The sequence below is a fragment of the Halobaculum litoreum genome, from assembly GCF_030127125.1.
Taxonomy (GTDB): Archaea; Halobacteriota; Halobacteria; order Halobacteriales; family Haloferacaceae; genus Halobaculum; species Halobaculum litoreum.
This window is the reverse complement of record NZ_CP126156.1, coordinates 1,876,494-1,931,097: the sequence shown is the minus strand read 5'-3', so window position 1 is coordinate 1,931,097 and position 54,604 is coordinate 1,876,494. Positions and strand designations below refer to the sequence as shown.

The 54,604-nt window shown below is 73.7% G+C and carries 57 protein-coding genes and 7 pseudogenes (2 of these 64 only partly in view); 35 read left to right on the top strand and 29 right to left on the bottom strand.

Annotation, left to right across the window (positions count from 1 at the left end; translation table 11 throughout):
* Positions 1-767, bottom strand: the 5' portion of a protein-coding gene (btuC, locus tag P0R35_RS10585) for a vitamin B12 ABC transporter permease BtuC (RefSeq protein WP_284014607.1). It extends 367 nt beyond the left edge of the window; the window shows 767 of its 1,134 coding nt (coding positions 1-767); the start codon lies at positions 765-767; its stop codon lies beyond the left edge, outside the window.
* Positions 768-835: 68 nt separating this feature from the next.
* Between btuC and P0R35_RS10580 the strand changes: the two genes are divergently transcribed.
* The 7 genes from P0R35_RS10580 (at position 836) to P0R35_RS10550 (ending at position 5,867) form a co-directional block, all read left to right on the top strand.
* Positions 836-2,035, top strand: a complete 1,200-nt coding sequence (locus P0R35_RS10580) for a PGF-CTERM-anchored ABC transporter substrate-binding protein (protein ID WP_284012444.1) — start codon at positions 836-838, stop codon at positions 2,033-2,035.
* 57 nt (positions 2,036-2,092) lie between these two features.
* Positions 2,093-2,545 carry an SHOCT domain-containing protein gene (locus P0R35_RS10575; protein WP_284012443.1) on the top strand — a complete coding sequence of 151 codons (453 nt, stop codon included), beginning with the start codon at positions 2,093-2,095 and terminating at the stop codon, positions 2,543-2,545.
* An 87-nt stretch (positions 2,546-2,632) separates the two neighbouring features.
* Complete coding sequence (gene srp19, locus P0R35_RS10570) at positions 2,633-2,914, top strand: signal recognition particle subunit SRP19 (protein ID WP_284012442.1); 282 nt, start codon at positions 2,633-2,635, stop codon at positions 2,912-2,914.
* Between the two features lie 12 nt (positions 2,915-2,926).
* A complete protein-coding gene (locus P0R35_RS10565; RefSeq protein WP_284012441.1) occupies positions 2,927-3,157 on the top strand; it encodes an H/ACA ribonucleoprotein complex subunit GAR1 in 231 nt (76 codons plus the stop codon).
* 61 nt (positions 3,158-3,218) lie between these two features.
* Positions 3,219-3,644, top strand: a complete 426-nt coding sequence (locus P0R35_RS10560) for a hypothetical protein (protein WP_284012440.1) — start codon at positions 3,219-3,221, stop codon at positions 3,642-3,644.
* A gap of 153 nt (positions 3,645-3,797) precedes the next feature.
* Complete coding sequence (gatB, locus tag P0R35_RS10555; RefSeq protein ID WP_284012439.1) at positions 3,798-5,315, top strand: Asp-tRNA(Asn)/Glu-tRNA(Gln) amidotransferase subunit GatB; 1,518 nt, start codon at positions 3,798-3,800, stop codon at positions 5,313-5,315.
* 45 nt (positions 5,316-5,360) lie between these two features.
* Positions 5,361-5,867: a hypothetical protein gene (locus tag P0R35_RS10550; protein ID WP_284012438.1), complete on the top strand. Its 507-nt coding sequence runs from the start codon at positions 5,361-5,363 to the stop codon at positions 5,865-5,867.
* Between the two features lie 12 nt (positions 5,868-5,879).
* Here the strand turns inward: P0R35_RS10550 and P0R35_RS10545 are convergent, their stop codons facing one another.
* The 5 genes and pseudogenes from P0R35_RS10545 to P0R35_RS10525 all read right to left on the bottom strand — a co-directional run bounded on the left by P0R35_RS10545 (position 5,880) and on the right by P0R35_RS10525 (position 10,994).
* Positions 5,880-7,367 (bottom strand): MATE family efflux transporter, encoded by a 1,488-nt coding sequence (locus P0R35_RS10545; RefSeq protein ID WP_303657575.1) that lies wholly within the window; start codon positions 7,365-7,367, stop codon positions 5,880-5,882.
* Positions 7,368-7,443: 76 nt separating this feature from the next.
* Complete coding sequence (locus tag P0R35_RS10540; protein WP_284012437.1) at positions 7,444-8,145, bottom strand: DUF8127 domain-containing protein; 702 nt, start codon at positions 8,143-8,145, stop codon at positions 7,444-7,446.
* Entirely contained in the window at positions 8,064-9,206 is a 1,143-nt protein-coding gene (locus P0R35_RS10535; protein WP_284012436.1) for a metal ABC transporter permease, read from the bottom strand. The genes P0R35_RS10540 and P0R35_RS10535 overlap by 82 nt, the downstream gene beginning before the upstream one ends.
* Positions 9,203-9,945 (bottom strand): annotated as a pseudogene (locus P0R35_RS10530) (metal ABC transporter ATP-binding protein). Before P0R35_RS10530 ends, P0R35_RS10535 begins: the two are co-directional and overlap by 4 nt.
* Positions 9,942-10,994 (bottom strand): metal ABC transporter substrate-binding protein, encoded by a 1,053-nt coding sequence (locus P0R35_RS10525; RefSeq protein WP_284012435.1) that lies wholly within the window; start codon positions 10,992-10,994, stop codon positions 9,942-9,944. Before P0R35_RS10525 ends, P0R35_RS10530 begins: the two are co-directional and overlap by 4 nt.
* A 140-nt stretch (positions 10,995-11,134) precedes the next feature.
* On the opposite strand from P0R35_RS10525, the gene P0R35_RS10520 reads away from it, so the two are divergent.
* The 3 genes from P0R35_RS10520 to P0R35_RS10510 all read left to right on the top strand — a co-directional run bounded on the left by P0R35_RS10520 (position 11,135) and on the right by P0R35_RS10510 (position 15,736).
* Positions 11,135-12,595 (top strand): M20/M25/M40 family metallo-hydrolase, encoded by a 1,461-nt coding sequence (locus P0R35_RS10520; RefSeq protein ID WP_284012434.1) that lies wholly within the window; start codon positions 11,135-11,137, stop codon positions 12,593-12,595.
* 55 nt (positions 12,596-12,650) lie between these two features.
* Positions 12,651-14,519 (top strand): prolyl oligopeptidase family serine peptidase, encoded by a 1,869-nt coding sequence (locus P0R35_RS10515; RefSeq protein WP_284012433.1) that lies wholly within the window; start codon positions 12,651-12,653, stop codon positions 14,517-14,519.
* Positions 14,520-14,638: 119 nt separating this feature from the next.
* Positions 14,639-15,736 carry a bactofilin family protein gene (locus P0R35_RS10510; protein ID WP_284012432.1) on the top strand — a complete coding sequence of 366 codons (1,098 nt, stop codon included), beginning with the start codon at positions 14,639-14,641 and terminating at the stop codon, positions 15,734-15,736.
* 33 nt (positions 15,737-15,769) lie between these two features.
* Here the strand turns inward: P0R35_RS10510 and P0R35_RS10505 are convergent, their stop codons facing one another.
* Positions 15,770-16,183 (bottom strand): hypothetical protein, encoded by a 414-nt coding sequence (locus P0R35_RS10505; protein ID WP_284012431.1) that lies wholly within the window; start codon positions 16,181-16,183, stop codon positions 15,770-15,772.
* A 101-nt stretch (positions 16,184-16,284) separates the two neighbouring features.
* Positions 16,285-17,028 (bottom strand): creatininase family protein, encoded by a 744-nt coding sequence (locus tag P0R35_RS10500; RefSeq protein WP_284012430.1) that lies wholly within the window; start codon positions 17,026-17,028, stop codon positions 16,285-16,287.
* Positions 17,029-17,123: 95 nt separating this feature from the next.
* On the opposite strand from P0R35_RS10500, the gene P0R35_RS10495 reads away from it, so the two are divergent.
* The 4 genes and pseudogenes from P0R35_RS10495 to P0R35_RS10480 all read left to right on the top strand — a co-directional run bounded on the left by P0R35_RS10495 (position 17,124) and on the right by P0R35_RS10480 (position 22,861).
* On the top strand, positions 17,124-18,557 hold the full coding sequence (locus P0R35_RS10495; protein WP_284012429.1) for a serine hydrolase domain-containing protein: 1,434 nt from the start codon (positions 17,124-17,126) through the stop codon (positions 18,555-18,557).
* 113 nt (positions 18,558-18,670) lie between these two features.
* Positions 18,671-21,201, top strand: a pseudogene (locus P0R35_RS10490) (DNA topoisomerase I).
* 72 nt (positions 21,202-21,273) lie between these two features.
* Positions 21,274-22,068: a DUF7847 domain-containing protein gene (locus tag P0R35_RS10485; RefSeq protein WP_284012428.1), complete on the top strand. Its 795-nt coding sequence runs from the start codon at positions 21,274-21,276 to the stop codon at positions 22,066-22,068.
* A 70-nt stretch (positions 22,069-22,138) separates the two neighbouring features.
* On the top strand, positions 22,139-22,861 hold the full coding sequence (locus tag P0R35_RS10480; RefSeq protein WP_284012427.1) for a phosphoglycerol geranylgeranyltransferase: 723 nt from the start codon (positions 22,139-22,141) through the stop codon (positions 22,859-22,861).
* Positions 22,862-22,960: 99 nt separating this feature from the next.
* Here P0R35_RS10480 and P0R35_RS10475 read toward each other — a convergent pair whose 3' ends face one another.
* Entirely contained in the window at positions 22,961-23,728 is a 768-nt protein-coding gene (locus P0R35_RS10475; RefSeq protein ID WP_284012426.1) for a sensor histidine kinase, read from the bottom strand.
* Entirely contained in the window at positions 23,659-24,234 is a 576-nt protein-coding gene (locus P0R35_RS10470; protein WP_284012425.1) for a hypothetical protein, read from the bottom strand. The genes P0R35_RS10475 and P0R35_RS10470 overlap by 70 nt, the downstream gene beginning before the upstream one ends.
* Positions 24,235-24,430: 196 nt before the next feature.
* Here P0R35_RS10470 and aspS point away from each other — a divergent pair, with 196 nt between their 5' ends.
* Both aspS and P0R35_RS10460 read left to right on the top strand, forming a co-directional pair.
* Complete coding sequence (aspS, locus tag P0R35_RS10465; RefSeq protein WP_284012424.1) at positions 24,431-25,735, top strand: aspartate--tRNA(Asn) ligase; 1,305 nt, start codon at positions 24,431-24,433, stop codon at positions 25,733-25,735.
* A 115-nt stretch (positions 25,736-25,850) separates the two neighbouring features.
* Positions 25,851-26,195 carry a TfoX/Sxy family protein gene (locus P0R35_RS10460; protein WP_284012423.1) on the top strand — a complete coding sequence of 115 codons (345 nt, stop codon included), beginning with the start codon at positions 25,851-25,853 and terminating at the stop codon, positions 26,193-26,195.
* A gap of 3 nt (positions 26,196-26,198) precedes the next feature.
* Here P0R35_RS10460 and P0R35_RS10455 read toward each other — a convergent pair whose 3' ends face one another.
* Positions 26,199-26,750 carry a cupin domain-containing protein gene (locus P0R35_RS10455; protein WP_284012422.1) on the bottom strand — a complete coding sequence of 184 codons (552 nt, stop codon included), beginning with the start codon at positions 26,748-26,750 and terminating at the stop codon, positions 26,199-26,201.
* Between the two features lie 95 nt (positions 26,751-26,845).
* Here P0R35_RS10455 and P0R35_RS10450 point away from each other — a divergent pair.
* The 3 genes and pseudogenes from P0R35_RS10450 (at position 26,846) to P0R35_RS10440 (ending at position 29,255) form a co-directional block, all read left to right on the top strand.
* Positions 26,846-27,732: pseudogene (locus P0R35_RS10450) on the top strand (pantoate kinase).
* Between the two features lie 60 nt (positions 27,733-27,792).
* Positions 27,793-28,623, top strand: coding sequence for a 4-phosphopantoate--beta-alanine ligase (locus P0R35_RS10445; RefSeq protein ID WP_284012421.1), 831 nt, complete (start codon positions 27,793-27,795; stop codon positions 28,621-28,623).
* A 107-nt stretch (positions 28,624-28,730) separates the two neighbouring features.
* Positions 28,731-29,255: an NUDIX domain-containing protein gene (locus P0R35_RS10440; RefSeq protein ID WP_284012420.1), complete on the top strand. Its 525-nt coding sequence runs from the start codon at positions 28,731-28,733 to the stop codon at positions 29,253-29,255.
* Here P0R35_RS10440 and P0R35_RS10435 read toward each other — a convergent pair whose 3' ends face one another.
* From P0R35_RS10435 to P0R35_RS10425, 3 genes are all read right to left on the bottom strand, one after another.
* Complete coding sequence (locus tag P0R35_RS10435; protein ID WP_284012419.1) at positions 29,256-30,377, bottom strand: molybdopterin-dependent oxidoreductase; 1,122 nt, start codon at positions 30,375-30,377, stop codon at positions 29,256-29,258. It lies immediately after the preceding gene.
* A gap of 39 nt (positions 30,378-30,416) precedes the next feature.
* Positions 30,417-30,641: an SHOCT domain-containing protein gene (locus P0R35_RS10430; protein ID WP_284012418.1), complete on the bottom strand. Its 225-nt coding sequence runs from the start codon at positions 30,639-30,641 to the stop codon at positions 30,417-30,419.
* Between the two features lie 158 nt (positions 30,642-30,799).
* Positions 30,800-31,933 carry a glutathione S-transferase family protein gene (locus tag P0R35_RS10425; RefSeq protein ID WP_284012417.1) on the bottom strand — a complete coding sequence of 378 codons (1,134 nt, stop codon included), beginning with the start codon at positions 31,931-31,933 and terminating at the stop codon, positions 30,800-30,802.
* Positions 31,934-32,071: 138 nt separating this feature from the next.
* On the opposite strand from P0R35_RS10425, the gene P0R35_RS10420 reads away from it, so the two are divergent.
* The gene (locus P0R35_RS10420) at positions 32,072-32,230 is read left to right on the top strand and encodes a DUF7563 family protein (protein WP_284012416.1); all 159 of its coding nucleotides are present in this window, start codon (positions 32,072-32,074) and stop codon (positions 32,228-32,230) included.
* Positions 32,231-32,287: 57 nt separating this feature from the next.
* On the opposite strand, the pseudogene P0R35_RS10415 reads toward P0R35_RS10420, so the two are convergent.
* The 5 genes and pseudogenes from P0R35_RS10415 to P0R35_RS10395 all read right to left on the bottom strand — a co-directional run.
* Positions 32,288-32,809 (bottom strand): annotated as a pseudogene (locus tag P0R35_RS10415) (class I SAM-dependent methyltransferase); the annotation flags it as partial.
* A 184-nt stretch (positions 32,810-32,993) separates the two neighbouring features.
* Positions 32,994-33,924 (bottom strand): annotated as a pseudogene (locus P0R35_RS10410) (thiamine-phosphate synthase family protein).
* Entirely contained in the window at positions 33,921-34,550 is a 630-nt protein-coding gene (gene dcd, locus P0R35_RS10405; protein ID WP_284012415.1) for a dCTP deaminase, read from the bottom strand. The pseudogene P0R35_RS10410 and the gene dcd overlap by 4 nt, the downstream one beginning before the upstream one ends.
* A 79-nt stretch (positions 34,551-34,629) precedes the next feature.
* Entirely contained in the window at positions 34,630-35,346 is a 717-nt protein-coding gene (locus P0R35_RS10400; RefSeq protein WP_284012414.1) for a Yip1 family protein, read from the bottom strand.
* Positions 35,347-35,404: 58 nt separating this feature from the next.
* Positions 35,405-35,782, bottom strand: coding sequence for a hypothetical protein (locus P0R35_RS10395; RefSeq protein WP_284012413.1), 378 nt, complete (start codon positions 35,780-35,782; stop codon positions 35,405-35,407).
* A gap of 155 nt (positions 35,783-35,937) precedes the next feature.
* On the opposite strand from P0R35_RS10395, the gene pth2 reads away from it, so the two are divergent.
* The 4 genes from pth2 to P0R35_RS10375 all read left to right on the top strand — a co-directional run bounded on the left by pth2 (position 35,938) and on the right by P0R35_RS10375 (position 38,698).
* Positions 35,938-36,282: a peptidyl-tRNA hydrolase Pth2 gene (gene pth2, locus P0R35_RS10390; RefSeq protein WP_284012412.1), complete on the top strand. Its 345-nt coding sequence runs from the start codon at positions 35,938-35,940 to the stop codon at positions 36,280-36,282.
* Positions 36,282-37,643 (top strand): tRNA pseudouridine(13) synthase TruD, encoded by a 1,362-nt coding sequence (gene truD, locus P0R35_RS10385; protein ID WP_284012411.1) that lies wholly within the window; start codon positions 36,282-36,284, stop codon positions 37,641-37,643. The genes pth2 and truD overlap by 1 nt, the downstream gene beginning before the upstream one ends.
* 5 nt (positions 37,644-37,648) lie before the next feature.
* Positions 37,649-37,840, top strand: a complete 192-nt coding sequence (locus tag P0R35_RS10380; protein WP_284012410.1) for a hypothetical protein — start codon at positions 37,649-37,651, stop codon at positions 37,838-37,840.
* An 87-nt stretch (positions 37,841-37,927) separates the two neighbouring features.
* Positions 37,928-38,698 (top strand): DUF2103 domain-containing protein, encoded by a 771-nt coding sequence (locus tag P0R35_RS10375; protein ID WP_284012409.1) that lies wholly within the window; start codon positions 37,928-37,930, stop codon positions 38,696-38,698.
* 16 nt (positions 38,699-38,714) lie between these two features.
* Here the strand turns inward: P0R35_RS10375 and P0R35_RS10370 are convergent, their stop codons facing one another.
* Positions 38,715-39,203, bottom strand: coding sequence for a bacterio-opsin activator domain-containing protein (locus P0R35_RS10370; protein ID WP_284012408.1), 489 nt, complete (start codon positions 39,201-39,203; stop codon positions 38,715-38,717).
* 139 nt (positions 39,204-39,342) lie between these two features.
* Between P0R35_RS10370 and P0R35_RS10365 the strand changes: the two genes are divergently transcribed.
* From P0R35_RS10365 to P0R35_RS10320, 10 genes and pseudogenes are all read left to right on the top strand, one after another.
* On the top strand, positions 39,343-39,621 hold the full coding sequence (locus tag P0R35_RS10365) for an eL43 family ribosomal protein (protein ID WP_284012407.1): 279 nt from the start codon (positions 39,343-39,345) through the stop codon (positions 39,619-39,621).
* Between the two features lie 21 nt (positions 39,622-39,642).
* On the top strand, positions 39,643-39,777 hold the full coding sequence (locus P0R35_RS10360; protein ID WP_276237851.1) for a DNA-directed RNA polymerase subunit P: 135 nt from the start codon (positions 39,643-39,645) through the stop codon (positions 39,775-39,777).
* A gap of 10 nt (positions 39,778-39,787) precedes the next feature.
* Entirely contained in the window at positions 39,788-40,048 is a 261-nt protein-coding gene (locus P0R35_RS10355; RefSeq protein ID WP_284012406.1) for a KEOPS complex subunit Pcc1, read from the top strand.
* Positions 40,049-40,192: 144 nt separating this feature from the next.
* Positions 40,193-40,594 carry a prefoldin subunit beta gene (locus P0R35_RS10350; protein ID WP_345782747.1) on the top strand — a complete coding sequence of 134 codons (402 nt, stop codon included), beginning with the start codon at positions 40,193-40,195 and terminating at the stop codon, positions 40,592-40,594.
* A gap of 3 nt (positions 40,595-40,597) precedes the next feature.
* Positions 40,598-40,870, top strand: a complete 273-nt coding sequence (locus tag P0R35_RS10345) for a DUF3194 domain-containing protein (RefSeq protein ID WP_284012405.1) — start codon at positions 40,598-40,600, stop codon at positions 40,868-40,870.
* A gap of 95 nt (positions 40,871-40,965) precedes the next feature.
* Positions 40,966-41,175 (top strand): HVO_0649 family zinc finger protein, encoded by a 210-nt coding sequence (locus tag P0R35_RS10340; RefSeq protein WP_284012404.1) that lies wholly within the window; start codon positions 40,966-40,968, stop codon positions 41,173-41,175.
* A gap of 99 nt (positions 41,176-41,274) precedes the next feature.
* On the top strand, positions 41,275-42,702 hold the full coding sequence (locus P0R35_RS10335; protein ID WP_284012403.1) for a sulfatase: 1,428 nt from the start codon (positions 41,275-41,277) through the stop codon (positions 42,700-42,702).
* 126 nt (positions 42,703-42,828) lie between these two features.
* Positions 42,829-43,598: pseudogene (locus P0R35_RS10330) on the top strand (nucleotide-binding protein).
* Entirely contained in the window at positions 43,595-44,188 is a 594-nt protein-coding gene (locus P0R35_RS10325; RefSeq protein WP_284012402.1) for a DUF8054 family protein, read from the top strand. Before P0R35_RS10330 ends, P0R35_RS10325 begins: the two are co-directional and overlap by 4 nt.
* A gap of 175 nt (positions 44,189-44,363) precedes the next feature.
* Positions 44,364-45,182 (top strand): DUF8116 family protein, encoded by an 819-nt coding sequence (locus P0R35_RS10320; RefSeq protein WP_284012401.1) that lies wholly within the window; start codon positions 44,364-44,366, stop codon positions 45,180-45,182.
* A 15-nt stretch (positions 45,183-45,197) separates the two neighbouring features.
* On the opposite strand, the gene P0R35_RS10315 is transcribed toward P0R35_RS10320, so the two are convergent.
* The 3 genes from P0R35_RS10315 to P0R35_RS10305 form a co-directional block, all read right to left on the bottom strand.
* Positions 45,198-45,584, bottom strand: coding sequence for a sensor histidine kinase (locus P0R35_RS10315; protein WP_284012400.1), 387 nt, complete (start codon positions 45,582-45,584; stop codon positions 45,198-45,200).
* A complete protein-coding gene (locus tag P0R35_RS10310; protein ID WP_284012399.1) occupies positions 45,530-46,405 on the bottom strand; it encodes a hypothetical protein in 876 nt (291 codons plus the stop codon). Before P0R35_RS10310 ends, P0R35_RS10315 begins: the two co-directional genes overlap by 55 nt.
* 120 nt (positions 46,406-46,525) lie before the next feature.
* Positions 46,526-46,825: a DUF8028 family protein gene (locus tag P0R35_RS10305; protein WP_284012398.1), complete on the bottom strand. Its 300-nt coding sequence runs from the start codon at positions 46,823-46,825 to the stop codon at positions 46,526-46,528.
* 248 nt (positions 46,826-47,073) lie between these two features.
* Here P0R35_RS10305 and P0R35_RS10300 point away from each other — a divergent pair, with 248 nt between their 5' ends.
* Positions 47,074-47,811 (top strand): SDR family oxidoreductase, encoded by a 738-nt coding sequence (locus P0R35_RS10300; protein WP_284012397.1) that lies wholly within the window; start codon positions 47,074-47,076, stop codon positions 47,809-47,811.
* A gap of 249 nt (positions 47,812-48,060) precedes the next feature.
* On the opposite strand, the gene P0R35_RS10295 is transcribed toward P0R35_RS10300, so the two are convergent.
* The 6 genes and pseudogenes from P0R35_RS10295 to P0R35_RS10275 form a co-directional block, all read right to left on the bottom strand.
* A complete protein-coding gene (locus P0R35_RS10295; protein ID WP_284012396.1) occupies positions 48,061-48,324 on the bottom strand; it encodes an antibiotic biosynthesis monooxygenase in 264 nt (87 codons plus the stop codon).
* Between the two features lie 85 nt (positions 48,325-48,409).
* Positions 48,410-50,293, bottom strand: a complete 1,884-nt coding sequence (locus P0R35_RS10290; protein WP_284012395.1) for a hypothetical protein — start codon at positions 50,291-50,293, stop codon at positions 48,410-48,412.
* Positions 50,290-53,076, bottom strand: a complete 2,787-nt coding sequence (locus P0R35_RS10285) for a hypothetical protein (protein ID WP_284012394.1) — start codon at positions 53,074-53,076, stop codon at positions 50,290-50,292. The genes P0R35_RS10290 and P0R35_RS10285 overlap by 4 nt, the downstream gene beginning before the upstream one ends.
* Positions 53,077-53,085: 9 nt before the next feature.
* Entirely contained in the window at positions 53,086-53,775 is a 690-nt protein-coding gene (locus tag P0R35_RS10280) for an alkaline phosphatase family protein (RefSeq protein ID WP_284012393.1), read from the bottom strand.
* Positions 53,776-53,861: 86 nt separating this feature from the next.
* Positions 53,862-54,398 (bottom strand): annotated as a pseudogene (locus P0R35_RS16685) (alkaline phosphatase family protein); the annotation flags it as partial.
* A gap of 101 nt (positions 54,399-54,499) precedes the next feature.
* Positions 54,500-54,604 carry the final stretch of a glycosyltransferase gene (locus tag P0R35_RS10275; RefSeq protein WP_284012392.1) on the bottom strand. Its footprint extends 975 nt past the window's final position, so 105 of the gene's 1,080 nt are visible here — the last part of the coding sequence; the start codon falls outside the window, past its right edge; the stop codon is at positions 54,500-54,502.

The window sequence follows — 54,604 nt, the reverse complement described above, 5'->3', positions numbered from 1 at the left end:
GCGAACAGCGCGAGCGTCAGCGCCGGCACGAGGACGGCGACGACCGCCACCTCGCCCCAACTCGCGCCGCTGAGGTGGCCCATCAGCCAGTACGTCACCCGACGGATCGACTCCCCGGAGTGGAGCAGCAGGTACGAGACGACCGCCCCGAGGAACGTCTGGACGGCCACGCCCGCGAGCAGCAGCGTCGCCACCGGCGTCCGGCCGTCGCGGCTGGCGATCAGGTAGACGCCGAAGCCGGCGACGAGCGCGCCGCAGAAGGCGGCGAGTTGCAGCCCCGCCCCGCCCGCCAGCAGGGGGCGGAGCGGACCGAGGAACGCGAGCACGGCCGAGGGGGCGACGATCCACGAGACGGCGCCGACGGCCGCCCCCGAGGAGACGCCGATGACGCCCGGGTCCGCCATCGGGTTGCGGAAGAACCCCTGCATCACCGTGCCGGCGGCCGCGAGGCCGACGCCGACGAACGCCGCCAGCAGGATCCGGGGGAGGCGCACGCGCATCACGATGGCCGCGTGCGTCTCCGACACCGAGAACGCGAACGGGTGGGCGAACCGAACGCGCAGCGGCGGCCCCGCGGTCAGCGGGCCGCCCCCGCCCGCGACGCCCGTTCCCCACTCGACGCCCGCGGGGACGACGACGGCGTTCGCGACGACCGCCAGCACCGTCCGGGCGGGCACCGCGACGGGGCCGACGCCGGCGCTCACGGTGACGACCCCCGCGAGCAGGGCGAGCAAGCCCGCCGAGTAGGCGGCCGCGCGACGGTACACCTCGGTCACGAATTCAAGGCTGTTTGCATTAGGTAAATATTTATTGTCTTGTCCGGTTGGCTGGGGACGTGACACGACGGACACGGACGCTGTTGATCGCGACGCTGTTGGTCGTCGCCGCGGCGGTCCCGGCGGTCGGGGCCGCGGCGGGCGCGGCGGGCACGGCGGACGGGGCGAGCGCACGGTCGGCGGCGTCGACCGGCGCGGCGGTCGCACAGACGCAGGCGACCTGCGCGTACCCGCTGACGGCGACGGACGCGACGGGGACCGAGGTGACGCTCGACGAACGGCCCGAGCGCGTGACGACGCTCAACCCCAGCGCGGCCCAGACGATGTGGGAGATCGGCGGGAAAGCGCAGGTCGTCGGGGTGAGCCAGTACGCTTCGTACCTCGACGGCGCCGAGACGCGCACGAACGTGTCGGCGGCCGGCTTCGGCGTCAGCGTCGAGAAGGTGGTCGGCACGAACCCGGACCTCGTGCTCGCGCCGAACGCGAGCTCCGCGGAGACGATCCGGTCGCTCCGGGAGGCGGGCCTGACGGTGTACCACTTCCGCGGCGCCACCACCGTCGAGGACGTGGCGAACAAGACGACCCTGACGGGCCGGCTGACGGGGAACTGTGCGGGCGCCGCCGAGGCGAACGCGTGGATGACCGCGAACGTCGAGACGGCGCGCGAGGCGACCGCCGACACCGAGGCCGCGCGGGCGCTGTACCCGCTGGGCGGCGGCTACATCGCCGGCACGGGGACGTTCATCGAGGCGATGATCGAGACGGCCGGCGGCACGAACGTCGCCGCCGAGCGCGACCTCGCGGGCTACCCGCAGGTCAACGACGAGGTCGTCGTCGACCTCGCGCCCGACTACCTCGTCGTGACCGACTTCTCGTCGTACCTCGTCGGCGAGGAGCCGTACGCCTCCACGCCGGCGGTCGAGAACGACGACGTCGTCGAGGTGAACCGCGACTGGATGAACCAGCCCGCACCGCGCTCGGTCGTCATGGGCGTGCGCACGCTGACGCGCGGGTTCCACCCCGACGCGGCGGGCGCGGTCGCGTTCGAGACGCGCGCCGAGGCCGTCGCCGCGATGGAGACGCCGACGCCGACGGCGACCGCCACGGAGAGCGAGCCGATCACCGACACCGCGACGCCGGCGGCCGTCGACGACACGCCCGCCGAGCCGGCCACCGAGACCTCGGCCCCCGGCTTCGGGGTCGCGCTGGCGGTCCTCGCGCTCCTCGGCTCGGCGCTGCTCGCGCGGCGCGACCGGTAACCGACCGACGGCGAGCGCCCCCGCGGTTTTATCTCCCGCCACGGGAACCGCACCCACATGAGCGCGAGCCCCGTCGACCGCCTCCGCGAGAACGCGACGGCCGTCGTCAGCACCCTCGTCACCGGGATCTGGCTGGCGGCGCTGTTCAGCGGACAGGACTGGTGGCTGGCGGCGCTGCTGTTCGGCTACGTCGTCGTCGTCCCGCTGACGGCGATGCTGTTCGGCGACGAGGACGACATCGAGGAGTGGTGGGACGAGGAGGTATCCGGGATCGAGGGGCTCGGCGGCTCGGACGACGGGGGCGACGCCGTCACGGCGGAGCCGCCGAGCGACCCCGACACGCGCGACGCGCTCGACACGCTCCGGGATCGCTACGCGCGCGGCGAGCTGACCGACGAGCAGTTCGAGCGGAAACTGGAGCGCCTGCTGGAGACGGAGTCGCTGGAGGACCTCGAGGACCGCAAGCGGCGCGAGCGGGAGTCCGAGTCCGAGTTCGAGTTCGAGCGGTAGCCCGGCGGCAGTCCGGACCGGGCCCGGACGGCTCGCCGTCGCCCGGCGATAGCACCCTTTTTCCGCGCGGGCGCCGGCGTTCGGCGTATGGTCGAGAACGTCCTCTACCCCGCGTACTTCGACGCGGCGTACACCCGCGCCGAGGGGCGCCGCGTCCCCGAGGACCTCGCGGTGGCCGAGCCCACCGTCGACGAGATCGCGAAGGCCGTCCAGCAGGTCGGCTACGACGCGAAGATCGAACGCGACAAGACGTACAGCCGGGAGTACGAGCCCCGCGGCTGCGTCGTCGTCACGGGCACCGACGAGACCGCCAAGAACGACCTCGTGCAGGCCGTCGGCGCCTACCTCGGCGTCATCCGCGGGGACTGAGGCGGTGGGTCGATGAAGCGCGTCGGCGAGGTCGTCCGGACCGCACAGGGGCTCGCGGTCGTCCGCGTCCCCGAGGGCGCCGAGCCGGCCCGCATCGGCAGCGAGGTCGTCGACGAGTCGCTGTCGACGGTCGGGCGCGTCGTCGACGTGTTCGGCCCCGTCTCGCGCCCCTACGTCGCGGTGTCGCCGAGCGACCGCGAGCGGTTGACGGGGCTGCTCGGCGCGAAACTGTACGCGCGGTAGCGCTGTCCTCGGTTCCACACGACCACAAGGCGTATGCCGTATTCGGGTGGAACACCCCGCTGTGCCCTCCGACGGTCCCGTCGGTCGCGCGGTCGCGATCACAGTCGTGCTCGTGCTCGTTCTGCTCGCCGGCTGTACTGGTGTCTCCGTACCGACCGGAGAGCCGTCCACCCACGCCGCCGAGACGACCGGGAATCCGTCCGAGGTCGCGGGAACGATCGAAGCGAGGGTGGTCGACTCGTCTCCCGACGACGCCGAGCCCGTAGAACTCGACGAGCTGTCCGACGACAAGTACGTCGCGGTCGTCGAACGCGTCGTCGACGAGTATCGGGCGAACGAGTCGCAGTTCTCCGCGAGCGTCACCTACACCAACGGCGAATACGACTCCGTGATCGACCAGTACGAGGCGATCACGTCGGACGATTCGTACGCGTACGTCGAACACGAGAACGAGACCGTCCGTATCGAGGTGCTCGTCTACGAGTAGGGAGTCGAGCCGACGACGGCCGCGGACGATTTCCCGATCGTCCGGGCGGGCTCGGGGGGAGCGGGACCCGGCGGGTCGACACCACCCGCATAGAACGCCGGGACGGTCGTCCCGTCAGGCTTTACCTGTCCGGTCGCAAAGCCGCGTTCAACGATGGCACGAGCAGCCGAGCGGGCCGAGTTGGTGCCCGTCATCGGGCTGGAGGTCCACGTCCAGCTCGAGACGGACACCAAGATCTTCTGCGGGTGTTCCACGGAGCCCGCCGAGGACGAGGAGCCCAACACGCGCGTCTGTCCCACCTGCCTCGGGCTCCCCGGAGCCCTCCCGGTTCTCAACGAGGCGGCCGTCGAGGCCGCCGTCAAGGTGGGGAAGGCGCTCGACGCCGACATCCCCGAACAGACCCGCTTCCACCGGAAGAACTACTACTACCCCGACCTCCCCAAGAACTTCCAGATCACCCAGTACGACGCCCCGCTGTGCGCCGACGGGGAGCTGGAGTTCTCCCACGAGGGCGACCGCCGGACGGTGAACGTCCGCCGCGCCCACCTCGAGGAGGACCCCGGGAGCCTGCGCCACGTCCGCGACGGCCCCGCGGATCTGGACGTGCGCACGACCTCGGTCGACCGCGCGGACTACTCGCTGGTCGACTACAACCGCGCCGGCACGCCGCTGATGGAGGTCGTCACCGAACCCGACTTCCGCCACCCGAAGGAGGTGCGCGCCTTCCTCGAGAAACTGGAGGAGGTGCTGGAGTACCTCGGCGTGTTCGACGCGAGCCGCGACGGGAGCCTCCGCATCGACGCGAACCTCTCGATGGTCGACGCCGAGGAGGTGGCCGACGACGGCTCCATCGCCGACGAGGTGCTGGAGTCGGCGAACCGGACGGAGGTGAAGAACATCTCCAGCCACAAGGGCGCCGAGAAGGCGCTGGGCTACGAGCGCAACCGGCAGGAGAACCTCCTGCGCCGCGGGAAGGCGGTCGAACAGGAGACGCGCCACTTCAACGAGACGCACGGCAACACCGTCTCGATGCGCTCGAAGGAGGAGGAGAAGGACTACCGCTACTTCCGCGAGGCCGACCTGCCGGCGCTGCAGGTGTCCGACTGGAAACAGCGCATCGCCATCCCGGAACTGCCGGACGCGCGCCGCGAGCGCTTCCGCGCGGAGTACGGCCTCGACGAGGAGGCCGCCTCGAAGCTCACCTCCCGCAAGGCCGTCGCCGACTTCTACGAGGACGTGGCCGAGCAGTTCGACCCGGATCTGGCGGCGGCGTGGGTCGCCGACACCCTGCTGGGCGAACTCAACTACCGCGACATGGCCGTCGAGGACGTCACCCACCGCCTCGACGAGTTCACGCGCCTCGTCGAACTCGTCGCCACCGACGAGGTGACGACGAAGAACGCCGAGGAGGTCGTCCTCCGCACGATGCTCGACGAGGGGCTGGCCCCGGACGAGGTCGTCGAGCGCGAGGGACTGGGCACCGCGGACGACGACGAGGTCGCCACCGCGGTCGCGGCGGCCATCGACGAGAACCCCGACGCCGTCGACGACTACCACAGCGGCGAGGGCGGCGCGATCAACTTCCTCGTCGGGCAGGTGATGCAGAAGACGGGCGGGTCGGCCGCGCCGGACGACGTGAACGCGATGCTGCGCGAGCGCTTGGACGGCTAACGCCGCCGCGCGAACGCTTTTCCCCCCGCCGGCTGCACGGCCGGTGTGCGACGCCTGCTCGCGCTGTGTTGTCTGCTCGCCCTCGCCGGCTGTACGTACGGGGCGGCGCCACAGCCGACGCCGACCGCGGTGGAGTACAACGTGACGAACCTCGACGCGGCCCCGGTCGCCGTCGAGATCGCGACCGCGGACACACCGGTCGACTCGCTCGTGTTCACGGCGCCGAACGGGACGGAGCGGACGGTCCCGGCGCCGTACGACGGCGACACCACGGCGCCGCGGACGGCGATCCTCCGCCCGTCGAACGTCTCGGCGGTGGCGGCCCCCGGCGCGAGCGTCCGGGCCACGATCACTGTCGACGGCGACGCGTCCCGAACCGGGGCGCTCGACGCGAACGGCACCGAGACCTTCGTCGTCGTCGCCCGGTCGCAGGGGCGGGTCGTCGCGGTCGGCCTCGCCGCCTGCACCCTCGACACGCGGGCGTACTACCTCGACTTCACCAACGGCGGCTACGGACCGGGCGTCGGCATCGCCTGCCGTGGCGGCTCGTGAGTCGCCGTCGGCTCAGTCGTCGGTCGCGACGCCGTCGCTCTCCTCGGCGTCGTCGGCCGGCGCCGCCCCGGCCGTCGCCGGCTCCGGGTCGCCGCCCTCGCCGTCGACCACGCCCTCGGTCCACCCGCCGCGGAGGAACCACAGCGCGCCGACGACGAACGAGCCGACGGCGCCGAACGTCCACGCCCACCACAGCCCGTCCGGCCCCAGCCCGAGCCCCGACACCGGCCCGATGCCGGGCACGACGACGGTGAACGAGTACGCGAGGACGAGCGCCGCGGGGATGCGCAGCCCCCACCGCGACAGCAGCGACAGCCCCATCGCGGTGCGGGTGTCGCCGGCGCCGCGGAACGCCCCCTGTAACACCATCAGCCCGCCGAAGGCGGCCCACGCGAGCGCCGTGATCCGGAGGAACGAGACGCCCTCCCTGACGACGTCCGCGTCGGCGACGAACACCCGGATGGCGACCGCCGGGAACAGCCACACGAGCCCCCCGATGGCGAACAGGACGGCCATCGTCGCCCCGGTGCCGGTCCACGCGACGCGGCTCGCGCGGTCGGGCGTGTCGGCGCCGAGGTTCTGGCCGACGCCCGTGGCGGTCGCCTGCCCGGTCGCGCCGGCGACGGTCCACGAGACGGACATCAGCCGGACGCCGACGCCGTAGGCGGCGGTCGCGGCGGGGCCGAACCGTGCGACGAGGGCGGCCATCGCGACGGCGGCGAACGACCGCGCCCAGCCGTCGAGCGTGCCGGGATAGCCGATGTCGACGAGCTTGCGGAGGACCGCGGGGTTCGGCTTCAGGTCGCCGGGGTGGAGTTGGATGCCCCAGTCGCCCTTCAGGAGGACGTACACGCCGACGGCGGCCGCGAGCGCGCGGGCGAGGAACGTCGCGAGGGCGGCGCCGCGGGTGCCCATCGCGGGCACCGGCCCGAGGCCGAGGATGAACACCGGGTCGATGACGATGTTGACGCCGGCGGAGACGGCGACGATCCACATCGCCGTCTTCGTGTCGCCGGCGCCCTGCAGGGAGGCGCGGAACGCGAAGAACAGGAACGTGAGCGGGAGCGTGAGGAAGATGACCTCGATGTACGCGAGCGCCTCCGTGAACACGAGCCCCTCCGCGCCGATCCAGTTCAGGAGGGGCCGGCGCGCGAGGAAGCCGGCGGTGCCGAGCGCGACGGCGACGGCGACGGCGAGGAGCGTGGTCTGGCCGACGACCTCGTCGGCGGCGCGGTCGTCGCCGGCGCCGACGTGCTGGGAGACGAGCGCGATGGTCGCGGCGGTGAGCCCCATCGCCGTGGAGACGAACATCCACGACAGCGGGAACATCAGGGAGACGGCGGCGACCGCCTCGGGGCTGACGCGGCCGACCCAGAACACGTCCGCGAGGTTGTAGAGGGTCTGGAGGAGGTTGCCGAGGACGAGCGGCCACGCGAGGCTGAACAGCCGGGGCGTCACCGCCCCCTCGGTCATGTCGACGCGCGCGTCGGTGTTCGCCATTGGAGAGCGTCTACCGTCCGGGTGTGGCGTCGGCGCCTAAGGGTTGTGGAGGCGGCCGCGGCGGCCGGCGTCCGTCCTACGACCCGCCCGCGGTGTCGCGCCCCACGCGGAACAGCAGGAGCGCGCCCACCAGTACCGCGACGACCTCGAACACGCGCTCGGTGAGCGGCTTCGCCGTCAGGAGGCCGCTCACCCGGTCCTCGTACACGAGCACGTACTCGCCCTCGTGGCTGTAGATGCGCCCGCCGTCGATCCGGTCGAGCGGCTCGTTCCGCCGCGCCTCACCTGTGTCGAGCGCCTCGCGGACGGCGGACGGAGCGCCTTCCGGGTCCGCCGCCACGTCGTCGAGGGCGGTCTCCGGGTCGACGCGGTCGAGCCCGTAGACGAACGACTCGTCGGCGTGGTCGTACGTCAGGGTCCGCTCGTAGACGGCGCCGTGGGTGCCGAACACGACGTACCGCGGGCGCGGCGTGGCGGGCTCGCCGTTGAACGCCTCGATCCCCGGGTAGTCCACGCGGACGTCGCCGTGACGGAGGCGCGACTCCAGATAACAGCCCGTGTCCTGGTCGGCCGTCGCGAGCGCGGAGAGACACGCGATCTGGTCGGTCGGCCCCGCCCAGAAGCCGGGTTGGTCGAGGCCGATCTCGCCGCCGTCGGTCTCGATCTCGGCGGTGCGGTAGACGTAGTCGGTGCCGGTCACGTCCAGCGGCGGGCCCCACAGCGGCGCCGCGACGAGGAGGAGGGCGAGCGCGAGGCGGACTCGCGAGCGGGTGTCCATACCGGCACCAGCCGTCGTTTCCACAAGAAGGCGGCGGCTCCGGCGCGCTCAGGGCTCGTCGTCGCCGCCGTCGGCGGCGACGCCCGCCGACGCCGCGTCACGGCGGACGGCGAGCCGTCGGCGGGCCCGCGCGGTGCCCGTGACGGCGACGTACCCCGCGAGCGCGACGAGACGATGGTGCCGCCGGCGGCGACGCCGAACCAGTACGACAGCGAGACGCCCGCGACCGTGGCGACGAGGCCGGCGGCGACGCCGGCGCCCATCGCCCGCTTGAACCCGGTGACGGGGCCGGCCGTCGCGACGGGGATCACGAGCATCGCCGCGACGAGGACGACGCCCATGATCTGCATCGCGCCGACGACCACGACCGCGGTGAGCACCGCGAGCAGCCGGGTGTAGCGGGCGGCGTCGACGCCCGCGGCGCGGGCGCCCACCTCGTCGAAGGTGACGTACACGAGCGGGCGGTAGGCGGCGCCGACGACGAGGCCGACGCCGACGGTCAACGCGAGCAGGAGTCCGGCGTCGGCCCGCGAGACGGTCGCGAGCGAGCCGAACAGGTACGCGTCGATGCCGACGGCGATGCCGCCGTCGGCCGCGGTGATCAGGACGCTCCCAACGGCGAACGACCCGGTGAGCACCATCGCCAGCGACGTGTCGCGGGAGGCGCTCGCGTAGTCGACGAGCGTCTGGACGACCAGCGCCGCCAGCGCCGCGACGACCAGCGCCGTCGCCAGCGGCGGGACGCTCGTCGCGAACACGCTGTTGACGAACAGGCCGGCGGCGACGCCCGCGAACGCGGCGTGCGCGAGCGTGTCGCCGATCATCGCCGACTCGCGGTGGACGAGGAAGCTCCCCACGAGCGGGCCGACGACCGCGACGCAGACGGCCGCGAGGTACGCCCGCTGCATGAACGGGGACGCGAGCACCCCGACCCCCGTCGCGCCCGCGAGCGCGTCGAGGAGCCCGCCCCACACGTCGTCGAGGACGACCCCGAGCGCGCGGTCGACGGCGCCGGCGGCGACGAGCGGCGCCGCGACGGCGGGGGCGGCGACGCCGGTCACGGGTGATCGTGAGCGACGACGTGGTGGCCGGCCCCGTACGCCTCGGCGAGCGCGTCCGTCTCGACGAACGAGTCGGGGTCGCCGTGGAAGAACAGCGCCCGGTTCAGACACGCGATCTCGGAGGCGTGGGTCGTCACCACGCCGATGTCGTGTTCCACGAGGAGGACGGTGATCCCCTCGGCGTTCAGCTCGCCCAGCAGGTCGTAGAACGCCTCGCGCGACTCGGCGTCGACGCCGACGGTCGGCTCGTCGAGCGCGAGCAGGTCGGCCTCGGCGGCCAGCGCCCGCGCGATGAACGCCCGTTGGCGTTGCCCGCCGGACAGCCGCCCGATCCGTCGGTCCGCGAGGTCGGCGATGCCGACCCGGTCCAGCGCCGCGGCGACCGCCCGGCGGTCGGCCGCGTCGAACCGGCGGTACAGCCGGCCGGGGTACCGACCCATCCGGACGACCTCGGCGACGGTGACGGGCATGTCGTCGCTCGCGCCGCCGACGTCCTGCGGGACGTAGCCGACGCGCCCCCGTCGCCGCGACGGTGGGCCGGCTCGCCGAACACGCGCACGGCGCCGCCGTCGGGGCGGACCAACCCCAGCGCCAGCTTCAGCAGGGTGGTCTTCCCCGACCCGTTGGGTCCGACGAGCCCGAGGAACGCCCCCGGCTCGACCCGCAGCGACACGTCCTCGACGACCGGCCGCTCGCCGTACGCGAACGTCACGTCGTCGAAGGCGACCGCGGCGCTCATTCCGCGAGGGCCCGCTCCAGCGTCGGGACGTTCACGTTCTCCATCACGTCGAGGTACCCCCAGTCGTCGGCGGCCCACGCCTCGGTGAGCCCGGGCATCGCGGTCAGCGGGAGCACCGCCTCGGCGGCCGTCTCCGCGACGATCTGGTCGGCCGCCCGCTGTGACTCGATCGGGTCCGCACAGACGTACCGCAGGTCGTGTGTCTCGACAACCTCGCGGGCGCGCTCGAGGTCGCGCGTCGTCGGCCGGTCGTCGGGCCCGACCCCGGTGAGCGTCTCGACGTGGACCCCGTATCGGTCGGCCAGATAGCCGAACGAGCCGTGGCCGGCGACGAGCACCGTCTCCCGCGAGGCCCCGTCGACGAGCGCGGCGACGCGCTCGTCCAGCGAGGTCAGCGCCGCGCGGAACGACTCGGCGTTCGCGGCGTGGGCGTCGGCCGCGTCCGGGTCGACCCTCGAGAGCGCGTCGCGGACGGTCGCCGTCGCGTCGCGGACGCGCAGCGGGTCCATCCAGAAGTGGGGGTCGACGCTCCCGTGGTCGTGGTCGTCCCCCGACTCGCTCCCGTCGTGGTCGCCCGACTCGTCGTGGTCATCGGTGTGGTCCTCCTCGGTGTGCTCCGCCTCGTGCTCCCCCTCGTGGTCGTCGTCGTGACCCTCGCCGGCGGCGAGCAGGGCGACGTCGGCGGCGACGTCGACGGCGGTCACGTCCGCGTCGTCGGCCGCGAGGTCGCCGAGCACGTCGTCGACCCACGGCTGGAACCCCTCCGGCCCGTGGACGAGCAGGTCGGCGTCGCGGATCGCCTCGCGGACGCGCGGCCCCGGCTCCCAGCCGTGGCCGTGCTGGCCGACCGGCACGAGCAGGTCCGTCGTCGTCGCGTCGCCGGCGACCTCGCGCGCGACGCCGCCGAAGACGAAGAACGACGCCTGTGCCGCCGCATCCCCGTCCGCCCCCGCGGCGGTCGCCGCCCCGGCGTCGCCGAGACAGCCGGCGACCGCGCCCGTCGTCAGGACGCCGGCGGACGCGAGGAGCGAGCGTCGAGTGTAGTCCATCTCTGATTGTTAATCAGTCCACTCGGAATATTAACTTTGCCATTCAAAGGATCCCAACGTTACTAACACCTCCTGTGGGGCTTCCGGCACGCCGCGCCGCCGGCCCAAGAGCGAAGCCCCCCGAGCGCGCCGGTCCACCCATGCCCACCGACCCGGCCGCGCCCGCGAGCGCGGCCGACGCCGCGATCGCCGACCGGATCGACGACTACCGCGAGTCGCTGTTCGACCTCCTGCGCCGCCCGACGATCAGCGCGACCGGCGAGGGGATGGACGCCGGCGCCGACGCGGTCCGCGACCTGCTCGCCGCCCACGGTCTCGACGCCCGGCGCATCGAGACGGACCGCTACCCGCTCGTGTACGGCGAGCGCGTCGCCGCCGACCCCGACGCGCCGACGGTGCTGTTCTACGGCCACTACGACGTCCAGCCGGCCGAACACCCCGAGGAGTGGGCCTCGCCCCCGTTCGAGCCGACCGTGCGCGACGGGGCGATCTACTGCCGCGGCGCCGGCGACAACAAGGGCCAGTTCGCCGCCCACGCGTTCGCGCTCGACGCGCTCGCCCGCGCGGACGCCGTGCCCGAGGTGACGGCGAAACTGCTCGTCGAGGGCGGCGAGGAGAGCGGGAGCCTCGGCCTGAAGCAGTACCTCGACGGCGCGGCCGGGGTCGACGACCCCGGCGCCGACGCGGACGCGCCCGCGGCGGCCGTCCGCGACGCGGACCTGGTGTACGTCGCCGACGGCCCGCAACACCGCTCCGGGCGACCCACGCTCATCTACGGCAACCGCGGCATCCTCACGTTCCAACTCGACCTGGAGACGGCGAACGCGGACCTCCACTCGGGCAACTTCGGCGGGCCCGTCCCGAACGCGGCGACCGAACTCGCGGAGGTCGTCGCCTCCCTCACCGCGTACGGCGAGGGCACCGACCCCGGGCGCGGCTACCCCTCCGGCGGCGACCGCGTCGCGGTCGACGGCTTCTACGACGACGTCGCCGTCACCGACGCCGACCGGGCGCTCGTCGACGCGCTCCCGGACGACGCCGACGCGGTGCGCGAGGAACTGGGGCTCACCCACTTCACGACCGGCCGCGGCTACTACGAACGCCTCCTCTTGGAGCCGACGATCACGGTGAACGGGCTCGGCGCCGGCTATCAGGGCGAGGGGAGCAAGACCGTCGTCCCGCGGTCGGCGACGGCGAAACTCGACACCCGGCTCGTCCCCGGCCAGCATCCGGACCGCGCGTTCGAGCGCATCGCGGCGCACGTCGCGAGCGTCCACCCGGACGTCGAGGTGACGAAGGGGACGGGGTTCCCGCCGATGAAGACGCCCGTGGACACGCCGGCGAGCGAGCCGGTGCTGTCGGCGCTGTCGGCCGTGTGGGACGCCGACCCCGTCGAGTTACCCGTGCTCGGCGGGTCGCTGCCGGCGGCGTTCTTCCGCCGCGTCGACGCGCTGGCGGACGTGCCGGTGTTGGTGGTGCCGTACGCGAACCCCGACCAGGGGAACCACTCGCCGAACGAGCACCTCGACCTCGACTGCTTCGAGAACGGGATCCGGACGACGGCGGCGTTCCTGGAGCGCGTGGCGACGGCCGACCTGTAGCACGCACCTCGCCGCCTGCCGAACGCTTTAGCCGCGGCCCGCACGCGGTGGGCGTATGAGTCACCCTCGACGCGACTACGGCGTCGCCCGCTTCCTCGCGGTCGACCACGCCGACTCGCCGAGCACGACGCCCGACGGCCGCCTGCTGTTCCGCGCGGACACCTCGGGCACGCCGCAGGTGTGGACCGTCGACGAGCCGGGCGGGTGGCCCGACCGGCTCACCCCCCACGAGGAGCGCGTCTCGGCGCTGGCGGCCTCGCCGACCGAGGAGGCGTTCGTGTACGCGATGGACGCCGGGAGCGACGAGCGCGACCAACTGCGCCACTACGACCTCGCGACGGGCGTCGAGCGCGCGCTCACCGCCGACCCCGAGTCGACCCACTCGTGGGGCGCGTGGGGGCCCGACGGGGAGCGCGTCGCCTACACCGCCAACCGCGCGGACGACGCCCGGTTCGACGTGTTCGTCCAGTCGGTCGGCGGCCCCGACGAACCGGCCGGCGAGCCCGAGCGCGTGTTCGAGGGGCCGGGCGGGTTCCTCTCGGTCGCCGCGTTCGCCCCCGACGGCGACCGCCTCGTCCTGACGAAGGCCCACTCCAGCTACGACGAGACGCTCACGCTCCTCGACCTCGACACCGGCGACACGACCGTCCTCTCGGACGACGCCGAGGCGACGTACGCGCACGTCGGCTTCGACGGCGACGGCGGCCTGCTGTGCGTCACGACCCGCGGCAGCGACACGGCGTACGTGGGTCGCGTCTCGCCGGCCGACGGCTCGGTGACGCCCGTCGCGGGCCACGACGAGGGGACGGGCGAACCGGGGCACGACGTGTGGGACGTGGACGAACTGGCGTTCGACCCGGACACGGGCCGGCTCGCGTACACCGTCAACGAGGGCGGCTACTCGACGCTGCACGCGGGGACGCTCGCGACCGACGCGGCCGGCGCCCCCGCCGTCGACCCGGTCGCGACGCCCGCCGTCGACGGCGTCGTCTCGGACCTCGCGTTCGACGCGGCCGCCGAGCGGCTGGTGTTCACCCACACCTCGCCCACGGAGCCGTACGGCGTGTGCGGCGTCGCGTTCGGCGAGGCGACGGCGACCGACTGGACGCCGGTCGGCACGAACGGCCTCCCCGCGTCGGCGTTCCACGCGCCCGAGACGGTCCGCTACCCGACGTTCGACGGCCGCGACGTCCCGGCGTACTGGACGCTCCCGCCGGGCGTCGACGCCGCCGACCCGGACGCGTCGGTGCCCGCCATCGTCGACATCCACGGCGGCCCCGAACACCAGCGCCGGCCGTGGTTCTACCCGACGAAGCAGTTCTTCCTGAACCGGGGGTACGCGGTGCTGGAGCCGAACGTCCGCGGCTCCTCGGGGTACGGCGCGGCGTACGCGCACCTCGACGACGTCGAGAAGCGCATGGACTCGGTGGCCGACGTCGCCGCGGGCGTCGAGTGGCTCCACGGCGTTCCCGCCGTGGACGACGACCGGATCGTCGCCTACGGCCGCTCGTACGGCGGCTTCATGGTGCTCTCGGCGATCACCGAGTACCCGGACCTGTGGGCCGCCGCGGTCGACTTCGTCGGCATCGCGGACTTCACCACGTTCCTCGAGAACACCGGCGAGTGGCGCCGCAGCCACCGCGAGGCCGAGTACGGGAGCCTCGCCGACGACTACGCGTTCCTGAAGTCCGTCTCGCCGCTCACCCACATCGAGAACGTGCGCTGTCCCCTGTTCGTCCAGCACGGCGCCAACGACCCGCGGGTCCCCGTCGGCGAGGCCGAGCAGGTCGTCGAGGCGGTGCGCGAACAGGGCGTCCCGGTGGAGAAACTGATCTTCGAGGACGAGGGCCACCACACGACGAGCCGCGAGAACCTCGTCGCGGAGTTCGAGGCCATCGCCGACTTCCTCGACGAGCACGTCTGAGCGGTCCGCGGGGACCGACACACGGCGGCGACGGCGCCGCAGTCGTCCGGTTTCCCGTGTCCCGTGCGAGCTCGCCACCGTACGCAGTTATCTCCTCGCGCGACGATCCTCTAGTCGCTATGACACTCACAGCAGCGCGGTTGCTCGCGGTGCTGTTCGCAATCCTCGTGATCGCGAGCGCACCCGTCGCGGCCGTCGACTCCCGCGCCGGCGGGACCGTCGTGATCGCCGAGGGCGAGACCGTCGCCGACGACCTCGAAGCCGTCGGCGGCACCGTGATCGTCCGCGGCACCGTCGACGGCAGCGTGAACGCCGTCGGCGGCACCGTCGTGATCGCCCCCACGGGCGTCGTGCGCGGCGACCTCACCGGCGCCGCCGGCGCCGTCACCGTCGAGGGCCGCGTCGAGGGCGAGACGCAGGTCGCCGCGGGTTCGTTCGTCCTCCGCGAGGGCGGCGTGCTCGTCGGCGACGCCGAGGTCGGCGCCGGCGAGGCGCTGATCGACGGCACCGCCGAGGGCACCCTCTCGCTGGACGCCGGTACGGTCGTCGTCGGCGCGGGCGCGACCGTCGGCGGCGACCTCCTGTACGACGCCGACCAGTTCACGAACGAGGGCGCCAGCGTCGCCGGCGACGTGCGCGCGACCCAGTTCGACTTCGGCGGCGTCGCCGTCGAGGACGTCCAGCTGTTCGCGATCCCCTCGTGGCTGAGCGTCGCCTACACCGTGCTCGCCCACCTCGCGCTGGGCGGCCTCCTGCTGGCGCTGCTCCCCCGGTTCGTCGCCGAGGTCGGCGACGTCGGCCTCACCCGGACGGCCCGCAGCGGCGGGTTCGGGCTGGCGGCGCTCGTGGTCGGCCCGGTGCTGCTGGTGCTGGTCGCGGTCACGATCGTCGGCATCCCGCTGGCCCTGTTGGGCGCCGTCGTTTACGGCGTCCTCCTGTGGGTCGGCTTGGTGTTCGGCGCGTACCTCCTCGGGACGTGGGGCGTCCGGGCGCTCGACCGCACGGACGCCGAGTACGCCCGCTGGTACGCGCTGCTCGGCGGCGTCCTCCTCGTGGGCCTCTCGCGGTTCGTCCCCGGCGGCGGCCTGTTCCGCCTCGCGCTCACGGTGATCGGCGCCGGCGCGGTCCTGCTCGCGCTGAACGCCCGGCGGACGGGCGAGCGCGGCGAGGAGCCGGTGGAGCCCGAGGTGGGGTCGAGCGGCGACCCCGCGGCCTGACCCGGGACGCTCCCGCACGCCCGCCGCGCCCGCTCACGCCGCGGTCCATCGCTCCGGTCGGCCGGCGACGGCGACGTGGAGGCACACGAACGGCGGGACCGCGGCGAACACGCCCACGCTGAGGCCGAGGAGTGGGTCCCGCGCCGCCTCGACCGTCGCGACGCCGGTCCACAGGACGACGGCGACCGCCGCGATGGCGACCACCCGTCCGGCGACGCCGACCCGTGCCGACCGCGCGTCGATCCGGTGTCCGAGGTCGGACCTCGCGAGGGGACCGAGCGCGAGCCACACCGAGGCGAACCCGACGCCGACCCACCCCCACGGGGGCGACGTCTGCAGGATCTGCACGGGGAGCCACACGAGCGCGAGGACCGCCACCGCGACGTCGGTCCACGTCGGCTCGCGGTCGGGGAGCAGTCGAGCCGCGACCGCGTCGAGGGAGGGCATCGGTCGAACGACCTGCCCGGAGCGGATAGTTCCTCGGTGGTCGCGGCGTCGTGGTGTCCACGGGGCACGCAGCCCCGCGGGCCGTGTCGTTCGCTCCGCCGTCACCACCCGTTCTCGATGTCCTCGTTCAGCGCCTCGAGAATCCGCTCGGTCGTGTGCTCCACCACCTGTGCCATGAACTCGGGGTCGGAGTTCGTCGGGTCGCCCAGCCCGCCCAACTCGGTCACGTCCGAGAAGTACGTCCACGAGGTCGTCTCGGGCAGGTCCTTCGCGTTCTGCGGCTGTTTCTCGTCGGCCTTCACGAGGTCCTCGCGCACGAGTTCGACGAAGCTGGTCTCGTGGTCGCCGGCGTGGCCCCAGCCGTCGCCGAAGTGCTCCTCCAACTCGTCGCGGCCGTGGTCGGTCCAGTGGACGACGTGGGCGGTCGTGTCGTGGTCGCGGTTGAGACGGTCGCGCGCGAGCGCCAGCGCCTCCGTGTTCCCGCCGTGGCAGTTGAGGAAGACCACGCGCTCGGCGCCGTGCTCGGCGAGGGAGGCGCCGACGTCGATGAGGGCCCGCTTGTACGTGTCCTGCGAGAGCGTCACGGTGCCGGGGAAGGCCATGTGGTGCTCGCTGTAGCCGTACGGGAGCGTCGGCGCGCGCAGGAGGGCGAGGTCGTGGTCGGGGGCGGCCTCCACTAACGCCGCCGAGAGGTGGTCCGCGCGGAGGCTGTCGGTCGACAGCGGGAGGTGGACGGAGTGCTGTTCGGTGGAGCCGGTGGGGACGACGACGCCGTCGGCGACGAGGAAGCGGTCGCCGGCGTCCTCCCACGTCATCGTCGCCAGATCGTGTTCGGTCTCGGGCATACCCGTCCGGGGGCGGCCCGGGGGATACCCCTTCGGGAAGCGGCACCCGGCGTGCGGGGAGGCGGCTTGAAGGCGGTCCGGCCCGACGCCCGAGCATGAACGAGGACGACCGGGCGCGGGCGGCCGCCCTGCTGCGACGGACCGTGCGACGCGACCGACTCCCCGGGGTCAGCGTCCGGGTCGTCGACCGCGCGGGGACGGTGTACGCCGACGCGTTCGGCTCGCGGGACCTCGCGGGCAACCGTCCCGCGTCGCCCGACACGCTGTACGGCGTCGGCTCGGTCACGAAGTCCGTCACGGCGCTGGCGCTGGCCCAACTGCGGGCGGCGGGGATGCTCGACTTCGACGACCCGGTGTCGACGCACCTCGACGTCGACCTCGGCGGCGACGACGACGAGCCCGTGCGCCTCGGCCACCTCCTGTCGCACACGTCGGGGCTGCCGTCGCTCGGGACGAGCGAGGCGCTCATCGGGCGGCGCCTGCGGCGCTCGACGGACACGATCGCGCTGTCCTCGCGCGACGACGTCCGCGCCCACGTCGAGGACGCCGTCGCCGGCGGGGAGCGCGTGGCCCCGCCGGGCGAGCGGTTCGCCTACAGCAACGAGGGGTACGTCCTGCTGGGCGACGTGATCGAGGCGAACACCGGGCGCGAGTACGGCCGCTACGTCGCCGAACACGTGCTGGAGCCGCTCGGGCTCGACCGCGCCACCTTCGACGACGCGGCGTTCGCGATGGACGACGACCACGCGACGCTGTACCTCCACGAGGACGACGACACCGTGGCGGCGTCGGTGCCGACGCGGGAGCTGTCGCGCCCCGCCGGCGGCCTGTTCGCGTCCGTCGACCACCTCGGGCGGTACGCCCGCCTGTTCTTGAACGAGGGCACGCTCGACGGCCGCGAGGTGGTGTCGCCGGCGACGGCCGCGGCGCTCACCGAGGGCCGCGTCGACACCCCGAGCGGGCCGTACGGCTACGGCTGGCGCACCCGCGAGGCGTGCGGCCACGACCTGGTCGGGCACTCGGGGTCGATCGCCGTCTCCTCCGCGTACGTCGGCTTCAGTCGCGAGGCCGACCTCGGCGTCGCCGTCGCCGCCAACTCGGCGCCCGACTACCCGCTGGTCCGCCTCGGCGAGGCCGTGTTCGCGTGCGCGCTCGGCGCGGACCCGGCCGAGGCGGTGCCGTTCGTCGAGCGCCGACGGCGCTTCGACCGGCTCACCGGGGAGTACGCCGCCTACCGGGGGCTACAACGGGCGTACGTCGCCCGCGACGGCGGGGGCCTCCGCCTCGAACTCGCCGGTCCCCTCGGCGGGGAGTCGCTCCCGCTCGTCGGCACCGACGACCCGCACACGTTCCACACGCCGAACGAGGCCGGCGAGTCGGTGCCCGTCGAGTTCCGCGTCGGCGACGACGCGGACGGCCGCGACGGTCGCGACGACCCGTCCGGCGGCGGCCGCGGCCCGCGCGTCGACCTCCTGTACGACCGGTGGCACCTCCACAAGGTCGCCGACGAGCGCGCCGGCCGCGAGTAGCGGCCCGTCGGCCGCGGCGTCGGGTCCCCGGACGGGGGCGGGCGGGCGCCGCGGGCGTCCGTGTCGGACCGCGAAAGCTTTACCCCGGGTTTCGGCTTATCCCCGGGCAACTGATGGAACTCATCGTCACCGAGAAGGACAACGCCGCGCGGCGCCTCTCGGAGATCCTGTCGGGGGAGGACTTCGACACCGAGCGCCGCGCCGGCGTCAACGTCTACCGCTGGGGCGGCACCCGCTGTATCGGGCTGTCGGGCCACGTCGTCGCGGTGGACTTCCCGCCGGAGTACGACGACTGGCGCGACGTCGAGCCGGTCGAGTTGATCGACGCGCCGGTCCGCAAGCGGCCGACGCAGGAGGACATCGTCCGGGCGCTGCGCCTGCTGTCGCGGGAGGCCGACCGCGTCGTCATCGCGACCGACTACGACCGCGAGGGGGAACTGATCGGCAAGGAGGCGTACGAGCTGATCCGCGAGGTGAACGAGGACGTGCCCGTCGACCGGGTGCGCTTCTCGTCGATCACGGAACGGGAGGTGACCGAGGCGTTCGAGAACCGCGACGAGATCGACTTCGACCTGGCGGCCGCGGGCGAGGCGCGCCAGATCATCGACCTCATCTGGGGCGCGTCGCTGACGCGGTTCCTCTCGCTGTCGGCGCGCCAACTCGGCAACGACTTCATCTCCGTCGGGCGGGTGCAGGGGCCGACGCTGAAGCTGATCGTCGACCGCGAGCGCGAGATCGAGGCGTTCGACCCCGAGGACTACTGGGAGCTGTTCGCCGACCTGCTGAAGGCCGCCGACGACGTCGACGAGGCGTTCGAGGCGCAGTACTTCTACGAGGACGACGACGGCACCGAGGCCGAGCGCGTCTGGGACGAGGCGACCGCCGAGGCGGTGTACGGCCGGCTGCGGGAGGCCGAGACCGCGACGGTCGCTTCGGTCCGCCGCCGGAGCCGCACCGACGAGCCGCCCGCGCCGTTCAACACGACGCAGTTCATCCGCGCGGCCTCCTCCATCGGCTACTCCGCCCAGCGGGCGATGAGCATCGCCGAGGACCTGTACACGGCGGGTTCATCACCTACCCGCGGACGGACAACACCGTCTACCCGGAGGACCTCGACGAGCGCGAACTGCTCGACGAGTTGGCGTCGGGGCGGGGCTTCGGCGACGACGCCGAGTCGCTGCTGGACCTCGACGACATCACCCCCACCGAGGGCGACGAGGAGACGACCGACCACCCGCCGATCCACCCGACCGGCGAGATCCCCGCGGCCTCGGACGTCTCCGAGGACGAGTGGGAGGTGTACGAACTGGTCGTGCGGCGGTTCCTCGCGACGTGCGCGCCCGACGCCGAGTGGGAGCACCTGCGCGTCGTCACCGAGATCGAGGAGGGCGACGACGCCGTCGGCGTCGACGACGGCCCGCTCCGCCTGAAGTCCAACGGGAAGCGTCTCGTCGAGGAGGGGGTACCACCGCGTGTACCCGTACTTCTCGACCAACGAGAGCTTCGTCCCCGACGTGTCGAAGGGGGGAGGCGCTCGCGGTGGCCGACACCGAGTTCGAGGCCAAGCAGACCCAGCCGCCGCGTCGCTACGGGCAGTCGCGGCTCATCGAGACGATGGAGGAGATGGGCATCGGGACGAAGGCGACCCGCCACGACGTGATCCAGAAGCTGTACGACCGCGGCTACATCGAGAGCGACCCGCCGCGACCCACCGGCCTCGCGAAGGCGGTCGTCGAGGCCAGCGAGGAGTTCGCCGACCGCATCGTGAGCGACGAGATGACCGCCCAACTGGAGGCGGACATGCAGGCGATCGCCGCCGGCGAGAAGAACTTCGACGAGGTCGCCGACGAGTCCCGCGAGATGCTCGCGCAGGTGTTCGACGAACTCGCCGAGTCGCGCGAGGCCGTTGGCGACCACCTCCAGAAGTCGCTGAAGGCGGACAAACAGCTCGGCCCGTGTCCCGAGTGCGGCGACACCCTGCTCGTGCGCAAGTCGCGCGCCGGGTCGTACTTCGTGGGCTGTGACGGCTACCCCGACTGCGAGTACACGCTCCCGCTCCCGTCGACGGGCAAGCCGCTCATCCTCGACGACGTCTGCGAGGACCACGGGCTGAACGAGGTGAAGATGCTCGCCGGGCGCAAGACGTTCGTCCACGGCTGCCCGCAGTGCAAGGCCGACGAGGCCGACGAGGAGGACGACGAGGTGATCGGCGTCTGCCCCGACTGCGGCGAGGAACACGACGGGAAGCTGGCGATCAAGCGCCTGCGCTCGGGGTCGCGGCTCGTCGGCTGTACCCGGTATCCGGACTGCGACTACTCGCTGCCGCTGCCGCGCCGCGGCGAGATCGAGGTGACCGACGAGACGTGCGAGGAGCACGACCTCCCGCACCTGGTGGTCCACTCGGGCGACGAGCCGTGGGAACTCGGCTGTCCCATCTGCAACTACCGCGAGTACCAGTCCCGGCAGGCGGGGTCGGAAGCTGGAGACCATCGAGGGCGTCGGCGAGAAGACCGCGAAGAAGCTGAAGGACGCCGGCGTCGAGGACGTCCCCTCGCTCAAGGAGGTGGAGCCCGACGCGCTCGCCGACGAACTCGACGGCGTCGGCCCCGACACCGTGCGCGACTGGCAGGCGAAGGCGGACTAGCGTCGCCGGGGCGGGGCGGCTCGGCGGCCGAACGTCAGTAGCTTTACAGGGGGGGTGAGCGAGTGGTGAGCTATGGCCCTCCTGTCCGCCCTCCGGCGAACGCCGTCGACGCTCCTCCGCAACCCCGTCCTGTTCGTGCCCCTCCTCGTGTTGTTGCTGTTGCAGACCCCGCAACTGCTCCTCCGGTCGAGCGCGCCGCTGCTCGCCAGTCTGCTGTCGCTCGCGGTGTCGGCGGTGTTCCTCGTCGCGGCCCCGTTCGTACAGGCCGGGTTCATCGGCATGGCCGACGAGGCGCTCGACGGGCGCACGTCGCTGTCGACGTTCGTCGCCGCCGGGAAGGCGAACTTCGTGCAGGTGTTCCTCGTGTACCTGCTCCTCGTCGGCGTGAACCTCGCGTTCGGGATCGTCGCGTTCGTCGCGGGCGTCGTCGGCGTGGTGAGCCTCTACCCCGGCGGCGGCACGCCGAGTACGCCGCTGCTCGTCGCGGCCGGGCTCGTCGCGGCGGCGATCGTCGTGGCGTACCTCCTGCTCGTGTTCGTCGTCCAGTTCTACGCCCAGGCCATCGTCGTCGACGGGTACGACGCGCTCGGCTCGGTCAAACACAGCTACGCGGTCGTGCGACGCAACCTCGCGAGCGTCCTCGGCTACACCCTGCTCGTGGGCGTCCTCGGGGGCGGGTTCGGCCTCGTCGTCGGCCTCTCGTCGGTGCTGGCCGCGCCCCCGACGCCGACGCCGGACCCGTTCACCGTCGGCCTCCCGTCGCTCGGCGCGGTCGCCGTGTCGGCGCTCGTGGCCGTCCTCGGGACGCTGTTCGGCGGGTTCGTCGGGGTGTTCTCCGTGTCGTACTACCGGGCGCTGACGGCGTAGACGACGGCCCGCGGCACGTACCGCCCGCATCCGCGCCCTTTTTAGCCCTCTGCACACCACCACCACCAACATGAGCGCCCCGTGGGAGGAGTGGGACCACATCCTCAAGATCGACCCCGACAAGGAGTTACACGGCGACGAGACGTTCGCCGACGCCTGCAAGACCGGCACGGACGCCATCGAGATCGGCGGCACCCTCGACGTGACCTCCGAGAAGGCCACCCGCGTCATCGAGGCGTGCAAGGCCCACGACGTGCCGCTGTACCAGGAGCCGTCGAACCCGGCGGTCGTCGTCGACGACGAGGCGCTCGACGGCTACCTCATCCCGACGGTGTTCAACGCCGGCGAGCCGTTCTGGATCACCGGCGCCCACAAGGAGTGGGTCCGCATCGCCGACGACCTCGACTGGGAGCGCACCCACACGGAGGCGTACATCGTGCTCAACCCCGAGGCGTCGGCCGCTCAGCTCACCAGCGCCGACTGCGACCTCACGCCCGAGGAGGTGGGCGCGTACGCCCGCGTGGCCGAGAAGATGTTCGGCCAGGACATCGTCTACGTCGAGTACTCGGGGACGCTCGGCGACCGCGAGACGGTGAAGGCGGCCCACGACGCGCTCGAGGAGTCGACGCTGTTCTACGGCGGCGGCGTCCACGACTACGACGACGCCCACGCGATGGGGCAGGTGGCCGACGCCGTCGTCGTCGGCGACCTCCTCCACGACGAGGGCGCCGACGCCGTCCGCGAGACCGTCGAGGGCGTGAAGGACGCCCAGGCGGAACTCGCCGACGCCTGAGCCGCGCCGCCCGCACGCTCTTCCCGCAGTCCGTTCCTCCCGCGGTTCGTTCTTCCCGGTCCGTTCCCCTCGCAGTTCGTCCCGTGCCGTGCCGGCCCGTCAGACGTCGTCGACCCGCGGGAACCGGAGGGTGACGACGCTCCCGCCGCCCTCGCGGTCCGCGACGGTCGTCACGCCGCCGACGGCGTCGACGATCCAGTGGACCACCCACAGCCCCATCCCGGAGCTGGACTCAAGCGCGTCCTCGCCGCCCTCCTCCAACACGGTGCGCTCGCGCTCCGGGAACCCCGGCCCGTCGTCGGCGACGACCACCTCCACGACCGTCCCCGCGGGGTCGCCGGTCGGGAGCCGCGGGCGACCGCCGTCCGTCGCGGCGTCGGCGGGGCGCACGCGGACCGTCACCTCGACGGTCGGGTCGTCGCGGCCGGCGTGTTCGACGGCGTTCTCGACGACGTTGTGGACCGCGGACTCGAGCAGGTCGTGGCCCGGCACCCGGGCGCCGGCGTCGGCGGACTCGACGCGCACCGACACGGACGCCGCGGGGAAGTCCCGGGCGATGGTGCCGACGACCCGCTCGGCGACGAGCGCGAGGTCGGTCGTCCCCTCGACGGCGTCGTCGCCAAGCACGGCGTCCTCGGCCATGCGGGCGTGGTCGCTGAGGCGCTCGATGCGCTCGGCGCGCGCCTCGATCCCGTCGAGGTACTCGTGGATCGACGCGTCGCCCTCGCGGCGCGCGAGGTCGATGTACCCCGCGATCACCGTGAGGTCGTTGCGCACGTCGTGGCGCAACACCCGGTTCAACACCGTGAGCACCTCGACGAGCCGCTCGAAGCGCGCGTTCGCCTCCTCGGCCTCGGCGGTCCGCATCCGGGTGCGCACGTCGCCGACGCCGACGGCGGCGCCGAACACGACGCCGCCGCAGGCCACCCGCCGGCGGCCGCCGGCGAGAACGTGTCGAGCGCCCCGACGGCGGCGCTGTACGCCTGCATCACAACCGCGCCGACGACCAGCGGGATCACCCCGATCACGAGCCAGCCGGCGAGGCGGGCGTGGTGGCGCCGCGGCGGGCGGGTCCGCGCGACCCACGCCAGCACCGCGCCGTACGCCCACACCGCACACAGCGGCCCGACGAGCCCCAACACGATCGACCCCGGGCTCCGCCCGGGCGAGGTGAACGCGAGCCCGGCCGTCCCGACGACGAGCGCGCCGGTGAACACGCCGCTGGCGGCCAGCGCCGTCGAGAACCACGCCGGGCCGCCGGGGTCGTCGTCCGGCGGGTGGTCCGCGTCCGCGGCCGCCGCCCCGCCGTCGCCCGCGAGGCCGCGGCTGTCGGTTGCGTCGCTCGGCCCCCCGTCACGGCCCGTGTTCGTCACTGCGTGTCGATTCGATGGGGGAGGGATAAGCGTACCCCACGTGGACGCCGTGCGTCGGACGCGTCCGTCGAGCGCGACGCGCGGCCCACGCCGGTCGCCCGCCCCCCGACCGACACGGATCGTCCGTGGTACGTGTTCACGAGGTGTGACGGCGGGGATCGACCGAGTTTAAAGTCTCGCGCGGGTAGCCACGGGCATGCAGGGCCGAACCTACACGGCGGACGCGACCCCCGGCGAGGCGGTCACCGTCGCCGGCTGGGTCCACGAGACCCGCGACCTCGGCGGCATCGCGTTCCTGATCCTCCGCGACAAGACGGGGAAGATCCAGGTCAAACTCGAGAAAGACGAGATGGACGAGGCGATGGTCGACACCGGGCTCGACGCCCACCGCGAGTCCGTCCTCAAGGTCGAGGGCGACGTGAAGGAGGAGCCCCGCGCGCCCACCGGCGTCGAGGTCGTCCCGACCGACATCGAGGTCGTCGCCCCCGCCGACCCCGAACTGCCGCTGGACCCCTCCGGCAAGGTCGACGCCGAGCTCCCGACCCGCCTGAACAACCGCACGCTCGACCTCCGGAAGCCGGAGGTACAGGCCATCTTCGAGATCCGCGCGGAGCTCCTCCGGGCGGTCCGCGACGCCTTCCGCGGCCACGAGGCCACGGAGATCAACACGCCGAAGATCGTCGCCACCGGGACCGAGGGCGGCACGGAGCTGTTCCCGATCTCGTACTTCGGCGAGGAGGCGTTCATGAACCAGAGCCCGCAGCTGTTCAAGCAGCTGATGGCCGGCTCCAACCTCGAGCGCGTGTTCGAGATCGGCCCGATCTTCCGCGCCGAGGAGCACAACACGCCGCGCCACCTCAACGAGGCCCACTCCATCGACTTCGAGGGCGCCTTCTGTGACCACACCGAGGCGATGGACGTCGCCGAGGCCGTCACGACGGCTGCCTACGAGGCCGTCGCCGAGAACTGCGCCGACGAGCTGGAGACGCTCGGCCTCGCCGACGAGTTCGCGGTCCCCGAGGGCGACTTCCCGCGTCTGAGCTACCAGGAGGCGCTCGACCGCATCAACGCGACGGGCGAACTCGACGAGCACCTCGCGTGGGGCGACGACCTGTCGACGGAGGCCGAGCACGTCCTCGGGCAGGCGGTCGGCGAGCACTACTTCATCACCGACTGGCCCTCGGAGGTGAAGCCGTTCTACATCAAGGACCACGACGACGAGCCCGACAAGTCGACCGGCTTCGACATGATGCACCCGCGCATGGAGCTCGTCTCGGGCGGCCAGCGCGAGCACCGCTACGAGGAGCTCATCGCCGGCTTCGAGCAGCAGGGGCTCGACCCCGAGGAGTTCGACTACTACACGAAGATGTTCCGCTACGGCATGCCGCCCCACGCCGGCTGGGGGATGGGCGCCGAGCGCCTCCTCATGACGATGCTCGACCTCGACAACATCCGCGAGGCCGTCCTGTTCCCGCGCGACCGCCAGCGCCTGAGCCCGTAGCCGACGCGACGCTCCGGATTCTCCGTTTTTCGCCGAGTGCGAGCGCGCCGACGCGCGACTGCCCGTGGTCTTCGGTACCGATACACATAGATTCGGCTCCCGCGTAGCACACGCCATGACGCCGAGCGGGTACTACGACGAGGAGGCCGTCGGGAACCTCCGGGCGCTGTGCGACCGTGTGACCGAGAACTGGCCGGGCGTCGCCCACACGACGATGTTCGGCTGTCCCTCCTACACCGCCGACGGGACGCTGTTCGCGGTGGTGTCGACGCAGGGCGTCGCCCTCACGCGGCTCCCGGACGCCGACCGCGAGCGCCTCGCCGCGGAGGTCGCGGTCGAACCGTTCGCGGCGGGGGCGCGCACCGTCGACCGGTGGGCGGTGCTCCCCGCGGCGGTCGCCACCGACTGCGACCTCGACCGCTATCTCCGCGCGAGCTACGAGGCCGCCCGCTCCGTGTAGCCGTCAGCGGACCCGCTCGTTCTCGCCGTCGTCGCCGCGTCGCCACCGCGCCACCTCGGCGCCGCAGTCGACACACTCGGTGATCAGCTCCGACTCGTCGTCGCCCGCCCGCTCGATGGACACCGCGACCTCCTCGCCACACGACGGACAGTCGTCGCGCTTCAGCTGTTCGCCGTACGCCAACGGCGCGCCCAGCGCCAGCGCCGTCACCCGCTCGTCGCCGCGGTTCCACCCGCGCTGGAACTGCCCCGGCGGGATCCGGATCGCCTCCATCGGCCCGACCGCGACCTCGCGGCGCCGGTCGGGTGCGCCGGCCTCCTCGAACGGCGCCTCGTCCGGTTCCGGGCCGACGACCCACGTCGCCGTCCCCGAGAGGACGACGAACACCTCCGCTTGGACCTCGTGGTTGTGGTAGGCGAAGGCGAACGAGTCGCCGGGCGCGAGTTCGTAGTAGTTGATCGCCAGATCCGTACAGCCGAGCGGCTCCGTCAGGTGACGCATCACCGCGGCGGGCTGCAGCGAGTTGTCGAGGTCGTCGACGACGACGTGGTCCATGCCCGGTGGGTCGACGCCGAGGGCAAAAGCCCGCGGGTCGGCGGCCGCCCGTCCGGGATCGAAACCCCTACTCTCGCCCCGCCGGTGTCGCGAGTATGGACGAGGCGACCGCGTTCGCGCCGGGGCACGTCACCGCCTTCTTCGCGCCGTACCCCGACGACGACCCCGTCCGCGCCGGCTCGCGCGGGGCGGGGCTGGCGCTGGCTGACGGCGTCGAGGTGACGGTCCGCCCCGCGGACGCGCCGCCGACCCGGGGCGACGGGAGCGGGTCGAATCGGACGGTCGACGGCGGCCTCGCGGCGCTGGGCTCGACGGCGTGCCGGCGGAGATGGAGCCGGTTCGACGCGTGCTCGCGGCGCTGGGCGTCGTCGCCGACGTCGAGGTGTCGAGCGACGTGCCCGTCGGCGCCGGCTTCGGCGTCTCCGGGGCGGCGGCGCTGGCGACGGCGCTGGCGGCGAACGACGTGTTCGAGTTGGGCCGCTCGGAGAACGACCTCGTGCGCGTCGCCCACGCGGCGGAAGCCGCCGCGGGCACCGGCCTCGGCGACGTGGTCGGGCAGTTCCGCGGCGGCCTCCCGGTCCGCTTGGAGCCCGGCGCGCCGGGGTACGGCCGGATGGACGGCGTGCCGGCGAGGCCGCGCGTCGAGTACGTCTCCTTCGGCGAGCTGTCCACCGAGCGGGTGCTCGGCGGCGAGCTCGACCCGGTGCGGGAGGCCGGCGAGGCGGCGCTCACGCGCCTGATGCGTGCGCCCGACGAGCGCGAACTGCTCGCCGCGGGACGGGAGTTCGCGGGCGAGGCCGGCCTGCTCGTGCCGGAGGTCGCCGAGGCGGTCGCGGCGGTCGAGGCCGAGGGCGAACAGGCGTCGATGGCGATGCTCGGGCGGACGGTGTACGCGCTCGGGACGGGGCTGTCGGACGCCGGCTACGACGCCGACGCCTGCGCGGTCCACCCGACTGGGGCGACGCTGCGAGTCGACGAGTAGCCCCCGAGGCGTCGGTCGCGAGTGGATGCGCTTTTCGCACAGCGACGACGATGACGGGGTATGACCGACGACGCCGACGCCGCCGACGCGGGCGACCCCGCCGGCGACGCGTCGACCGCCACGGACGCGCCGAGCGAAGTGGACCACGAGTCCGAGATCCCGGAGGACCATCCGCGCTACCAGTCGCTGCTCACCCGCCACCGGATCGAACACGGCGTGGACATCGGCATCACCTCGAAGCAGGGCCTCATCGCCGAGGGGCGCGGCGAGGCGTTCGACTACCTGCTCGGCGAGGCGACGCTCCCGAGCGCCGACGCCGCCGCGCGCGCTGCCGCCGCCCACCTCCTGTTGGCCGACCACCCCGTGCTCTCGGTGAACGGCAACGTCGCGGCGCTGGTGCCCGGCGAGATCGTCGAACTGGCGGCGGCGACGGGCGCGGACATCGAGGTGAACCTGTTCAACCGCACGGACGAGCGCATGCGGGCGATCGCCGACCACCTCCGCGAGCACGGCGCCGGCGAGGTGAAGGGGCTGAAAGCCGACGGGCGGATTCCCGGCCTCAGCCACGAGCGCGCGAAGGTCGACGCCGACGGCATCGGCGACGCGGACGTGGTCGTCGTCCCGCTGGAGGACGGCGACCGCGCGGAGGCGTTGGGCGCGATGGGGAAAACCGAGATCGTGATCGACCTGAACCCGATGAGCCGGTCGGCGCAGGTCGCGGCGGTGCCCATCGTCGACAACATCCTCCGGGCGGTGCCGAACGTCACCCGCCACGCCGAGGAGCTGGCCGACGCGAGCGAGGCGGAACTGCGCGACGTCGTCGACTCCTTCGACCGCGAGGCCGCGCTGGAAGAGGCGGAGCGGGCGATCCGGAACGGCGACTTGGACTGAGGCACGACGAGGAGCGTTCCCGCCCCTCGGCGGGTCGTGGTCGACGCCGTCGGCGTTCGCCGAGGAACCGCAACTGCTACCCCTCGCTGCGAACGCGACACGGATCCATGCCCGACATCCGCGGCGTCGTCCTCGGCGCGGTGCGCCGTCCCGACACCGACGAGTACCTCGTCCAGCGGCTCGCCGGCACCGACGACACCCACTTCCACCGGTTCGTCGGCGGCGGCATCGAACACGGAGAACCGAGTGACGCGGCGCTCGAACGCGAGTTCGACGAGGAACTCGGCGTCGCCGTCGACCCCGGCTCCGTAGTCTGCACCGTCGAAAACCTGTTCGCGTTCGGCGGCGAGTCGCACCACGAGTTCGCCGTCGTCCGCGAGGCGACGTTCGCGGACGTGTCGCTGTACGACCGCGACCGCTTCCACGGCGTCGACGGCGACGAGGGCGACCGGATCGAGTACGAGGCGTACTGGCGGACGCTCGCGGACCTGCGCGACGCCGACGCGCCCTTCTTCCCCGCGGGCATCGGGGACGCGCTCGCGAGCGAGGGGCACACGCACGTCGTCAGTTCGCCCGACGCCGACGTCGCGGCCGTCGCCGACGACCACACCGACGGCACCGGCGACGCCTGATCAGTCGAACCCCGACACCAGCGTCACGAGCCACTGCATCGGGTCGCCGCGCTCGCGCACCTCCACCGACTCGACCCACTTCACCCACTGGAAGCCGCGGCGACCGGGCGCGACCAGCCGGGCCGGCGCGCCGTGGCCGTGTGAGAGGCGCGACCCGCGGACGTGCGTCGCCAGCAGGGCGTCGCGCGCCTCCTCGACCGGGAGCGACCAGCGGTACCCCGTCACCGACGTGAACCGGACGTAGCGCGCGTCGTCGCTCGCGCCGGCGGCGTCCAGCAGGTCGCCCACCCGGACGCCGCCCCACTCCTGCACCGTGTACCACCCGGAGGTGCAGTCGAGCGTCGCCTCCAGCGTCCGGTCGGCGCCGACCTCGTCGTAGCCGAGGGCCAGTTCCTCGTCGACGAGCCCCCGCACCGAGAGCGTCCACGCGTCGCGGTCGACCGGGTCGGGGTCGTCGGCGACCCACGAGGTGACGGGGAACCCCCCGCCCTCCGTCGCGGTGTCGTACAGGTCGCCCGTCGGCTTCGATCCGGTGAACCGCCGGGTCGCGCCGCCGAGCGCGCGGTCGGCCGTCTCGGTCGCGCGCCACGCGACCGTCCCCGCGAGCAGCAGCGCGCCGACCTTCAGCGCCGTCCGGCGGTCGGGGTCTAGCGCCCGCGGCGAGTGGTAGCGCCCGCGGAGGTGCCACAGGACCAACGGGACGAGCAGGAGGCCGAGACCGACGTGGAGGTTCAGCGTGGTCCACGCGAGGATCGGGACGTTGCCGCCGAGCACCCAGAACACGCCCGTCGCCAGCGCCGCGAGCGTGACGACCGCCTGCAGGACGGAGACCGGGGTGAACCGGTCCCACGCCGCCCGCGCGGTCACACGGCGGCGGACGCGGTACAGTTTGAAGCCGACGAGCGCCGCCAGCGTCAGCCCGACCGTCGAGTGGAGCCAGAACACCCACGCGCCGCTCGGGCGCCCCTGCGTGAACGAGTACAGCCCCGAGGCGACTTCGAGGGCGACGCACGCGGCGATGGCCCAGTCGACGACGCGGGCCGGCGGCTCGACGCGCCGCAGCGTGCGGCCGGCGGCGGCCCGGAGGCGGGTCGACGCCCCGCGGTCGGATCGCTTCGCCACGCCGGAACGGAGGGCGGCGAGGCGTATAGTTCCGCGGCGTCAGTTCCCGGTCAGTCGCTGGCGGCGGCGCTCGTACTCCTCGTCGTCGAGCTCGCCGCGGGCGTACCGGCGGTCGAGCACCGCGAGCGCGTCGTCGTCCCGGCGCCGCTCCGGGCCGTCGACGGCACCGTCGCCCCGGGCGAGGACCACGGCGCCGTAGACGACCGCGCCGAGCAGCGCGAGGACGAGCAGCGTCGTGATCAGGCCCCCAACGGCCCGAGCCACGGGAACAGCCCGCCGCCCATCCACCCGCCGCCGGGCCACCCGCCGCCCGGCCCGTGCGGCCCCATCGGTCCGTGGGGGCCGACCTGTGCGAGCGCACCGAGTATCCGCGTCGCCGTTTCCATCGCGTTCACCTCTGGTTGTGCATACGCTACCCAAGACTATCGGGCTTGTGCCGGTTCCCGGGCGCGGAGAACCGTGGACACGCGGACCGCCCGCGACCGGGAGTGGGAGTTCCGCGAGGACGTGGCGGGCCGACTCGGTGGCGGGTCAGTCCGCCGTCGCGTCGGGCGCGAGCTGTTCGGGGGGGGGCCGCCCGGCAGCTCGTCGCGGTCGTGCGCCTCGGCGAAGTCGATGTCGGGGCCGGTCGGCACGAGCCGCTTGGGGTTGAGGCTCTCGTGGGACTTGTAGTAGTGGCGCGTGATGTGGTCCACGTTGACGGTGTCGGCGATCCCGGGCGTCTGGTAGAGGTCCTTCGTGTACGCCCAGAGGTTGTCGTACTCGTGGATGCCCCGCCGGTTGCACCGGAAGTGGGTGTGGTACACGTGGTCGAAGCGGACCAGCGTCGCGAACATCGCCACGTCGGCCTCGGTGAGCCGGTCGCCCGCGAGGTAGCGCCGGTCGGCGAGTAGGTCGTCGTACTCGTCGAGCGCGTCGAACAGTTCGTCGACGGCCTCGTCGTACGCCGCCTGTGTGCTCGCGAAGCCGGCGCGGTAGACGCCGTTGTTGATGCGCGGGTAGACGTCGTCGATCAGGTCGTCCACCTCCCGACGGGAGCCCTCGGGCCACAGGTCGACGCCGTTGCCCTCGAAGGCGGTGTCGAGCATCCGCATGATCTCCTCGCTCTCGTTGTTGACGATGGTCTCGGCCTCTTCGTCCCAGAGGACGGGTACCGTCACCCGCCCGGTGTAGTCGTCGTCCGCCTTCGTGTAGATCTCGCGGAGGTAGTCGGCGCCGTACAGCGGGTCCGGCTCGCTGTCGGAGAACTCCCACCCCTCGTCGTAGCGTTCGGGCCGCGTCAGCGACAGCGAGATGCCGTCGAGCCCCTTCAGCGCGCGCGTCATCGCGACGCGGTGGGCCCACGGACACGCGCGGCAGATGTACACGTGGTAGCGGTCCTGCTCGGCCGGGAACTCGGGGTTGTCGACCGGCTCCGCGCCCGGCTCCGGGACCGACCCGTCGATCCAGTTCCGGAAGCTGGTCTCGGTCCGCTCGAACTCGCCGGAGTCGCCCGTGTCGCGTCGGACGCCCGTGCGCCACTCCCCGTCCACGAGCATGTTCGTCGCGTCGCTCATCGTACCGATCCCGACGGTCGCGAGCGGGTAAAGCCGTGGGGCGGCGGAAGCCGCCGCACATCCGTCCGATCGGTAGATGATTCATTTATCGAAACGAGTCGGCAAAGAAACTATGTGGGGGTGTGTCGAAGCCGGCCCATGGGACGGAAGTGCCAGAACTGCGAGTCGATGGTGACGGAGCGGTACGCCCGGGTGTTCGCGCCGGACGCGACGGCGGGGCCGCGCGTGTGTCCCAACTGCGACGACCTCGTCCGCGACGGCGCGGACGTGCGGAGGGCCCGCGCGAACCGCGGATAGCGCGCCGACGCGACCCGTCACGGTCCCCGACGGGAGCGGTGCGGCCCCGCGCGCCGGTCACTCGACGGTCCCGGCGCTGACCCGCCCGAACCCGCCGAGGACCGTCCGGTAGTCGACGTCGGTACACACCGCCCGGAGCGCACGGTGGGCCGCGGCGACCCGCTCGTCTTGCACCGCCGCGGGCGAGCGGTCGAGCGCCCCCGCGGTCCCCGGGGGCGACCCGGCGCGCACGAACAGCCGGAACGCCGGGTTCAGCGCCCGCCAGCCCCGGCGGCTCGTCCGCGCGAGGTCGAGCAGTCCGATCCGGCCGCCGGAGCCGACGAGGGCGGCCCACTCGCGGACGGCCGCCGCCGGCTCCGCGAGCATCCCCGCGACGAACGCGCCACAGCAGGCGTCGACGGCGTCGGCACGCAACGGCGGCCGCGTCGCGTCGCCGCGCACGAGGTGTCCCGCCGCCCCGCGAGCGAGCCCGCGCTCGCGGGCGACGCGGAGTACACCCGGCGCGAAGTCGACGCCGACGTACGAGCCGTCGGGGCCGACCCGCTCCTCGAGGTACGGGCGGTTCGCGGCGGTGCCGCAGCCGAACTCGACGACCGTCGCGCCGGGCGCGGGGGCGAGCGCGTCCGCGAGCGTCCGGCGGAGCGTGTCGACGCCCGGCCCCCGGCGCGCGAGCGCGTCGTACAGCCGGGCGACGCGGGTGTAGAACTCCGGCGCGGACATCGCCGCGAGCGCCGGCACCGCCGGGGGCGAGGGGGCGACACGGTCACAGGCGGTCGCGGACGACCCGGGCGACCGTCGGCGCGTCCGGGCCGAGCACGTACACGACGGGCTCGACGCCGACGCCGCCGGTCTGGTAGACGACGACCGTCTCGGCGGCCGCGTCGACGCCGGCGTCGGCCAGCGCCGTCGCCACGGGGTCGTCGCTCGCGCCGGGGTCGGTCTCGCCGTACTCGCGGGGCTGAACTCGACGGTCGGGTGGCCGGCGTCGGCGAGCGCGGCCACCAGATCCGGGTCGTAGCGGACGTTCACCGCGCCCCGGACGCCGAGGCCGGCCGCCCGCGCCGACAGGAGGACGCCGGCGACGTGCTCGCTCACGCCGAACTCGGGGTCGCTCGGGACGCGCGCGGTGCCCTTCACGTCGAAGATCCGACCGGGGACCGCGGCGACGTCCTCGATGTCGACGGCGTCGGGGACGCACTCGACGAGGTTCGAGCCGACGTGGGGGATGAGCCGCGCGAACCCGGACGCGGCGGTCAGGGTGCGCAGCCCCCGCCGGAGCGACGCGAGCGTGCGCTCGCGCTCGCGCAGGCCGCTGTCGGGGTCGTGGACGGCGAAGTCGTACTCCGCGCCCCGGAGCTCGGGCATCGCCGCCTCGTGGAGCTCCGCGAGCAGGTCGCCCGCCTCCAGCCGGCGGATCAACACCTCCACCTCGACGAGCGCGGCGACGCGGCTCATGTCGCCGGCGGCGAGCCCTCGGCGACGCGCGCGACCGTCTCGCGGACGCGCTCGTCGGCGGCGACGCGGTCGTTCGTCGCCACCTCGCCGTGGGCGTACTTCGACACCGCCGACTGGCTGATGCCGAGCGCGTCGGCCACCTCGCGCTGGGTGAGGTCGCGGCCGCGCAGTTCCTCGGCGAGCATCGCCCGCACCGTCGGGAGGAACTCGTCGACGACGACCTCCTCGACGAACTTCACGAGCCGGCCCCGTCGTCCGCGTCCGTGGTCGCGGCCCCGTCGCTCCCGGGCGCGAACTCGGGGTCGTCGCCGATGCGCGACGCCTGCGGGCCGGTCTGCCCCTGGTACTTCGAGCCGCGCTCGGCGCCGTACGGGCGGTCGGCGGGCGACTTCAGCTCCGTGAACGTGAGCTGTGAGACGCGCATCCCCGGCGACAGCGCGACGGGCGCGTTGCCGAGGTTGGAGAGTTCGAGCGTGATCTGCCCCTCGTAGCCGGGGTCGCACAGCCCGGCGGTCGCGTGGACGACGACCGCGAGCCGCCCCAGCGACGAGCGCCCCTCGACGTGGGCGACGATGTCGTCGGGGATGGCGACGGTCTCTTTGGTCGTCCCGAGGACGAAATCCCCGGGGTGGAGGATGAAGTCGTCGCCCTCGGGGACGTGCGTCTCCTCGACGTACTCGTCGACCTCGCGGGCGTCGTTCGGGTGGATGCAGGGGATGTTCGTGCGTCGGAACTCCAGGAACTCCGAGCCGAGCCGGAGGTCGACGCTCGCCGGCTGGACCTGCGTGTCCACGTCGTCGAGCGGGTCGATGACGAGGTCGCCCTCCGCGAGCCGGGCGAGGATGTCCGTGTCCGCCAGTATCATGATCGGAGCCGCGGCGGCCGGCGGCAAGAAGGTTCCTCACCGCCGCGCCCGCCGACCGGATCGCCCCGGGTGCCGTGGGTCACAGCAGTTCGGCGAGCAAGCCGAGCACCGTGAGCACGCCGACGACCGCGGCGGCCTCGCCGGTCGAGAGGTCGCGCGCCGCCGCCAGGCCGTACAGCCGGACGGCGCCCGCCCAGATCGCGACGACGCCGGCGGCGAGCAGGCCGACGGCGTCGAGACCGGCGAACGCCGCGGCCAGCGCGTCGGCCGCGCCGTCGGGCGTGTCGGGCAGCGGTGTCGTCCGGAGCCGGTGCACGAGCAGCGCCCCGACGCCGACGACCCGCACGAGGCCGGGCACCAGCCCCCAGCCGGCGACGACGAGCGTGTCGCCGAACGCGCCCTCGCCGCCCGCGAGCGCGCTCCCGACGTGGAGGGCCGCCCCGTGGAGGAGCCAGAACAGGGGGACGACGAGGAACGCGGCGCCCGGGAGCCAGCCGTACTCCGCGGCGACGAGCGCGCCCACCTCGCGCTCCACGGTCGCGGGCTCGTCGCAGCCGGTGGGCGTCGTCTCGAACGCCGAGTTCTCGCAGAACGGGTCGCCGGGGTAGGCGGGGTTGTCGACGGTGACGGTGACGTCGAGCGCGGCCGCGAACTCGCCGAGGAAGACGGCGACGGCGCCGGCGGTGACGAGCGTCACGACGGCGACCGCCGCCAGCGCGTGGGCGACCGGGGGCGAGCCGTCGTGGGCCTCGAAGTAGCGGTGCGGGCGGAGGAGGGGCGTGCGGGGACGCGACATCGGCGGGCGGTGTCGGCCGCCGGACAAATAGCTTCCCGTCGCGGGTGCCGTGCCCCGGTCAGCTCACGACGACGGGCTGGCTCGCCCCGTGGTACGCGGCGTGGAACCCGACGAAGTGGCCGTAGAACGCCGGCAGCAACTCCTCGCCGACCCGGGCCGACCGCCCGTCGAACTCCTCGGCGGTACACGCGACCGCGTCGCCCAGTGCCGCCTCCACGTCGTCGGGAACCGCCTCGCCGACCGACCGGAACGCCTCCCGGTAGGCGGCGGCGACGATGCCCAGCGGGAGCGCGCCCACGCGGACCGTCGTCCCCGCCGGCGCGTCCAGCCCCCGCTCGACCGCGCGGTACAGCAGGCGGGCGTCCGCCACGCCGTGGTCGGCGAAGGTACGTGGGTCGCCGTGTGCCCCGCCGGTAAAGTTGCTGTATGTCACCATGGAACACAGTACGCCGTTCCGGAGCATTACTAAGCGCCGCCTGTGCGACAGTTGCACACGCCCGGATCGACGGCCGGAACCGAGCGACTGGGGCGGGATGGCACCGCCTACCGCCGGTGCGACACCCTTTCGGTTGCGCTCCCCGCAGGCGAGGTATGAGCACGAAGCAGGCCATCGTCGTCCGCACGGACCTGGGGATGGGGACGGGGAAGCTGGCCGCGCAGGTCGCCCACGCGTCGCTGTCGGCGTACGAGGACACCGACGCGAAGACGCGGACGGCGTGGAAGGGCGAGGGGCAGAAGAAGGTCGTCCTGAAGGGGGCCGGCGAGTCGCAGCTGTTCGAGTTGGCGGACAAGGCCCGCCGCGAGGGGCTGCCGAACGCGGTGATCCGCGACGCCGGGCACACCCAACTCGACCCGGGGACGGTGACGGCGCTGGCGATCGGCCCCGGCGAGGAGTCCATCGTCGACAAGGTGACGGGCGACCTCTCGCTGTACTGATGCGGGAGGCCCACCCCCGCGAGCGCGCCACGGGCGTCGACTACTACGTCAGCGACGCCGACGGCATCGGCGGCCGCCTCCGCGTCGCCCCCGAGGACTTCCGGGTGCGCGAGCGCGAGCGGATGGACCCCGAGCCGGTCGACGCCCACGCGGGCTCGTACCCGTTCCTCCTCGTGCGCGCCACCCTCCGCGGCTGGGACACCAACGACTTCGCGAGCGCGCTGTCGAACGCGATGGGCGCGAGCCGCGAGCGCGTCTCGTGGGCCGGCACGAAGGACAAACACGCCGTCACGACCCAACTGTTCACCGTCCGCGACGCCGACCCCGACGAGATCCCCGACCTCGACGGCGCCGACGTCGAGGTGCTGGGGCGGGTGGGCCGCGACCTCTCCTTCGGCGACCTCGCGGGCAACGAGTTCGAGATCCGGGTGCGCGAGACCGACGGCGACCCCGCGCCGATCACACGGGACCTCCGGGCGTTCGCGGCGGGCCCGGACCCGGACGAGGTCGATCCCGCCGCCGACACGACCGAGTCGGTCGAGGTCGCGGTGCCCAACTGGTTCGGCCACCAGCGCTTCGGGAGCCGTCGGCCGGTCACCCACGAAGTCGGCCTCGCGGCCGTCCGCGGCGACTGGCGCGGCGCCGTCCTCGCGTACTGTGGCAACCCCCACGAGGCCGAGCCCGAGGACTCCCAGCGCGCCCGCGAGGTCGTCGAGGACGAAGCCGACAGCGACGCGCCGGACTGGACGGCCGCGCTCGACGCGATGCCGGGCCGCCTCCGCTACGAGCGCTCGATGCTCCACCGGCTCGACGAGGGGGCCGACTGGCGCGAGGCGCTGGAAGCCGTCCCCTCGAACCTCCAGCGGCTGTTCGTCAACGCCGCGCAGTCGTACGTGTTCAACCGCGTGCTCTCCGAACGCCTGCGGCGCGGCCTCCCGTTCACGCGCCCCGTCGAGGGCGACGTGGTGGCGTTCGTCGAGCGCGACGTGGCGTTCCCGAAGCCCGACATGGACCGCCTCCAGCGCGCGACCGGCGGGCGCGTCGACACGCTGGCGCGCCACTGCGAGCGCGGCCGCGCGTTCGTCACCGCGCCGCTCGTCGGCACCGACACCGAGTTGGGCGACGGCGAACCCGGCGAGATCGAGGGGGAGATCCTGACCGAACTGGACGTCGACCCGGACGACTTCGAGTTGCCGGGTGAGTTCCGCTCGCGGGGCACCCGCCGCGCGGTCGCGGTGCCGACCGAGTTGACCGTCTCCGACGCCGAGGGCGACCCCGTGTTCGAGTTCGCGCTCCCCTCTGGGTCGTACGCGACGGCGCTGTTGCGCGAGTACCTGCAGTGTGATCCGGAGCGGCTCTGAGTCTCATGGGTCTCAGACACGCGTCGGGGCTGGCTGCCGCGCTACTGACCGGCCTCGTGTTCTTCGTGGCGATCAACTACCTCTCCTTGTTCGGGGTCACCGGCCCGTCGTCGATCCTCTCCGAGGAGTGGGTCCTCATCGCCGTCGGCGTGCTCATCGGATACGCCGTCTCGTGGGCCGCCCACGAGCCGGCGTAGGAGAGCGCCGACACGGACGACGGAGCCGACTGCGGGGCGGAGGACCGAAACGGACGCGCTTATCCACGCACCGCCCGTGCCACGACCATGAACTGTCGGCGGTGTGGATCGCCCCTCCGCAAGCCCGGGGACTACTGCCTCTCCTGTGACACCGCCAACTGCGAGAGCGTCGTCGTCGACTTCGACACCGACCGCGCGACGCTCACGATGCTCGGCTTCGAGCCCGAGCACCCGCCGGACGACTTCGACCCCGCGTCGCTCGTGCTCGGGGAGACGACGGTCACGACGGTTCCGGACGACGGCGAGCAGACCGCCCCCGTCCAACTGCGGAACTTCGCCGGCCGGGTCGCCGACGAGGTGCGCCGCAAGCGCCCGGAGACGGTGTACGCCGCCGGCGAGCGCGAGCCGCTGCGGGAGGCGCGCGCCCAGCTCCACTACGAGTTCTACCGCGTCCCCGACGACGACCCCGTGGGGGCGGTGCTGGCGCGGCGCGGCGAGCCGGCGTTGGAGGTGGTCGACGCACCGGCGGAGGCGAAGCTCGGCGGCTCGCACTCCACGCTCATCGGCGAGCGCACGGGGATGAAGGCGATCCTCGCCGCGGCGGAGCACCCGCACGTCAAGAAGGTGATCCCCGGCCCCATCGACGCCGGCGGCTCCGGCTCGCGGACGGGCCTGCGCGCCAAGGTGACGCGGGCGGACGAACACGGCAACGTCCGACTGCTGCTGCGCGACGGGTCGAGCGTGCAGGAGAACCGCGTCGTCACGACCGCGGGCGACCGGGAGACGGGCGAGCGCGTCCGGGACGACCTGAACGAGGTGCTGGAGGAGGCCGGGTTCGGCGAGGGCGGCGGGCGGTAGGAAGCGACGGTCCGTCTCAGACGGCGCCGTGGTCGCCGGCGAGCCCGTGTTCGTCGGCCTCGGCCCGCGGGTCGGCGCGTTCGTACAGCGCGTGGAGGGTGAACGAGACGTTGCGCTCGCGACAGCTGTCGCGGTAGCCCGCGAGCGCCTCGCGGTCGGGGAACTGGACGCGGAAGTTCCACCCCGTGTGGTCGCCGCTGGCCGACACCGGGTGGGCGCCGGTCTGCTCGAAGGCGTGGTAGGTGGTTCGGTGCGTTGCCGGCGCCGCCAGCGTCGCGCGGTAGAACCGGAAGTCGGGTCCCTCGCCGAGGACGCGGACGTCCGCCACCGACTCGTCGTCGCCGATGGCGTCCTCGAAGCGCGTCAGGTCGTCGCCCCGGGCGAAGAACTCGATGCGCGTGGTCTCGCCCTCGATGGTCCGCTCGAGGTCGGCGGTGACCTCGGGGGCGGCCGCGAGCGCGTCGCGAAGGACCGGCGTGGATAGGTGGAATTCGGCGATGAGCATTCCGTGGCTGTCTCCTAGCGCAGTACCGTCCACCCACGCTCATAAAGCTGTGCCACCGTTGCACGCGTCGTGCGACCGGGTCCCGGGCTCGCGGGAGATTCGCGGGGTTTTTGACGCCGAACGGCGAAGCGACTCGCATATGGCTGAACAGAAGAAGGCGCGGAAGGTCGGGAGCGCCGGCCGGTTCGGCGCGCGATACGGCCGCGTCGCCCGCAAGCGGGTCTCGGACATCGAATCGGAGATGGAGAACGCGACGGTCGACGGCGACTCGGTGAAGCGGATCGGCACCGGCGTCTGGGTCAACGAGGAGACCGGCGAGACGTTCACCGGCGGCGCCTACCGGCCCGAGACGCCCGGCGGTCGCTCCGTGCGCCGCAGCATCCGCGCGGCGCTGGAAGACGAGAGCGCCGACGAGTAACCACCCCCGCCCCTACCACAGATGAGCTACAAGTGTTCCCGATGTAAGCGCGACGTCGAACTCGACGAGTACGGCGGCGTGCGCTGTCCCTACTGCGGGCACCGCGTCCTCCTCAAGGAGCGCGCGCCCGACGTGAAGGAAGTCGACGTCGTCTGAGACGGGCGACGTGGCCGACCCGTACGACCACCGCGCGGTGCTCTCGTTTCCCTACGCCTCCGAGCGGCGCGCCCGCGTCGTCCACGACGCGATCCACGTCGAGGTCGGCGGGATCGACGACGACCGGTCGACGGCCGACGCGACCCGCAGCGGCGCGACCGTCGAGGTCGTCGTCCGGGCGCGCGACCTCGTCGCGCTGCGCGCGGGCGTGAACACGTGGACCCGGCTGGTCGAGACGGCCGAGACCGTTGCGGCGGTCGCCGAGGCGTAGGCGGTCGTCCCACGGCCGGTACCGTCTCACCCCCTCTCGTGAGCCGACCGCCGCCGTGACCGTCCCGCCGGTCCGTCGGGATCCGTCGGTCGCGTTCCGACTCCAATGACCGGGCTTTTCACCCCGAAGCCCAACTGCCCGTGTATGCAGGGTAGTCTGCCGCCGGAAGCCCAGGAGAAGATCGAGGAACTACAGGACCTGCAGGAGCAGGCCCAGCAGCTCGCCGACCAGAAGCAGTCCACGCAGACCTCGCTCACCGAGGCGAAGGCCGCGCTGGAGGCGCTCGAGGACATCGACGAGGACTCGACGATGTACCGCGAGGTCGGCGAGATCCTCGTCGAGACGGACTACGACACCGCCTACGACGAGCTCGAGGAGAAGGTCGACACCCTGGAGCTGCGCGCCGAGCGCTTCGACTCCCAGGAGGAGAAGGTCCAGCAGCAGTTCGAGGACCTCCAGGAGGAGCTCCAGCAGATGCTGCAGGGCGGCGCGGGCGGCGGCCCGGCGGGCATGGGCCCCGGCGGCCCCGGTGCCGGCGGCGCGTAAGCCGTGAGCGCGGACCGTCCCGAGCCGACCGACGAGGCGGTCGTCGAAACCGCCTCCGACGCGGCCGAGGGGCTCGTGCTCGACCGGTACAGACAGTCGCAACTGCGTGACTTCGACGTGACCGTCACGTTCGAGGACGGCGTCCTCGACGTCGACGTGTACGTCAATCCGCCGGCCGACTCCGACGTGGACGCCGAACGGGTGGCCGACGAGGCCGCCCGGGCGGCCCGCGACGCCGTCGACGACCTGTTCGCGGCCGCCGACGACGGCGAGTGAGGCGCTCGCCGCCCCGACCGGCCGTCGGCCGCTTCTCGCGTCCGCGAGGTCATCTGGTATCAACGCCCAAGCCGCTGCGTGACGTGTGGTACCACATGGCACTAAAGCGCACGAGCGGGACGACCGCGCTCGACGTGTACCGCGAGCGACTCCGGGCGGAACCGACGTGTGTGAAGTGCGGGCTCACCGACGAGGGCGGGCGCTGGCAGACGCGATACCGCGAGCGGCGGCTGGTCTACCGGCACGTCTGCCCGCGCTGCGGGGCCATCGACAGGCGGACCATCCGGTTCGACGGCGAGGAGTGATCGCGGGAACGGCGGACGCGGGGCCGGGTCGCGCGCCGTTCGGGAGGGCTCCCGTCGGCTCATAGTAACGCTTACTGCCAGTTCACCCCTACTACGGGCGTGACTTCCGCAGGCGAGGCCCGGTCCCGCGGCGTCCTCCTGATCACCGTCGACTCGCTGCGCGCGGACGCGCTCGGTCCCCACACGCCGACGCTGCGCGAGCTGGCGCGGCGCGGGACGACCTTCGACGCCGCCGTCGCGGGCGGCAACTGGACGCCGTTCTCCTTCCCCGACCTGCTGGGCGCTCGGCCGGTGTTCGCGGACGCCTCGACGCCCGGCCCGGCGACCGACCCGACGCTCGCGGAGACGCTGTCGGCGGCGGGCGTCCGCACCGCCGGCGTCAACGCGGGCAACGGCTTCCTCGCTGAGTACTACGGCTACGACCGCGGCTTCGACGAGTTCGAGTCGTTCCTCGACGGCGCGCGCACCCCCGTCGGGCGGTTCCTCGCGACCCACCCGACGGTCAACGGCTGGGTGCAGTACCTCGGGTGGCCGGTGAGCAGCGCGAGCGCGAAGCTCCGCGGCCGCGAGCGACGCCACGCCGTCGACACCTCCCACCTCCACGCGCTGGAGCGGCGGGGGCTCGACGCGATCGACCGCTTCGGCGCCGACGACCGGCCGTTCTTCCTGTGGCTCCACTACATGGACGCCCACACCCCGTACGTCCCCGCCCCCCGGCACGTCCGCGCGGTGACCGACGGCGAGGTCGGCTCGCTCCAGACGCTGCTGGGCCACCTCCGTGCGGGGCTGGGCAGGGAGGTCGACGGGGAGACGCTGCGTACGCTGCGTGCGCTGTACGACGCCTCCGTCCGGCAGATCGACGAGTCGATCGAGCGCGTGCTCGGCGCGCTCGTCGACGCCGGCGTCCGCGAGGAGACGACGGTCGTGCTCGCGGGCGACCACGGCGAGGAGTTCCTCGAACACGGCCACCTCGCGCACTACCCGAAGCTGTACGACGAACTCGTGCGCGTCCCGTTCGTCGTCGACCACCCCGGCGCGCCGGCGCGCACGGAGGAGGCGGCCGTCCCCCTGCGCGACGTGCCGCCGACCGTCTGCGACGCGCTCGGCGTGACGCCGCCCGCGGCTTTCGCCGGCGAGAGCCTCCTCCCGACCGTCGTCGACGGGGTCGCTCCCGACCGCGCTCCGGTGTCGTCGCTCGCCCTGCGCGGCGAGTCGGTGACCAGCCAGCCGATCCCTCGACGGCTCGGCGACGGCACGCCGTTCGCGGCCGCGCGCACCGCCCGCTGGACGTACGTCCGCGGCCCCGACGGCGACGTCGAGGTGTACGACCGCGACGCCGACCCGGGCGAACACGACCCCGTCGACCGGGACGCGGTGCCGGAGTCGACGCTCGCCGCGCTCGAACGGACCGTCGACGACCGGCTCGCCCTGCTCCACGACGCGGGGACCGACGACGCCGCCGGCGACGGGGGCGGCGACGCGCCCGCGGAGATCGAACGACGCCTCGAGGCGCTCGGCTACCGCTGAGGGCGCCGCCCCCGTCGCCGCCCCGGGAGCCGACGGTCGCGCTCGGCCGCCGCCGGCCCGCGACGGCGAGTAGATTTCACGCTCCACGACCCGAACGTATTAGTGCGAACCCGCGTCACAGCCGGTATGGTCGAGGCGTTCGCGGTCGCGAGCGGCAAGGGGGGAACCGGCAAGACCACCACGACGCTCGCGCTCGGCATGGCGCTGGCCGCGGACCACGACGTCACCGTCGTCGACGCCGACACCGGGATGGCGAACCTCCTGTTCCACGCCGGCCTTGCGGACGCCCCCGTCACGCTGCAGGACCTGCTCGACCCGGAGTCGGCCGCGGTCGACGTCGCCGACGCCACCTACGAGCGCCACGGGATGCGGGTGGTGCCGTGCGGCACCAGCCTCGCGGCGTTCGAGCGCTCGGACCCCGCCCGGCTCCGGGAGGTCGTCGCCGACCTCGCGGCCGACACGGACGTCCTCCTGTTGGACTCGCCGGCGACGCTCGCCTCGAAGTCGGCCGTACTGCCGATCGTGCTCGCCGACCGGGTCGTCGTCGTCACCCAGCCGACGATCCCGGCGCTGTCGGACGCGCTCAAGGTGCAGGAGTACGCCACCTCCTACGGCACGGGCGTCGCGGGCGCGGTGTTCAACAGGGTCCGGGGCGACCTCGGCCGCGTCGAGGAGCGGGCCGACCGCTACTTCGAGGGGCCGATGCTCGGCTCCGTCCCCGACAGCGACGCCGCCCGGGCGGCGCGCGACGCCGGCGAGCCGCTGCTGGCCCACGCCCCGGACAGCGACGCGGCGGCCGCCTTCCGGGCGGTCGCCGCGGGCATCGACCCCGGCCGAAGGCCGCCGACGACGTCGCCGACCGCTTCCGCAGCGCCGTCGTCCCCGAGCGGCCATGAGCGGCGAGCGGCCGGCGCCGACCCCGCCGACGGTCGGTCGGCTCCCCCGCGGCGACCTGGTGCGCGCCCGCGTCGCCACCGACTTCGAGACGCCGCTGGCGGCCGCCCTCGACGACGAACTCACCGGCTACCTCCGGGTCGAACCCGGGGAGACGCTGTTGGGCGGCGACGACGCGGAGGCGGTGATCACCCTCGCCGACGGCGTCCCCGTCCTCGCGTACGACGGCGGCGACGACGCCGACGGTCCGGCGGCGCTGGCGGCGCTGGCGGGCACCGCGCCGGTCCGCGTCGAGAGCTACCGCCTCCCCGCCGACGCGCTCGCGACGCTCCACGACCCGGCGACGGACGCGACGGCCCCGTTCCGGGTCGCGCCGGCCGGCCCCGCGCGCGACCTCGCCGACGCGGACGCGTTGGTCGAACGGACCCGCGCCGTCGCCCCCGACGACCGGCGGGAGGCCGCCGGCGATCACGACGCGCTGGCGGCGTTCCTCGCCGACGAGGACCGCGTCGAGGCCGTTCGCGCGGACGCCCGCGCGGAGGCGGAGGCCCGCGCGGCCGAGTGGGGGCTGACCGACCAGCTCGGCGAGTGAGGCCGGCCACGGGCTCCACCCGTCGGGAGTACGTCCCGGCGTCCGCGCACCTCCGCAGGGCGACCGCGGTGGCCGACGCGGGCGGCGCCGCCGGGGCGACCGACGGGACCTGACCGCCGTCCGTCCCGCCGCCGCGACCGGGGCACCTACGGTGTCGCCGCTCGTTCTCCCGCCCGTGACGGTCCTTCGACTGGTGGCCGCCCGCGACGTCGCCGACTTCGCCGAGTGGTTCCGGGCGGGCGCGGCGTACACCGACCGCGTCGCCGACGGGATGGGGTTCGACCGGACGGGCGCGAACGCCGACGGCGCGGACCCGCTCGCGGCGCCGGCGCCGACGACCGCGGCGCTCCGGGACGGGGTCACGGACCTCGACCCCGGCGTCGCCCGGGTGGTCGCGGCGACGTTCCTCGGCGACGCGGAGTTCGGCGCCCCGTTCCTCGCGTACACCCCGCGGTGGTACCGGCTCGGACTCGCCGGCCCGGTCGCGCTGGCGACGCGGCGGCTCCGGCGCGTCGCCGAGCCGTTTGTGGAGCGCGCCGTCGCGGCGCCGGCGGAGGACGACCGGCCGTCCGGCGTCGCCCCGGACGGCGTCCCGCCGACCGGCCCGGCCTACTCGCTCCCGTCCGACCTCCACGTCGGCGAGGAGGCGGTGGCTGGGGTGCGCGACGCGGGCGGGTGGGCGGCGTTCGAGCGCTCGTTCCGCCTCGCGGACGCCGTCCTCCACACGGAGTGGTTCGCGGACGTCGCCCGGGCGGGCGGCGTCGCGGTCCCGAGCGACCTAGTGGATCGGACCGTGGCCGAGTCGGCGGCGTACTACACCGGGCGCCGGGCGGCGCTGTCGCCGGAGGTACGGCGGTTCCAGCGACTCCTGTTCGCCGACGACGAGTGGGTCCGCGACGTCGACACGAGCTACCGGCTGCGCTCGACGCTGTTCGGCGTCTGGGAGGGGATACTGCGGCGCGAGCGACGACGGCTGGAGCGACGCGACCGCTGACGGCGACGCCGGTGGTCAGGCGGTCGGCAGCGTCACGCGGACGCTCGACCCCTCCGCCCCGACGGTGCCGCCGCAGGAGTCGACGGCCGCCCGGACCGTCCACAGCCCGACGCCGGTGCCGTGGGTGGTCTGCGTGATGGCGGCGTCGTCGAAGACGGTCGCGCGCTCGTCGGCGGGGATGCCGTCGCCGTCGTCGGCGACGACGACGGTCGTCTCCCGCGGGCCGGCCGTGACGGTCACCTCGACACGCGGGCGGTCGCCGGCGTGTTCGCAGGCGTTCTCGACGAGCTCCTCGAGCGCGCGTTCGACGCGCGAGTCGCCCCGGACGGGGGCGCGCTCGGGGGCCGTCACGCGCAGGTCGGCGTCGGGGAACCGGTCGGCGGTGGCGTCGACGACCGCCACGGCCGCCGCCGCGAGGTCGACCGACTCGCCCCGGCCGACCGGGCTGTCGTACGACCGGAGGATCCGGCCGGTCGCGTCGGCGTAGCCGCCGAGTCGGTCCGCCCGCCCGACGACGACCGAGAGGACTCGCGCGCGTCGTCGACCGCGGCTGCGGACGGCCCCGACGACGGCTCGTTCGGGCCCTCACCGCCCGTCGAGGCGGCGTCGACCCCGCCGTCGGTCGCGCCGGCGGGGGCGTCGAGCCGGTCGGCGGCGCGGGCGGCGTGGCCGCGGATGACCGTCGCGTCGTTGCGGAGGTTGTGTCGCAACACCCGCGCGAGCACCGCCAGCTTCCGGCGTTCGCTCGCGAGGCGGCCGGCGCGGACCCGCTGGGCGTCGTAGAAGCCGATGATCACGTGGGCCGCCGCCCCGACGGCGAGCAGGTTCCCCACGAGAAACGTTCCCGTTCCCGGCGCCGCGGTGAGGCCCGACGCGACGACGTGGAGGCTCACGACGGCGCCCAGCACGACGAGCCCGAGCAGGTTCCAGCCGGCGACGCGGACGAGGTTCCGGTCGCCGAAGCGGCTGCGGTACAGCAAGACGCCGATCGCAACCAACGCCAGCGAGACGGCGGTCCCCACGACCGCCAGCCCGCTCCGAACCGGGTCGGCGGCGCCCGCGAAGCCCGCGGCGTTCGGCACCGCCAACACCGCCCCGGTCAGCGCGACGAAGCCGGCCGCCGCGAGGCGGACGCCCGGCCGTCCGACCCGCCCGTCGTGTCCGTCGATCGGTCGGAGGCCCAGCGCCGCCGCGATCCGCTCCCCCGTAGTCGTGCCTCTCATGTGCGTTCCCGTACAGCCCCGCGGGTCAATCGGATAAGAGTGTCTGACGTTTCGGCGAAGTGACCGGTTCGTGAGGACGGGAACGGACCGCCCGACGGGGTTCGGCGGGGTTCGGCGGGATCAGTCGGCGGTCACGGGGTCGTCGTTCGCGTGGTCGCGGCCGAGGACCAACGCCGCGACGTGGGTGGCCAGCAGGCCGACGAACAGGAGGGGCCGGCTCGCGACGCCGGTCGCGAGGATGGGGAGGTACGTCAGCGGGAGGAGGGCGGCGGCCCAGAACGCGAGCGCACGGCCGGCGCGGGCGGTCACGCCGACGGCGTCGGCCGCGACGGCGGCGACGCGCGACCGGAGGCGGTCCGGGACGACGGCGTCGGGTGCGGGCGGGGTGGGGACGGAGGGTGTTCGGTCGGTGGTGGACATGGGTCGGGCGTGGTTCGTACACGGAACGCCGACACCGTATAAGGGGAACACCGTTGCCGGCAGTTCGGCCGTTTCACGCCCCGTTCACGACCGTTTTCGGTCCCGATCCGGCGGCGACGCCACCGTTCACGACGCTTCGAGAGAAGGGTAGAACGTTTATAATCGTCTCTCGTTTCGTTTCGACGCACGCGTCGTGTCGGTTCGTCGGCGGCGAAACCGCTTTCGCCCGGGCGCCTGAGTCGGCGGCCATGCGCGACATCGAGGGCGATGCGGTGGCGATCACGGGCGCGAGTTCGGGTATCGGGGCGGCGACCGCGCGGGCGCTCGCGGCGGCGGGGGTCGACCTCGCGCTGGGCGCCCGTCGGGCGGACCGACTGGCCGAGTTGGCGGAGGAACTCCGCGACGAACACGGCGTGACGGCCGAACCCGTCCCGGTCGACGTGACCGACAGCGACGCCGTCGACGGCTTCGTCGCGGACGCGGTCGACGCGCTCGGCGGCCTCGACGGCGTCGTCGTCAACGCGGGGGTCGGCCTCGCGGGCGACGTCGAGTCGATGTCGGACGAGGACTACCGCGCGATGACGGGCGTCAACGTCGACGGCGCGTTCTACACGGCGCGGGCGGCGCTCCCCCACCTGCGCGAGTCGTCCGGGACGGTCGTGTTCGTCGCCAGTTTCGCGGGCGAGTACCCCCGCCCGGGCAATCCGGTGTACGCGGCGACGAAGTGGTGGGTGCGCGGCTTCGCCCACAGCCTCGAGGGCCGCGTCGGCGCGGACGGCGTCGCCGTCAGCGTCGTCAACCCCACCGAGGTGCGCACGGAGTTCGCGTCCGAGCAGGGCGAGTCGTTCGAGGAGCGGTTCGACCCCGACGACGTCACCGAACCGACGGCGATCGCCGACGGGATCCGCTTCTGTCTCTCGCAGGAGGGCACCGACACCGTGAGCGAACTCGACCTCTACCGGCGCGACAAGTTCGCCGGCTGGTAGCCCGGACGCGCCGGCGGCCCCGTCGCGACGGCGCCGTCGATAGCGGGGCACTACTTATCGTGTCGTGCTACCAATAGGCACGGTATGAGACGGGAGTGTTCCATCTGGCGAGCCTGCACCGGCGGCGAGGCGGTCGCACGCGTCAGCGACGCCTCCCCGCCGCGGTCGTTCCGCAACCGCGCGGTCTGTCGCGCGTGTCTCGACGCGCTCGAGGCGGACCCGACGGTCGAGCCGTGGTCGAGGAGCGGTTCACGCCGCGGGCCGCCTGACGGTCGCCGCGGCCGTCGGGCCCGCCGTACGGGACGCCGCGTGACCGGTCAAACCGACGGACGCGCGGGCGCGCTCGGCGTCGGCCCACTCGAACGGGACGACGACCCGGTTCGGGTCGTCGGTGTCCCGGAACAGCCGGTACCCCTCGGAGCCGTGTTCGGCGCGGACGGCCGCGTGGTCGTCGACGGAGGGCTTCCAGCCGTCGGACGATTCGACGCGGTGGTCGATCAGGATCGTCGTCACGTGGTGTTCACCGCCCTCCCGACGCGCTCCGCCGGCAAGGACGTGTGCACGAGTCGCGTTCCGCTCGCCGCCGTCCGGTCCCGGCTCACGGCGCCGCACGCCCTCGCAGCCGTCCCCCGACGACGGTCGCCGCGGACACCGCCCCGCCGACGGCGAGCCCGGTCCACGGGACGGCGGGGCCGTCCGCGGGCCACGAGGCCGGGTCGCCGCCGTCGAACGCGCGGTTCTCGTACACGAGGAGGTCGTCGCCCCGGTGGACGACGGCGAGGTCGCTCGCGCCGTCGAGCCCGGCGTAGCGCTCGTAGTCGGCGGTCTTGGACACGACGACGTACTTCACGCCCAGCGGCGCGACCGCCGCGCCGAAGCCGTCGCCGGGCGGTTCCGCGAGCAGCGCGTCGAGCCGGCGGTGCGTCGGGTCGGTCGCCTGACTCCCGATGCCGAGGTCGGGGTCGCGGCTCGCGACCGTGTCGGGGCCGAAGAACAGGGGCGCGGGCGCGGCGACGGTGCCGCCGGCCCACTCGTAGCGCATGTACTGGTGCCACGGCAGGTACAACACCCGGTAGTCGCCGTCGTCGGCCGCGAGCCGCTCGTCGACGGCGTGCCAGTCGTCGGGGTAGTCGGTCGCCCCGTACGCTCCGCCGAAGCCGGCCGCCATCGGGAGCGTGTACACGAGGGGGAGCGCGACCAGCAGGGCGACGAAGCAGGCCGCGAGCAGCCGGCGGCGGTCGGGCGACAGCGAGCGCTCGGCGGCCGCCGCCCGCAGGTCCGCGCGGAGCCGGCGGACGCCGACCGCCCCGAGCAGCGACAGCGCGAGCGCCACGAGGGCGACGAACTTCCCGGCCTCGCGCATCCCGGCGCCGACGGGCGTCGCGGCGAACGCGCGGTACAGCGGGGCGACCGCCGGCACCGCGACCCCGACGCCCAGCAGCACGCCGACGGCGGCCACGAGGGCGAGCCCCGGCGCGAGCGACCCGTCGGCCGCGAGGGCGCCGGATACCGACAGCGCCAGCAGGAGCACGAAACAGCCGACGACGAGCCACACCGGCAGCACGTCGACCGGGAGGACGTACCCCTCGCGCCAGAAGCCGTACAGCATCGCCGCCGAGAGGGGGACGTTGCCCAGCACGCTCCCGCGGGGGCTGAAGGCGGCGAGGTCCGCCCCGTCGACGGTCGACAGCTGCGAGTCGCCCGCCAGCACCGCCGCCAGCGCCGGGAGCAGCCAGTAGGCGTTCGCGCCGACCGCGAGGGCGCAGAAGCGCGCCGTCCGTCGGAGCGTCCGCCGGGCGGCGTCGGTCGCGGCGCCCGCGAGGCCGACCTCGCAGGCGACGAGCAGCCCGCCGGCCACGGCCGCGAGGACGGCCGCGTGCGGGTCGAACACGGCGACGAGCGTCACCCACCCGAGCGCCCGGACCGGGGAGTCGCGGTCGCCGACGGCGTACGCGCGGAACGCGACGACCGCCAGCGGGAGCACGGCGTAGCCGAGCGCGAAGTACCACTGCCCGGCGAGCAGGCGGACGTACAGGAAGGGGTTGACGGCGTACAGCACCCCCGCGAACAGTCGGGCCGCGAACGGGCCCGACGGGTCGCCGGTGTCGGCAGCGTCGGCAGCGTCGGCGGCGATCGTCGCCCGCAGCACCGCGCCGGCGGCCGCGTACCCCGCGTACCCCGCGCCGGCGACGACGCCGACCAGCACCGCGCGCTGGACGACCCACGCCGGCGCGACGAGCGAGACGGCGTCGAGGATGGCGACGAAGGGGAGCCGGCCGTAGTACAGCGGCCCCTTCGCGTCGAGCGCGAACCGCAGGTGGGAGGCGTCCGGCGCGAACACCATGTCGAGCGCGAGGAGGAACCCCTCGCCGGGGCCCAACGGCGGGACGAACAGCGCGAGCGCGAGCGCGGCGAACGCGCCCGCCGCGAGGCGGTCCTCGCGCCGGCGGCCGTCGCCGCTCCCGTCCCCGCGGTCGTTCACGGCAGGTCGGTGGGCACCCCGTCGGGATAGCGTTCCCGGAGTCGCCGCACGACCGGCGGGCCCGCGAGCGCGGCGAGCGCGAGCGCCCACGCGAGGAGCCACACCCGGACGACGACGCCGCGGAGGCCGCCGCCGGTCCACGCCACCTCCTCGGGGGTGGTGTCGGTGAAGCCGTTGGCCCACCCCTGCGCGCGGAAGTGGTCGGCGTCGGCCGAGCCGGTCCACCCCGCCGCGTAGGAGGTCCGCACCGTCGTCACGGGCGTGTCGGAGAACGACCCCTCGACCCAGTAGTCGAGGACGGTGCCCTCGGCCGTCTCGTGGGTGACGAGCCGGGCGTCGTCGGGCACCGCGTCGGGGCGCTCGCCGCCGTCGAGCAGGACGCCCGCGCCCTGCCGGTACGTGTCGTCGAACGCCAACTCGCCGTCGAGGACCGTCTCGGCGTCGACGAGGCGCACGTCGGCGCCGGCGTCGGCCGCGGCCTCGCGGTCGAGGTTGACGGCGACGACCGTGGCGTTCGCCGGCGGGTCGTCGCGCCCGTCGACGACGACGCCCGGGACGCCGTCGCCGTTGGCGGTGAAGCCGGTGGCGGCGGGGTGGCTGCTCCGGGCGACGGTCACCTCGCGGACGACGACCTCGCTCGAGGCGTTCGGCTTGATCCGGATCGACAGCGTGTCGCCCCGGGCGGTCACCGACTGCGGGAACCGCGAGAGGGGGACGACCTCGCGCGCGACGAGCGAGTCGGGCGACTTCTCGCCCTCGTACCAGTACAGCGTCGCGACGCCGTCGCCGGTCGCGTCGGCGTCGACGCGGTACGGGTAGCCGTCGCGCGTCGCCGCCGCCTGCGCGACGGGCAGCGGCTGGGTGTCGGCGTCGACGCGGAGTTCGACCGCGCCGCCGTCGGCCGTCTCGACGTGGGTCGTGGTGCGCCCGGACTCGTTGGGCGGCGTCCACCAGCCGGCGGTGCCGTCGTCGAACGACGGGTTCGCCAGCACGTTCGCCCCGACGACCTCGGTGTCGGTCTCCTCGGGGTACACCAGCGCGTGGAGGCCGCGCTCCTGCTCGACGCGGTCGCGGTCGGGCACGCCCGTCACCCGGTAGACGGTGACGCCGTCCGCCTCGAAGGCGCGCTCGTACGCCGACGACGACGCGAACCGTTCGTTCAGCGTCGCGGGGTCGCCGAACAGCCACGGCGCCCCCCACTTCGACTGCACGCGCGGCGGCCCCGCGCCGTAGTCGTCGGGCGGGTCCGACTCGACGACGACGTACTCGACGCCGAGGTCGCGCAGGCGGCCGTGGACCGGCTCGCCGGCGGCGACGTCCTCGAACAGCCGGGTGACGTAGTCGACGTTCGGGATCCCCTGGACGACGCCGCCGCTCTTGATCCCGACGTGGTTCGGGTACGTGTCGCGCAGGCGCAGTTGGGTGGTGTAGCCGTACGGCACCCACAGCGCGCGGCCGTCCAGTTCCTCGGCGACGGCGCCGTACTCCTCGGGGACGGCGTAGTCGTCGCCGCGAACGCCCTCCAGCCCGAACGCGCCCGCCGCGGGGGCGGCGTACGCGACCAGCGAGAGCACGACCAGACAGACGAGCAGCGCCCGGACCAGCGGGTCGCGGGCGTCGCTCGCGCGCGAGCGGTGGGCGTCGGCGTCGAGTCGGTCGCCGACGCCGCGGGCGCCGTGGAGCACCGTCTCCAGCCCGGCGCCGAACAGCAGGCTCAGCGACAGCAACAACGGGTACTGGAGCTTCGCGGGGTTGCGCACCGACCAGAACAGCGGCACCGTCTCGAACAGCGGGTCGGTGAGTCCCAGCCACGTCGCCACCATGAACGCGACACAGCCGAGCGCGATGGCGTAGTAGAGGCGGAGGCGTTCGCGGCCGACCGCGAACAGCGCGACGACCGGGAGCACCAGCCCGATCACCATCGTCGGGTCGGTGTTGTACCCCAACTCGTTCATCGCGAGCATCCCGTGGTTGCCCGCGAGGCGGACGACCGCGAGGAGGCTCGCCTGCTCGTAGTTCCACCGCAGGGTGGTCCACAGCACGCCGTCGCCGTCGCCGAACCCCGCCGCGCGCTGGAGGATGTGGTGGACGTTCGGCAGCGAGAGGACGAGGCCGAGCGTGCCGCCGGCGACGAACTTCGCGAGCTTCCGCGGGTCGTCGCGCGAGCGGTACGCGAAGTAGGCGGCGAACGGGCCGATCATCCAGAAGACGAGCCACGGCACGATGGCGGTCGCGCCGAACACGACGCCGACGAGGAGGGCGGGGCGCCACGCGTCCGTCTCGTCGATCCGGTAGAGGTAGTGGACGACCAGCGGGAAGCCGACGAAGCCGATCAGCGTCGAGACGCCGCCGTTGACGAACTCGCCGACGGTGAGGGGGTTGATCGCGTACACGCCGGCCGCGAGGTAGCGCGGCACCGGCCGGTCGAGGAACCGCCCGGCGAACACGTAGAACGTCGCGAAGCCGGCGGGGACCAGCGACAGGTAGAACAGGTTCTGCCCGAGCGCGCCGCCCAGCGCCGTCACCGCGCCGAGGTACGCGGGCATGACGTTGTACACGTACGGGAACCCCAGCCCGCCCTCGTGCCACGTGCCGAGGAACTTCGCGAACGCCCGCGCGCCGTAGTACGGGACGAAGTCGCCGAACGCGTACAGCCGACCCACCTCGATCCCGCGCAGGAGGAGCGCGTACGCCAGCACGAACAGCCCCACCCCGGCGGCGTGGGGCGCGAGGTCGTCGCCCGAGAGGTCGACTCCGAAGCGGGTGCCCTGCGAGTCGCTCATCGGCGCACCTCACACATAGCCGAGGTCCTCCAGTCGTTGCTGGGCCATCCCCGACACCCGGCGCTCGGGCTCGCTCCCGTCGGGCCACGCGGGCAGCGCGTCGTACAGGGCCGCCTCCACGTCGGCGGGGAGCTCCGCCTCGGTCGCGGCCGCGCCCGGGGTCTCCGGCAGCCGGAACCCCACCGCGGCGTCGTCGCCGCGGGAGACGATCAGCTTCCAGCCGTCGCGGTAGGCGGCCTTCTTCTCGTGGCCGTAGCGGGCGGCCTCGACGATCGGCACGCGGTCGGCGGGGACGCCCCGCGACAGCGACGCGCCGGTCGTCGCCAGCGCCTCGGGCTGGCCGAGCGCGTCCAGCAGCGTCGGCGCCACGTCGACCAGCGACGGGGTGCCGCCGGCGCGCACGTCGACCCCCTCGACGGCGAGCGGGACGCGCGCGATCGCCTCGAACGGCGTGCCGCCGTGGTCGATGCCGTACGCCGGCCGGGAGTCGCGGAACGTCCGCCGGTCGAGCGTCGCCCGCTCCCACATCGCCTCGCCGTGGTCGCCGGTGACGACCAGCGCCACGTCGTCGGGGAGCCGCTCGCGCAGCACCGCCAGCCGGTCGTCGACGCGGGCGGCGGCCGCCCGGTACAGCCGGCGGCGGTGGTCGCGGTAGCGCCGCCCTCGACCCCGGGGTGGGGGTCGTCGCGGAAGCGCCACCGCCGGAGCCCGTCGATGGAGTCGTCGACGTCGAAGCGCTCGCGGTACGGCGCCGGCGCCGCCACCGGCTCGTGGAGGTCGCCGAGGTGGAGGTACGAGCAGGTGCGGTCGTCGCGCCGCCGGTCGAACCACGCGAGGAAGTCCCCGAGCACGTCGTCCGCGGGCGCGTCGTCGTACACGCGGTGGGTAACGAACCGCCCCCCGAGCGCGAAGAACGGCATGTGGAACGCGAACGCGCCGTAGGTGTCGTAGCCGGCGGCGGCGAACGACTCGAACACGGTGCGCTCGTCGTCGGGCAGCGTCGGCGGGATCACGAGGTCGGTCGCGCCGCGGTCGACGTCGTCCGACCGGCGCATCGACCCGTGTTCGTGGGGGTAGCGCCCGGTCGCCAGCGAGGTGACGGCGGGGAACGTCCACGGCGACGGCGTGACCGCGGTGTCGACGCGGCGCTCGGCGAGGAACGGCGTCGTCTCGGCGTCGACGGCGTCCGCCCGGAGCGCGTCGACGACGACGCAGACGACGTGGCGCGGCGCGTCGGGCGCCGCCGGCAGCGACGGCAGGTCGGCGGCCCGGCGCGCGAACGCGCGGTCGGCCCGGACCCGCTGGACGCGGTTGTACGGCACCGCGAGCAGGCGTTTGACGCCGTGGGGCAGCCGCTGGACCACCTTCCGGGTGACGTCGTCCAGCGTCGAGCCGTCGTCGTCGACCGCCCCGTCCGGCCGGCTCACGCCCCCTCACCCCACTCGGTCGCGGCCGCGCTCGCGGTCGACGGGTCCGCGAGCAGTTCGACCATGCGGTCGGTCGTCTCGGTCATGCTCACCGCGTCGCC

Excerpts from the sequence above, each read along its gene's own strand:
- P0R35_RS10575 (WP_284012443.1), top strand. The coding sequence starts at position 2,093 with ATGAGCGCGAGCCCCGTCGACCGCCTCCGCGAGAACGCGACGGCCGTC.
- srp19 (WP_284012442.1), top strand. The coding sequence starts at position 2,633 with ATGGTCGAGAACGTCCTCTACCCCGCGTACTTCGACGCGGCGTACACC.
- P0R35_RS10565 (WP_284012441.1), top strand. The coding sequence starts at position 2,927 with ATGAAGCGCGTCGGCGAGGTCGTCCGGACCGCACAGGGGCTCGCGGTC.
- gatB (WP_284012439.1), top strand. The coding sequence starts at position 3,798 with ATGGCACGAGCAGCCGAGCGGGCCGAGTTGGTGCCCGTCATCGGGCTG.
- P0R35_RS10545 (WP_303657575.1), bottom strand. The coding sequence starts at position 7,367 with ATGGCGAACACCGACGCGCGCGTCGACATGACCGAGGGGGCGGTGACG.
- P0R35_RS10540 (WP_284012437.1), bottom strand. The coding sequence starts at position 8,145 with ATGGACACCCGCTCGCGAGTCCGCCTCGCGCTCGCCCTCCTCCTCGTC.
- P0R35_RS10525 (WP_284012435.1), bottom strand. The coding sequence starts at position 10,994 with ATGGACTACACTCGACGCTCGCTCCTCGCGTCCGCCGGCGTCCTGACG.
- P0R35_RS10520 (WP_284012434.1), top strand. The coding sequence starts at position 11,135 with ATGCCCACCGACCCGGCCGCGCCCGCGAGCGCGGCCGACGCCGCGATC.
- P0R35_RS10515 (WP_284012433.1), top strand. The coding sequence starts at position 12,651 with ATGAGTCACCCTCGACGCGACTACGGCGTCGCCCGCTTCCTCGCGGTC.
- P0R35_RS10510 (WP_284012432.1), top strand. The coding sequence starts at position 14,639 with ATGACACTCACAGCAGCGCGGTTGCTCGCGGTGCTGTTCGCAATCCTC.
- P0R35_RS10505 (WP_284012431.1), bottom strand. The coding sequence starts at position 16,183 with ATGCCCTCCCTCGACGCGGTCGCGGCTCGACTGCTCCCCGACCGCGAG.
- P0R35_RS10500 (WP_284012430.1), bottom strand. The coding sequence starts at position 17,028 with ATGCCCGAGACCGAACACGATCTGGCGACGATGACGTGGGAGGACGCC.
- P0R35_RS10495 (WP_284012429.1), top strand. The coding sequence starts at position 17,124 with ATGAACGAGGACGACCGGGCGCGGGCGGCCGCCCTGCTGCGACGGACC.
- P0R35_RS10485 (WP_284012428.1), top strand. The coding sequence starts at position 21,274 with ATGGCCCTCCTGTCCGCCCTCCGGCGAACGCCGTCGACGCTCCTCCGC.
- P0R35_RS10480 (WP_284012427.1), top strand. The coding sequence starts at position 22,139 with ATGAGCGCCCCGTGGGAGGAGTGGGACCACATCCTCAAGATCGACCCC.
- P0R35_RS10475 (WP_284012426.1), bottom strand. The coding sequence starts at position 23,728 with ATGCGGACCGCCGAGGCCGAGGAGGCGAACGCGCGCTTCGAGCGGCTC.
- aspS (WP_284012424.1), top strand. The coding sequence starts at position 24,431 with ATGCAGGGCCGAACCTACACGGCGGACGCGACCCCCGGCGAGGCGGTC.
- P0R35_RS10460 (WP_284012423.1), top strand. The coding sequence starts at position 25,851 with ATGACGCCGAGCGGGTACTACGACGAGGAGGCCGTCGGGAACCTCCGG.
- P0R35_RS10455 (WP_284012422.1), bottom strand. The coding sequence starts at position 26,750 with ATGGACCACGTCGTCGTCGACGACCTCGACAACTCGCTGCAGCCCGCC.
- P0R35_RS10445 (WP_284012421.1), top strand. The coding sequence starts at position 27,793 with ATGACCGACGACGCCGACGCCGCCGACGCGGGCGACCCCGCCGGCGAC.
- P0R35_RS10440 (WP_284012420.1), top strand. The coding sequence starts at position 28,731 with ATGCCCGACATCCGCGGCGTCGTCCTCGGCGCGGTGCGCCGTCCCGAC.
- P0R35_RS10425 (WP_284012417.1), bottom strand. The coding sequence starts at position 31,933 with ATGAGCGACGCGACGAACATGCTCGTGGACGGGGAGTGGCGCACGGGC.
- P0R35_RS10420 (WP_284012416.1), top strand. The coding sequence starts at position 32,072 with ATGGGACGGAAGTGCCAGAACTGCGAGTCGATGGTGACGGAGCGGTAC.
- dcd (WP_284012415.1), bottom strand. The coding sequence starts at position 34,550 with ATGATACTGGCGGACACGGACATCCTCGCCCGGCTCGCGGAGGGCGAC.
- P0R35_RS10400 (WP_284012414.1), bottom strand. The coding sequence starts at position 35,346 with ATGTCGCGTCCCCGCACGCCCCTCCTCCGCCCGCACCGCTACTTCGAG.
- P0R35_RS10395 (WP_284012413.1), bottom strand. The coding sequence starts at position 35,782 with ATGGTGACATACAGCAACTTTACCGGCGGGGCACACGGCGACCCACGT.
- pth2 (WP_284012412.1), top strand. The coding sequence starts at position 35,938 with ATGAGCACGAAGCAGGCCATCGTCGTCCGCACGGACCTGGGGATGGGG.
- truD (WP_284012411.1), top strand. The coding sequence starts at position 36,282 with ATGCGGGAGGCCCACCCCCGCGAGCGCGCCACGGGCGTCGACTACTAC.
- P0R35_RS10380 (WP_284012410.1), top strand. The coding sequence starts at position 37,649 with ATGGGTCTCAGACACGCGTCGGGGCTGGCTGCCGCGCTACTGACCGGC.
- P0R35_RS10375 (WP_284012409.1), top strand. The coding sequence starts at position 37,928 with ATGAACTGTCGGCGGTGTGGATCGCCCCTCCGCAAGCCCGGGGACTAC.
- P0R35_RS10370 (WP_284012408.1), bottom strand. The coding sequence starts at position 39,203 with ATGCTCATCGCCGAATTCCACCTATCCACGCCGGTCCTTCGCGACGCG.
- P0R35_RS10365 (WP_284012407.1), top strand. The coding sequence starts at position 39,343 with ATGGCTGAACAGAAGAAGGCGCGGAAGGTCGGGAGCGCCGGCCGGTTC.
- P0R35_RS10360 (WP_276237851.1), top strand. The coding sequence starts at position 39,643 with ATGAGCTACAAGTGTTCCCGATGTAAGCGCGACGTCGAACTCGACGAG.
- P0R35_RS10350 (WP_345782747.1), top strand. The coding sequence starts at position 40,193 with ATGCAGGGTAGTCTGCCGCCGGAAGCCCAGGAGAAGATCGAGGAACTA.
- P0R35_RS10340 (WP_284012404.1), top strand. The coding sequence starts at position 40,966 with ATGGCACTAAAGCGCACGAGCGGGACGACCGCGCTCGACGTGTACCGC.
- P0R35_RS10325 (WP_284012402.1), top strand. The coding sequence starts at position 43,595 with ATGAGCGGCGAGCGGCCGGCGCCGACCCCGCCGACGGTCGGTCGGCTC.
- P0R35_RS10310 (WP_284012399.1), bottom strand. The coding sequence starts at position 46,405 with ATGAGAGGCACGACTACGGGGGAGCGGATCGCGGCGGCGCTGGGCCTC.
- P0R35_RS10305 (WP_284012398.1), bottom strand. The coding sequence starts at position 46,825 with ATGTCCACCACCGACCGAACACCCTCCGTCCCCACCCCGCCCGCACCC.
- P0R35_RS10300 (WP_284012397.1), top strand. The coding sequence starts at position 47,074 with ATGCGCGACATCGAGGGCGATGCGGTGGCGATCACGGGCGCGAGTTCG.
- P0R35_RS10285 (WP_284012394.1), bottom strand. The coding sequence starts at position 53,076 with ATGAGCGACTCGCAGGGCACCCGCTTCGGAGTCGACCTCTCGGGCGAC.